The sequence below is a fragment of the Flagellimonas sp. B-3 genome (assembly GCF_056857835.1).
This window is the reverse complement of record NZ_JBSXNW010000019.1, coordinates 1-57,671: the sequence shown is the minus strand read 5'-3', so window position 1 is coordinate 57,671 and position 57,671 is coordinate 1. Positions and strand designations below refer to the sequence as shown.

Annotated in this window: 54 protein-coding genes (1 of these 54 running past the window's edge); 39 read left to right on the top strand and 15 right to left on the bottom strand. The window is 44.6% G+C overall.

Annotated features, from left to right (window positions below; translation table 11 throughout):
• The 12 genes from AC13CS_RS07575 to AC13CS_RS07520 all read left to right on the top strand — a co-directional run.
• Positions 1–147, top strand: the end of a protein-coding gene (locus AC13CS_RS07575) for a hypothetical protein (protein ID WP_293164833.1). It extends 375 nt beyond the left edge of the window; the window shows 147 of its 522 coding nt (coding positions 376–522); its start codon lies off the left edge, out of view; its stop codon occupies positions 145–147.
• A gap of 551 nt (positions 148–698) precedes the next feature.
• Positions 699–1,406, top strand: coding sequence for a VIT1/CCC1 transporter family protein (locus AC13CS_RS07570; protein WP_293164836.1), 708 nt, complete (start codon positions 699–701; stop codon positions 1,404–1,406).
• Between the two features lie 60 nt (positions 1,407–1,466).
• Complete coding sequence (locus AC13CS_RS07565) at positions 1,467–1,937, top strand: hypothetical protein (RefSeq protein WP_293164839.1); 471 nt, start codon at positions 1,467–1,469, stop codon at positions 1,935–1,937.
• A 316-nt stretch (positions 1,938–2,253) separates the two neighbouring features.
• Entirely contained in the window at positions 2,254–2,913 is a 660-nt protein-coding gene (locus AC13CS_RS07560) for a sigma-70 family RNA polymerase sigma factor (RefSeq protein WP_293164842.1), read from the top strand.
• Positions 2,914–3,064: 151 nt separating this feature from the next.
• Complete coding sequence (locus AC13CS_RS07555; protein ID WP_293164845.1) at positions 3,065–4,282, top strand: FecR domain-containing protein; 1,218 nt, start codon at positions 3,065–3,067, stop codon at positions 4,280–4,282.
• Between the two features lie 195 nt (positions 4,283–4,477).
• Complete coding sequence (locus AC13CS_RS07550; RefSeq protein WP_293164848.1) at positions 4,478–8,056, top strand: SusC/RagA family TonB-linked outer membrane protein; 3,579 nt, start codon at positions 4,478–4,480, stop codon at positions 8,054–8,056.
• Positions 8,057–8,071: 15 nt separating this feature from the next.
• Entirely contained in the window at positions 8,072–9,472 is a 1,401-nt protein-coding gene (locus tag AC13CS_RS07545; protein ID WP_482888713.1) for a RagB/SusD family nutrient uptake outer membrane protein, read from the top strand.
• A gap of 21 nt (positions 9,473–9,493) precedes the next feature.
• Entirely contained in the window at positions 9,494–10,675 is a 1,182-nt protein-coding gene (locus AC13CS_RS07540; protein WP_293164854.1) for a TlpA disulfide reductase family protein, read from the top strand.
• Between the two features lie 191 nt (positions 10,676–10,866).
• Complete coding sequence (locus AC13CS_RS07535) at positions 10,867–12,840, top strand: thioredoxin family protein (protein ID WP_293164857.1); 1,974 nt, start codon at positions 10,867–10,869, stop codon at positions 12,838–12,840.
• Positions 12,841–12,877: 37 nt separating this feature from the next.
• On the top strand, positions 12,878–14,323 hold the full coding sequence (locus AC13CS_RS07530) for an aminotransferase class V-fold PLP-dependent enzyme (protein ID WP_293164859.1): 1,446 nt from the start codon (positions 12,878–12,880) through the stop codon (positions 14,321–14,323).
• 241 nt (positions 14,324–14,564) lie between these two features.
• Positions 14,565–17,519 (top strand): M16 family metallopeptidase, encoded by a 2,955-nt coding sequence (locus AC13CS_RS07525; RefSeq protein ID WP_482888712.1) that lies wholly within the window; start codon positions 14,565–14,567, stop codon positions 17,517–17,519.
• 570 nt (positions 17,520–18,089) lie between these two features.
• Complete coding sequence (locus AC13CS_RS07520; protein ID WP_293164865.1) at positions 18,090–18,644, top strand: AAA family ATPase; 555 nt, start codon at positions 18,090–18,092, stop codon at positions 18,642–18,644.
• Positions 18,645–18,655: 11 nt separating this feature from the next.
• Here AC13CS_RS07520 and AC13CS_RS07515 read toward each other — a convergent pair whose 3' ends face one another.
• From AC13CS_RS07515 to AC13CS_RS07505, 3 genes are read right to left on the bottom strand one after another with little or no spacing between them, the layout of a single operon-like run.
• Positions 18,656–20,257 carry a type IV secretory system conjugative DNA transfer family protein gene (locus AC13CS_RS07515; RefSeq protein ID WP_293164867.1) on the bottom strand — a complete coding sequence of 534 codons (1,602 nt, stop codon included), beginning with the start codon at positions 20,255–20,257 and terminating at the stop codon, positions 18,656–18,658.
• A 12-nt stretch (positions 20,258–20,269) separates the two neighbouring features.
• Entirely contained in the window at positions 20,270–21,289 is a 1,020-nt protein-coding gene (mobB, locus tag AC13CS_RS07510; RefSeq protein ID WP_163627725.1) for a MobB family relaxase, read from the bottom strand.
• Between the two features lie 2 nt (positions 21,290–21,291).
• The gene (locus tag AC13CS_RS07505; RefSeq protein WP_163627726.1) at positions 21,292–21,876 is read right to left on the bottom strand and encodes a BfmA/BtgA family mobilization protein; all 585 of its coding nucleotides are present in this window, start codon (positions 21,874–21,876) and stop codon (positions 21,292–21,294) included.
• A gap of 121 nt (positions 21,877–21,997) precedes the next feature.
• Between AC13CS_RS07505 and AC13CS_RS07500 the strand changes: the two genes are divergently transcribed.
• Positions 21,998–22,240, top strand: a complete 243-nt coding sequence (locus AC13CS_RS07500) for a hypothetical protein (protein ID WP_275617159.1) — start codon at positions 21,998–22,000, stop codon at positions 22,238–22,240.
• 46 nt (positions 22,241–22,286) lie between these two features.
• Here the strand turns inward: AC13CS_RS07500 and AC13CS_RS07495 are convergent, their stop codons facing one another.
• The 3 genes from AC13CS_RS07495 to AC13CS_RS07485 form a co-directional block, all read right to left on the bottom strand.
• Positions 22,287–22,484 carry a hypothetical protein gene (locus tag AC13CS_RS07495; protein WP_163627727.1) on the bottom strand — a complete coding sequence of 66 codons (198 nt, stop codon included), beginning with the start codon at positions 22,482–22,484 and terminating at the stop codon, positions 22,287–22,289.
• Positions 22,485–22,625: 141 nt separating this feature from the next.
• A complete protein-coding gene (locus AC13CS_RS07490) occupies positions 22,626–23,075 on the bottom strand; it encodes a JAB domain-containing protein (protein ID WP_163627729.1) in 450 nt (149 codons plus the stop codon).
• A gap of 62 nt (positions 23,076–23,137) precedes the next feature.
• Complete coding sequence (locus AC13CS_RS07485) at positions 23,138–23,479, bottom strand: single-stranded DNA-binding protein (protein ID WP_163627731.1); 342 nt, start codon at positions 23,477–23,479, stop codon at positions 23,138–23,140.
• Between the two features lie 215 nt (positions 23,480–23,694).
• Here AC13CS_RS07485 and AC13CS_RS07480 point away from each other — a divergent pair, with 215 nt between their 5' ends.
• Positions 23,695–23,850: a hypothetical protein gene (locus tag AC13CS_RS07480; RefSeq protein WP_163627733.1), complete on the top strand. Its 156-nt coding sequence runs from the start codon at positions 23,695–23,697 to the stop codon at positions 23,848–23,850.
• Between the two features lie 65 nt (positions 23,851–23,915).
• Positions 23,916–24,044 (top strand): hypothetical protein, encoded by a 129-nt coding sequence (locus tag AC13CS_RS07475; RefSeq protein WP_482888710.1) that lies wholly within the window; start codon positions 23,916–23,918, stop codon positions 24,042–24,044.
• Positions 24,045–24,112: 68 nt separating this feature from the next.
• Here AC13CS_RS07475 and AC13CS_RS07470 read toward each other — a convergent pair whose 3' ends face one another.
• From AC13CS_RS07470 to dinB, 3 genes are all read right to left on the bottom strand, one after another.
• Complete coding sequence (locus AC13CS_RS07470) at positions 24,113–24,673, bottom strand: hypothetical protein (RefSeq protein WP_163627735.1); 561 nt, start codon at positions 24,671–24,673, stop codon at positions 24,113–24,115.
• Between the two features lie 181 nt (positions 24,674–24,854).
• Complete coding sequence (locus AC13CS_RS07465; protein WP_163627737.1) at positions 24,855–27,836, bottom strand: DNA polymerase III subunit alpha; 2,982 nt, start codon at positions 27,834–27,836, stop codon at positions 24,855–24,857.
• The gene (gene dinB, locus AC13CS_RS07460; protein WP_163627739.1) at positions 27,836–29,050 is read right to left on the bottom strand and encodes a DNA polymerase IV; all 1,215 of its coding nucleotides are present in this window, start codon (positions 29,048–29,050) and stop codon (positions 27,836–27,838) included. Before dinB ends, AC13CS_RS07465 begins: the two co-directional genes overlap by 1 nt.
• 119 nt (positions 29,051–29,169) lie before the next feature.
• On the opposite strand from dinB, the gene AC13CS_RS07455 reads away from it, so the two are divergent.
• The gene (locus tag AC13CS_RS07455; protein WP_163627740.1) at positions 29,170–29,925 is read left to right on the top strand and encodes an SOS response-associated peptidase; all 756 of its coding nucleotides are present in this window, start codon (positions 29,170–29,172) and stop codon (positions 29,923–29,925) included.
• Between the two features lie 73 nt (positions 29,926–29,998).
• On the opposite strand, the gene AC13CS_RS07450 is transcribed toward AC13CS_RS07455, so the two are convergent.
• Both AC13CS_RS07450 and AC13CS_RS07445 read right to left on the bottom strand, forming a co-directional pair.
• The gene (locus AC13CS_RS07450; protein ID WP_275617160.1) at positions 29,999–31,762 is read right to left on the bottom strand and encodes a ParB/RepB/Spo0J family partition protein; all 1,764 of its coding nucleotides are present in this window, start codon (positions 31,760–31,762) and stop codon (positions 29,999–30,001) included.
• 309 nt (positions 31,763–32,071) lie between these two features.
• On the bottom strand, positions 32,072–32,467 hold the full coding sequence (locus AC13CS_RS07445) for a MerR family transcriptional regulator (protein WP_275617161.1): 396 nt from the start codon (positions 32,465–32,467) through the stop codon (positions 32,072–32,074).
• A gap of 87 nt (positions 32,468–32,554) precedes the next feature.
• Here AC13CS_RS07445 and AC13CS_RS07440 point away from each other — a divergent pair, with 87 nt between their 5' ends.
• The 23 genes from AC13CS_RS07440 to AC13CS_RS07330 all read left to right on the top strand — a co-directional run bounded on the left by AC13CS_RS07440 (position 32,555) and on the right by AC13CS_RS07330 (position 53,250).
• Positions 32,555–33,004 (top strand): hypothetical protein, encoded by a 450-nt coding sequence (locus AC13CS_RS07440; RefSeq protein WP_163627746.1) that lies wholly within the window; start codon positions 32,555–32,557, stop codon positions 33,002–33,004.
• Positions 33,004–33,333, top strand: coding sequence for a YnfA family protein (locus AC13CS_RS07435; protein WP_163627748.1), 330 nt, complete (start codon positions 33,004–33,006; stop codon positions 33,331–33,333). The genes AC13CS_RS07440 and AC13CS_RS07435 overlap by 1 nt, the downstream gene beginning before the upstream one ends.
• Positions 33,334–33,589: 256 nt before the next feature.
• Complete coding sequence (locus AC13CS_RS07430; RefSeq protein WP_163627750.1) at positions 33,590–34,261, top strand: metal-dependent transcriptional regulator; 672 nt, start codon at positions 33,590–33,592, stop codon at positions 34,259–34,261.
• A gap of 203 nt (positions 34,262–34,464) precedes the next feature.
• Positions 34,465–35,664, top strand: a complete 1,200-nt coding sequence (locus tag AC13CS_RS07425) for a di-heme oxidoredictase family protein (RefSeq protein WP_163627752.1) — start codon at positions 34,465–34,467, stop codon at positions 35,662–35,664.
• 1 nt (position 35,665) lies between these two features.
• Positions 35,666–36,100 carry a QcrA and Rieske domain-containing protein gene (locus tag AC13CS_RS07420; RefSeq protein ID WP_163627754.1) on the top strand — a complete coding sequence of 145 codons (435 nt, stop codon included), beginning with the start codon at positions 35,666–35,668 and terminating at the stop codon, positions 36,098–36,100.
• Positions 36,097–37,320 (top strand): hypothetical protein, encoded by a 1,224-nt coding sequence (locus AC13CS_RS07415; RefSeq protein WP_163627756.1) that lies wholly within the window; start codon positions 36,097–36,099, stop codon positions 37,318–37,320. The genes AC13CS_RS07420 and AC13CS_RS07415 overlap by 4 nt, the downstream gene beginning before the upstream one ends.
• Positions 37,321–37,418: 98 nt before the next feature.
• Positions 37,419–37,727 (top strand): DUF6660 family protein, encoded by a 309-nt coding sequence (locus AC13CS_RS07410; RefSeq protein ID WP_163627758.1) that lies wholly within the window; start codon positions 37,419–37,421, stop codon positions 37,725–37,727.
• Between the two features lie 114 nt (positions 37,728–37,841).
• Positions 37,842–42,245 carry a CusA/CzcA family heavy metal efflux RND transporter gene (locus tag AC13CS_RS07405; protein ID WP_163627760.1) on the top strand — a complete coding sequence of 1,468 codons (4,404 nt, stop codon included), beginning with the start codon at positions 37,842–37,844 and terminating at the stop codon, positions 42,243–42,245.
• A gap of 18 nt (positions 42,246–42,263) precedes the next feature.
• The gene (locus tag AC13CS_RS07400) at positions 42,264–43,502 is read left to right on the top strand and encodes an efflux RND transporter periplasmic adaptor subunit (protein WP_163627762.1); all 1,239 of its coding nucleotides are present in this window, start codon (positions 42,264–42,266) and stop codon (positions 43,500–43,502) included.
• A gap of 95 nt (positions 43,503–43,597) precedes the next feature.
• Positions 43,598–43,936, top strand: coding sequence for a P-II family nitrogen regulator (locus AC13CS_RS07395; protein WP_163627764.1), 339 nt, complete (start codon positions 43,598–43,600; stop codon positions 43,934–43,936).
• A 14-nt stretch (positions 43,937–43,950) separates the two neighbouring features.
• Complete coding sequence (locus AC13CS_RS07390; RefSeq protein WP_163627766.1) at positions 43,951–44,373, top strand: Fur family transcriptional regulator; 423 nt, start codon at positions 43,951–43,953, stop codon at positions 44,371–44,373.
• 23 nt (positions 44,374–44,396) lie between these two features.
• Positions 44,397–44,756 carry a SpoIIAA family protein gene (locus AC13CS_RS07385; protein ID WP_163627768.1) on the top strand — a complete coding sequence of 120 codons (360 nt, stop codon included), beginning with the start codon at positions 44,397–44,399 and terminating at the stop codon, positions 44,754–44,756.
• A gap of 220 nt (positions 44,757–44,976) precedes the next feature.
• Positions 44,977–45,201 carry a hypothetical protein gene (locus tag AC13CS_RS07380; RefSeq protein WP_163627770.1) on the top strand — a complete coding sequence of 75 codons (225 nt, stop codon included), beginning with the start codon at positions 44,977–44,979 and terminating at the stop codon, positions 45,199–45,201.
• A gap of 231 nt (positions 45,202–45,432) precedes the next feature.
• Positions 45,433–45,792, top strand: coding sequence for a SpoIIAA family protein (locus tag AC13CS_RS07375; protein ID WP_163627772.1), 360 nt, complete (start codon positions 45,433–45,435; stop codon positions 45,790–45,792).
• Between the two features lie 4 nt (positions 45,793–45,796).
• Positions 45,797–48,361 (top strand): heavy metal translocating P-type ATPase, encoded by a 2,565-nt coding sequence (locus tag AC13CS_RS07370; RefSeq protein WP_163627775.1) that lies wholly within the window; start codon positions 45,797–45,799, stop codon positions 48,359–48,361.
• A gap of 35 nt (positions 48,362–48,396) precedes the next feature.
• The gene (locus AC13CS_RS07365; RefSeq protein WP_163627777.1) at positions 48,397–48,870 is read left to right on the top strand and encodes a Fur family transcriptional regulator; all 474 of its coding nucleotides are present in this window, start codon (positions 48,397–48,399) and stop codon (positions 48,868–48,870) included.
• Positions 48,871–49,080: 210 nt separating this feature from the next.
• Entirely contained in the window at positions 49,081–49,872 is a 792-nt protein-coding gene (locus tag AC13CS_RS07360) for a cation efflux transmembrane domain-containing protein (protein WP_203532481.1), read from the top strand.
• Positions 49,873–50,054: 182 nt separating this feature from the next.
• Complete coding sequence (locus AC13CS_RS07355) at positions 50,055–50,237, top strand: hypothetical protein (protein ID WP_163627781.1); 183 nt, start codon at positions 50,055–50,057, stop codon at positions 50,235–50,237.
• A 15-nt stretch (positions 50,238–50,252) separates the two neighbouring features.
• Positions 50,253–51,098: a universal stress protein gene (locus AC13CS_RS07350; RefSeq protein WP_163627783.1), complete on the top strand. Its 846-nt coding sequence runs from the start codon at positions 50,253–50,255 to the stop codon at positions 51,096–51,098.
• A gap of 419 nt (positions 51,099–51,517) precedes the next feature.
• Complete coding sequence (locus AC13CS_RS07345; RefSeq protein ID WP_163627785.1) at positions 51,518–51,670, top strand: hypothetical protein; 153 nt, start codon at positions 51,518–51,520, stop codon at positions 51,668–51,670.
• Positions 51,671–52,065: 395 nt separating this feature from the next.
• Positions 52,066–52,437, top strand: a complete 372-nt coding sequence (locus AC13CS_RS07340) for an ArsR/SmtB family transcription factor (RefSeq protein WP_163627786.1) — start codon at positions 52,066–52,068, stop codon at positions 52,435–52,437.
• A gap of 1 nt (position 52,438) precedes the next feature.
• Positions 52,439–53,041, top strand: a complete 603-nt coding sequence (gene merTP, locus AC13CS_RS07335) for a mercuric transport protein MerTP (RefSeq protein ID WP_163627788.1) — start codon at positions 52,439–52,441, stop codon at positions 53,039–53,041.
• Positions 53,041–53,250 (top strand): GDCCVxC domain-containing (seleno)protein, encoded by a 210-nt coding sequence (locus AC13CS_RS07330; protein ID WP_163627790.1) that lies wholly within the window; start codon positions 53,041–53,043, stop codon positions 53,248–53,250. The genes merTP and AC13CS_RS07330 overlap by 1 nt, the downstream gene beginning before the upstream one ends.
• Before the next feature lie 200 nt (positions 53,251–53,450).
• On the opposite strand, the gene AC13CS_RS07325 is transcribed toward AC13CS_RS07330, so the two are convergent.
• The 4 genes from AC13CS_RS07325 to AC13CS_RS07310 all read right to left on the bottom strand — a co-directional run bounded on the left by AC13CS_RS07325 (position 53,451) and on the right by AC13CS_RS07310 (position 57,557).
• Positions 53,451–54,707 carry a site-specific integrase gene (locus tag AC13CS_RS07325; protein ID WP_163627792.1) on the bottom strand — a complete coding sequence of 419 codons (1,257 nt, stop codon included), beginning with the start codon at positions 54,705–54,707 and terminating at the stop codon, positions 53,451–53,453.
• A gap of 422 nt (positions 54,708–55,129) precedes the next feature.
• Positions 55,130–55,990, bottom strand: coding sequence for a GIY-YIG nuclease family protein (locus AC13CS_RS07320; protein WP_482888709.1), 861 nt, complete (start codon positions 55,988–55,990; stop codon positions 55,130–55,132).
• A gap of 94 nt (positions 55,991–56,084) precedes the next feature.
• Complete coding sequence (locus tag AC13CS_RS07315) at positions 56,085–57,038, bottom strand: hypothetical protein (protein ID WP_482888708.1); 954 nt, start codon at positions 57,036–57,038, stop codon at positions 56,085–56,087.
• Between the two features lie 114 nt (positions 57,039–57,152).
• Positions 57,153–57,557 (bottom strand): helix-turn-helix domain-containing protein, encoded by a 405-nt coding sequence (locus tag AC13CS_RS07310; RefSeq protein WP_482888707.1) that lies wholly within the window; start codon positions 57,555–57,557, stop codon positions 57,153–57,155.
• Positions 57,558–57,671: the final 114 nt, after the last annotated feature.

The following is a 57,671-nucleotide window of genomic DNA, read 5'->3' as shown; positions in this document are numbered from 1 at the left end:
TACCCAAAGAGCTTTTCAACACCTTCTTATTACACATCGAGCAAGAACAAATCTCTGTTGACAGATAACTATGTAGACAAAAGTTTAAAACCTTTATGCAAAATGAATAAACTTGACAGTGAACGAATTAAAAAAATATTAAAATAACGTGGCGCAACAATGGTCACCATTCCCCTTCGGCGGACAGGTGCACAAGCCCTTGAACAGCAGAAAAAAGAACCCATTTTAAGCTCTTTTTGGGGCTTTTTTTTTTAGGCCATAGGCTAGTTTTTCAACTTGAATTTTGGGTGGCTTTTTAGGTTAGCACTTTAATTGAACCCAAATTTTCAAGGTAAGGGTTTTCTAGAAAATTCTTACATTTAGTTCCTGTACTCCCCCAAAGATTTATTGAATGATAAGGAAGCTGTGTAGCCTTTGTAGCCTTACCCCTTTTAGGACTGGCAATGAACCCGCTTTTCTGCAATTCCAACTTGTTTATTATATTTATCCGTACACCTTATGTAAAATCCTTATTTGACTCTTCACAAGTTTTCTAGGATTTTCTTACATTGGGTCACTGGATCACCCCAATACTTAATCAAAATCAATGACATCACACCTCGCATTATAGGTAAAAAACAAGACTAGGAGGTTTATTTGATGGCTCACAAAAAGTTCAGTTAAACTTAGGCCCAATGGCAACCAAAACAGGGCAAGAAATGAAAAATTTAACACTCGACAATTACCTTGATAGTCATTACATCCACAGGAGCAATTGGTTAAGGGCGGCCGTTTTGGGGGCCAATGATGGCATAATTTCCATTTCCAGTCTCGCAATCGGCGTTGCAACGGCGAGTTCGATAAATGAGCCTGTTATTTTAGCAACGGTGGCCGGCCTTGTGGCAGGAGCGGCATCAATGGCAGCAGGAGAATATGTATCTGTAAGCTCACAGACCGACATCGAAAAGGCAGATATCGAAAGAGAAAAAAAAGAACTGGTCGAAATGCCGGAAGAAGAGTTGAACATATTGGCCCAGATTTATGAAAAAAGAGGGCTGAAAAAGGAAACAGCGCTGCAAGTTGCCCAAGAACTAACTGCGGCCGATGCCCTGGGAACGCACATACGGGACGAATTGGGCATCAATGAGATTAGTAAAGCCAACCCGATTCAGGCCGCGTTGGCGTCAGGTGCTGCATTTACTGTTGGGGGCATGTTACCTCTTTTAGTCGTTCTTTTTGCCCCAATAAAAGGAATGGAATATTGGCTATATGGATTTACAACTATTTTCTTGATCATTTTGGGAGCAACGGCCGCAAAAACCGGTGGTTCAAATATGTTGAAGGGAATGGTCAGGATTACCATTTGGGGCACAATCGCCATGGGACTTTCTGCATTCGTGGGTTATCTCTTTGGGGTAAGCGTCTAAAATTTATAAATATGGGGACTGTATATCCACATGTAACGATAAATCATTAACCCACATTTTTTGGTGGATTCTGAAGCGGAAAGCAATCCAAGAGAAGCCCTAAATTATTCGCTTAATGAAAATGTCGGCTCTCTAAAATTCAAAGCCTTCGTTGGAAATGGAATGCTGTTCAACAGAGATTTGAAAACACCGACAGAAAGTGTCGATAAAGCTACATTGTTGACTGACAAATCATTTGCAAAAGTTGAGATTAAAAACGAAAAACTGTTTTGTATCGCAAGATTGAAGAAGTATCCAGCCGATTATGCTATAATTCAGGCTAAAGGGATTAACGAGGTAAAGATTGACAATCTGAAGGGATTTGAACTTTTAGCCCAAAACAACGATAACGAAAGTGAGGAAATGTATCAAGTTATCTTGTTTGACAAAAAGGGAGGTTATTACCTTTTTGTTGGCACTTACGTGACTGGAAGCGATAAAGCAATTTCAGATATCAAGAATGTAATACAAACATTTAAAAGGAAAAAATAACTGCACACAGGAGAATACGTCTCTCCTTCGGCGGATATGTGCACAAGCCTTCGGTAGGTAAAAAAGTTTATTTTAAGCCCCTTTATTGTTTTTTTTGTATAGTCCCATCGCTAACGGAATTCGGCTTGCAGTCTTGGCTTTGCCCTTTGTTTTATGTGATGGATATTGATATTAGTGTTTAATAGGCTGTGTGCTGTGGAGGCCTTTTGATTTCAATTATTTGATTCCGACATTAAGGTATGATTAAGGTTTTGTAATTTTTATTTTACCTTTAACAACCTATAATCGGTTGGAATTCAACAAACCCTATTGTTAATTGATATTGAACTTTGCAAATAATCGGGATCCAGAGGCCAATGATGCAGGTAAGGTATCCAAGGCGGGGCCAGGTAATGTGTCCGGTCCATCCGATGTACAGCTTTGGAGCGAATTTCAATCCGGGAGTGAAGCTGCCTTTGCGGCCATTTATAAGAACAATGTCGATCGGTTGTACAGTTATGGGCTCAAATTGGTCAGGGATAAGGAACTGGTCATGGATGCCATCCAGGATCTTTTTGTGGAATTATGGGATGCCAAGGAACGCCTTGGCAAAGTAAGGTCCATCAAATCCTACCTTTACAAATCCCTTCGGAGAAAGTTAATAGCCAAGGCCGTTAAATTGAGGGCCGTTACGGCAGAAAATATCGATGGGGATTTTACCCCTGGATGTGAGCCTTCCCCAGAGCGTAGCCTTATTGAAAAGCAACATTTCGATTTGCAACGAAAAAAAATAAAGAAAGCCCTTTCATCCCTGAACAAGAACCAACAAGAAATCGTCCATTTAAAATATAACGGGGGTCTGAGCTATCAGGAGATTGCCGAGACACTGGACTTGGACAAAAAAGCGGTATATAACCTTATGGCAAGAGCGATCCATCAGCTTCGTTCCATACTCGTTACCTTTCTTTTTATGGGGATATTATTGTCCTCGCTTTAAATTGCCCACAATATTTTTATTCTCTAAAAGCCCATTAATACTGGGGTCTTTCAACTTTTTTGAAAAAACTTAAATAAAATTGAAGTAAAAAGTCATTTTTTCTCTCTTGTTAATAAACTAGGGTTGTCCCAAGTTCAAATTAACGGTCAAGATGAAGTACAACAATTTTAATCTGGATGATTTTGTCCAAGATGAATATTTCCAGAAATGGGTCCTGCACAGCGATTCCATGACCGATAATTTTTGGGACAATTGGTTGGTCCGAAATCCGGATAAGAAAGATGTGGTCGAAGAGGCCAAAGAGATGGTACGCCTATTGGCCAGTGATGAGGATAGACTTGCCAAGGAAGATTTTGACTCGATGTGGCAACATATTGTTGAACAGCGTTCGAAATCAAGCTCCTATGTTTCCCATGAAAGTAAAAAGACGAAGTTCGGACCAAGGGCAATCTTAAGGATAGCCGCTGTTTTTGTGGGGCTGATGGCATTGTCGATTGCTGTTTATCAGTACGGTTCTTTCACTTCGGACAAGAATCTTTCCCTACCGACCGGACCTCAAATCACATTGGAACTGCAGGATGGAACAATTAAAACAATAAATGAAACCCGATCGGGGGCCATCAGTACATCGGAGGGCGACAAGGTCGTAAACCAACAATACAATGTACTGGTCTATGATGATGGTGATAAAGGTGATGGTGATGGGGAAACCTTGGAGTATAACCAGCTGACCGTGCCCTATGGAAAAAAGTTTGAGCTGATCCTGTCCGATGGTTCCCATATCTTTTTGAATTCGGGGTCAAAACTTCGCTACCCCGTCACATTTTTGAAAGACCAGGCCAGGGATGTTTTCTTGGACGGTGAGGCCTATTTTTCGGTTTCCAAGGACGAGACAAGACCTTTTACGGTTGTGACCGATGATATGAACACCCAAGTGTACGGTACCGAGTTCAATGTGTCGAGCTATAAAAATGAAAAAAACACCTTTACGGTACTGGTAGAAGGAAGTGTCGGCGTTTACCATTCCAATAATGTCCAGGGTTCCAAGCCCATTGCCATTGTTCCCGGACAAAGGGCAGTTTATGAAAATGGCGCCATAGATGTGGAAAAGGCCAACATCGACAAGTACATTGGTTGGAAGCAAGGAAAACTAGTGTTCGTGGACGACCGTTTTGAACTTATCCTCAAGGAACTGGAACGAAATTTTAACGTTCGGTTCGAAAATCGTTACGAGGCATTGAACGACATGGAGTTTACGGGAACCTTTGCCTATGGTGAACCTTTGGAGAAAATTTTGAGAATCTGTAGAGAACATACCCCCTTCGCTTACACCAGAAATGGGGATACCATAACCATAACAAACAACTAACTAACAAAAAAACCAATAGCCTATGAACCAAAAAAAATAAAATTGAACCTAGGGATACCATTAGGTTTGATCAGTGTCCGACCATTTCATGATGAAATATAATAATGGGAAGGGCATAAAAGAATCGGAGGGTGCGGCAACACCCCCCGATGAAAAAATGATTTAAGTCTGAATAACAAAAACCAAATTAAAATTATGAAAAAAATTAAACCCGTGTCGAATCATTGGTGCACCATTGCCCCATTGTTCGATTTAAAGATGAAACTCACACTCACATTTTTTCTTATCGTATTTTTTCAGATGCAGGCGGAAACCGGTTATGCCCAGACCACAAAGATAAGCCTGGACATGGAATCTGCTACCGTTTTTGAAATTATTGAACAGATAGAGTCAACTACGGAGTTTAGGTTCTTTTACCGCAGTGAAGAACTCAATGTGGACAGGAACGTTGACATCCATGTAAACAAGGAGCGGATTGAAAATGTGCTCCAAAAAGTTTTTGCAGCCTCCAATGTCCAATTCAAGATAATCGATAGGCACATCGTGCTCACCCGAAGGCAAAATACGCCCGCTCCAAGCCATCAGGAACAGGCTGAGGAGGAGCAAGAAACCCAAATTTCTGGAAAGGTGTCCGATAAAAATGGTGTTCCATTGTTGGGAGTGACCATAATTGTCCAAGGAACCCGAAAGGGAACCACCACCGATGAGAATGGAGAATACCTGATTGGAGCGGACCAAGGCGATGTTTTGGTCTTCAGCTACATTGGATTCAAGACCAAAGAGATTACCGTGGGTGTTGAAAATGAGATCAACGTGACCTTGGAGGAAAGTGCCACGGAACTGGGAGAGGTGGTCATCCAATCCGGGTACCAGGCCATTTCCAGTGAACGGGTCACAGGCTCCTATTCCACTTTGGACTCGGATGATTTTCAGGCACAACGGTTGAACAGCCTTGACGCTGTGCTGGAAGGTAGGGTCGTCGGACTTCGTGACGGGGTCGTTCGGGGCGTGACCTCCATGAACGGCTTGACCACTCCCTTGTTCGTTATTGACGGTTTTCCCGTGGAACAGACCAGGTATAACGCGAACTATACTTTGGAGGAAAACCTACCCAACATCAATATCGAGGATGTGGAAAGCATTACGGTACTTAAGGATGCGGCGGCAACTTCGATATATGGGGCCCGTGCCGCCAACGGCGTTGTGGTCATATTGACCAAAAAGGCCAAGGCCGGTGAAACGAACGTATCATTCTCAAGCAATTTGACCCTATCTCCATACAAATACTATACAGGGAACTTGATCGGTTCCGATGCCATTGTTGGTTTCGAGAGGGATTGGGCCAATGGCAACCCCAACCTTGAAGGTGGGGGCGCGGCATCTTATGCCTCATCCTTATTGGACAATGCCGTATATACCAGCCAGGGAATGCAGACCCTGCTGAATTTTTACGCCGGCAATAGTTCAGAATCCCAAATGAACAATACGCTCAATCGTTTAGCGGCATCGGGCTTCCAATTTTATGATGATTTGGATAGATATGCCAAGCGTGATCAATATTACCAACAGTTCAATGTCCGTTTCGGAAAAGCAACGGAAAACAACAGTTTTAATGCCTCAGCTACCTATAAGGACAATAAGTTCGAAGATATATACTCGGATGAGCAATCCCTGGGGATCAACCTGAACAATTCGGCACAAATTACCGATTGGTTAACATTGGATGTGGGTACTTATCTGTTTTTCAACAATGGGAAGGAACAAACGTACAATGCCCTGAACCCCGGATTCGTCTATCAGCCCTACGATAGGTTGGTCAATCCCGATGGATCTTCCTTTGTGTCAACGGCTGAATCCCGTTACAATGCCTTTACCCTACAGTCCATGGACACCTATGGACTGTACAATATGGATATCACGCCCATGGACGAGTTGGGCAGGAACTTGAGGGAACGCAAGAACTTTTTGAACAGGACCTTTGCCAAATTGAACGTTCAAATCAGTGATGCCTTTTCCTATAATGCCATGTTCCAATATGAGTACGGGGTTGACCGTTCAAATCAATTGAGAAGTGCTGATTCCTATGCTGTGCGTTCTTTGGTAAATGGCTTGGTGACCATCTCACCGACAAACCAAGCTATATATAATTTGCCCTATGGGGATATTTCCGACCGGAGCAACCAATATTCCAATGCCTACAATTTTCGCCAGCAACTGAATTTTGACAAACTGTTCAATAATGTCCATCACTTGAGCGCCATTGCCGGTACGGAGGTGAGACATTCCAAATTGGAATATAGCGAACATACCCGTTATGGCTATGACTCCCAAACTTTATCCTATACACCGATCAATCAAGCGGATCTGCTGCAAGTGTATGGTTCTGTTTTTGGGGGATACATGACCCAAAATGATTTCTCGGCAGAAAGAGAACTGCTCAACCGTTATGTTTCTGTGTACGGCAACGCCGGTTATACTTATGATTCAAGGTACTCGGTGACGGGAAGCCTGCGTTGGGACCGTTCCAACCTATGGGGTACCGATAATAAATACCAGAACAAACCGACCTGGTCGGCCGGTGCAGGATGGAACCTTCATAATGAAACCTTTATGGACAAGGCCTGGCTCAATAGGCTCAAACTACGTTTTTCCTACGGTATTGGGGGTAATATCGCAAAAAATTCAGCGCCCTATCTAACGGCCAGTTACTCCGCCAATAACAATGTTGGTGGATTGCAGGGAAATGTTCTTTCCAGGCCCAATCCCCAGTTGTCTTGGGAGAAGACCACCACAACCAATGTCGGTATCGATTTTTCCCTATTTAAAAATAGGCTGAACGGAACAGTTGATTATTACCATAAGAAAGGAGAAGACCTTTTGGCCAACAGCAATGGTGTGCCAACGGAAGGATGGGGCTATTCCACCTATACCCTGAACAATGGGGAGATGGTCAACCGCGGGGTTGAGGTTTCCCTAAATGGAAGTATTTTAAGGACCGAAGATTTCTCTTGGGATGTAGGGGTCATGTTCGCCCATAACAAAAATGAGGTGACCTATGTCAATGTGGAAGCGCCAGTGTACTTTCTACAATTGGACTACCCGTCCGAATTTCCCAGGGTCGGAACCAACTATAACTCCATTTACGGCTACCAATGGGCGGGGCTGAGCAGTACCGGACTGCCCCAAGTGTATGATGCCGAACAGAATCCGGTATCCTATAATCCCGCAGATCTTGAGGCCATTGAGGATTATGGTACCACAGTTCCGATCCAGAGTGGATCGTTCAATACCTCCATAAGCTATAAGGACTTTTCACTTTCCGCACTGTTCATTTATGGGATGGGCCACAAGATCAGGAATACGTTCCTGCCCATGTTTGACAGTAGCTATTCGGGTGCGGCCGGTGGATACATTGCCAATATAAGACCGGTGAACAACCGCATCGAGGACAGTTGGAGGAATTCTGGTGATGAGGCCCGTACCGATGTGCCGAGGGTGATCTATGAATATGATCCGGAGTACAGCTATGACCTAAGATCGATTTATTCCGATGCGAACATCAATATATTGGATGCTTCCCATATGAGATTAAGCAATGTGTCGCTGGCTTACAGCATGCCATCCGAGCTGGTTTCCAAAATTGGCATGAAAGGGCTACGGATCAACTTTAATGTGGAGAATGTGTTTACCCTGGCCAAAAGTAGGGATGCCAAGTATTTACTGGGCGGGTACCAAACCCCCAATTTTGTACTTGGATTCAATGTAAACCTTTAATCAAAAAGTAAGATCATGAAAAAAATATATACATACATCATATGTCCTTTGGTAATGCTTGTTGGATTCTCTTCCTGTGAAGAGTATTTGGACGATGTCCCCAAAGGATCCAAGACCCCCATGACATTGGCTGATTATGAGGCTTTTGTCCGGAATGAATACACCAACCATACGGTTAATGTCAATCAGGCTTTGAACTTACTGAACGATAGGTTTTTAAATGAGTCCACCCTGTCCTTCAGCCCTTTGGACAAGGCCAATTATCTATGGGACGAATCGGCAGATCGCATTGCCCTGAACCGTGCGGACGAAACCACCTATTATGCGAGTTATGCCAGTATTTCGACCTTCAATTTGATCATTGAAAACGCGCTGGCCACTACCGAAGCCTCGGAAGGGGAACAACGTGTGCTTTGGGCACAGGCCAAAGTTTTACGGGCCATGAGTTATTTTAATCTGGCCAATTTCTATGCGGACACCTATGAAGCTTCCAACGCCACTGACAAACTTTCGGTGCCCTTGATTACGAGCGCCGATATCAACGCGCCGAGCGAGCAGGTGAGCATACAGGAGATATACGATTTTATGGTGTCTGACATGGAAGAGGCCCTGCCTTATTTGCCGGAGGAATCTGTGACCGTGCTACACCCCAATTTGGGGACAGGTTATGCCTTTTTGGCACGGCTTTATCTTCAAATGGGGGATTATGATGAGGCGCTCGCCAATGCCAATCGAGCTTTGGGAGAAAATAACAGCTTATATGACTGGACAGCCTATTATCAGGCCAATGCAATGGTCATTGAGGATCCCGAATCCTACGTGAGTACACCTTCGCCCATGGGGTTTGATTATGTGGAGAGCTATAATTTCAGACACGGTGCGGTTACCCGGATCACAACGGAAAACAACATTCCGGCCCACCGTGCGCAACGGTTTGAAACAGGCGACGCCCGTTTTCTTTCAAGGTGGAAGGTCAGGACCGTGGGAGCGGAGACCTTCTACAATTCCACACTTTCAGGGTATTTCAATTATGGGGGCATCACCACGGTGGAGGTATATTTGATCAAGGCCGAATGCCTGGCCCGCGACAATCAATGGGGAGCGGCCATGGATATCCTTAACCAGGTCAGAAAGACCCGGATTTTACCTGAATCCTATGCGGACCTGACCGCAAGTAACGAAGCCCAGGCCATGGAGGCCATCATGAAAACCAAGATGAACGAACTCATTTTGACCTTGATTCCCTTTTGTGATGCCCGACGGTTAAATGCCGAGGGCACCTATACCGTAGGTCTTTCGAAGGAATACAATGGTGATAGCTACACATTGAGCCCGGAATCACATTTGTGGACCATGCCCTTCCCACAAGGGGCAGTCGATAACCCTGGTAATGGGACCAACCCAAAACGTGGATAAATAATTAGAAATACGCTAAAAATGAATAAAAGTATATATACCATAATCGGAATGTGTTTGCTGCTCCTTATTGCTTCCTGTAAGCAAGAAGGGACAAAGCTCGATAATGCATTCGAACTGGAAGGGAACATAGTTGGCCTGCCAGAGGGAACGGCGGTCAAACTTGTACCCGGCGCAACCCATTCGAACGAACCTGCCATTGCAGAGACCACAGCCAAGGAAGGTAAGTTCAAGTTGACCGGAACACTGGAAGAACCCCGCTTTTTCTATTTGGTTTTTGGGGACAATAAGGGAATGATACCTGTTATGCTCGAAAACGCACAGGTCGAGGTCACGGCCACGGCCACGGTGGATGATCCCAAAACGGGAAGGATAAGCATTTCCCAGGAAAACATATCTGGATCTGAAGTCCATGGGTATTACAAGAAAATGACGGCCTTCAAAAAAGAACTTGAAAGCGATTATACCTCCATGCGCAAAGCCACGGAAGAACTTGCCAATTTGCTGGGCAATGCGAGACGCAAGGGGGACAAGGAGCTTCTGGATTCCCTTATGGCCACAACCGCATATGAGGAAATGGATAAAAAGGAAAAAGCATTTTTTGGCAAGGTGGAATCCACGACCAAAAAATTGATTTCTGACCATAAGGATTCTTGGTGGGGTCCCTTTTTCATGATGCACCAGTACACGTATTTGACCCCCGAGCAAGCACCTATCTATGATGAGCTTTCCGAAGAGGCCAAAAAAAGTTATTATGGGAAGTTGGTCCATGAATCTGTATATCCCAAAGGGTTCATCGGAGAAAAGGTATCCAATCACAGTCTTAAGGACAAGGATGGAAAATCCTTTGATACCGAAAACATTATTTCCGGAAAGAAGTATGTCCTGATTGATTTTTGGGCGTCTTGGTGCGCCCCATGCCGCAAGGAAATCCCCAATCTTAAAAAAGCCTATGCGGACTTCTCGGACAAGGGCTTCGAAATCTTGAGTGTTTCCATAGATCAGAAACATGATGCCTGGATCAAGGCTTTGGGCCAAGAAAATATGAGTTGGCCCAACCTTATCGATACGGGGAGCATGAGCAAGGAATTCAAGGTAAAAACAATACCGGCCACATTTTTGGTGGACGAAAATGGTGTCGTTGTCGCTGAGAACCTTCGGGGAAAAGCATTGGATGATAAATTGGCCGAGCTGCTGAATTGATTCCTGAATTTAACAATAAAAAGAACGGGCAGATATCCAATAATGATCTATTGTTCAAATTTGCCCATACACCTTCCTGTTTACTAGTTATTTGAATTAGCCAAAAACTACAATTGGAAAATGGCAAAAGGGGTTGTTTTACCCAAACAACCCTTTTTGGACCATTGCCCTATACTAAACCTATAGCCATAATGAAAAAATATATCGGCCTTGCATTGCTCTTGCTTTTTGCATGGATGGGGAATGCGCAAATTCTCGAACCTGTCAAATGGACAACCTCCGTAAACAAAATATCGGAGACCGAATATGAACTGGTCGCCAAAGCGAGCATCGATGCAGGCTGGCATTTATACTCACAAACTGTCCCCAAGGACGGGCCCGTTGCCACATCCTTTGCATTTGATGCCACGGATAGATCTTTCAACATTATTGGAGATACCTCTGAAGATGATGGCCATACGGTGTATGACCCGGTATTTGAAATGGAAATCAAGTTTTTCGAGGATGAGGCCGTGTTCAAACAACAGGTCGCTGTTGATGGCACCCTCTCCACTATCAATGCCATTGTGGAATATATGGTATGTGATGATACGCGCTGTCTGCCCCCTGCGGAAGAGGCATTGGTATTTGACCTGAGCGGGCAGCGAGCCATTGAATCCAGCACCAATGATTATATGGAGGATAATGCTTTGCCCGGGACCGATGACTTGGTTGAAGAAGAAATGGGAGATGAAGACGGGAAAGGGCTATGGTCCATTTTTCTCATCGCCTTCATCTCCGGCTTTGCGGCCCTGTTGACACCCTGTGTGTTCCCGATGATCCCCATGACGGTCAGTTTCTTTACCAAACAGAGCAAGACCCGCTCACAGGGGATCAAGAACGCTATTTTTTATGGCATCTCGATCGTATTGATCTATGTGGTACTGGGATCGTTGGTGACCGCCATTTTTGGGGCGGATTCCTTGAACGCCCTTTCGACCAATGTATGGTTCAATCTTATCTTCTTTATACTCCTCGTGGTTTTTGCGGCATCGTTCCTCGGGGCATTCGAGATCGTGCTACCGTACTCGTGGGCAAACAAAGTGGACCAACAGGCGGTCAAGGGAGGGGTAATCGGCATATTGTTCATGGCTTTGGCCTTGGCCATTGTCTCCTTTTCCTGTACGGGTCCAATCGTGGGGACGCTGCTCGTCGAGGCAGCGGGCAAAGGGGGAATGGCGCCCATTATCGGTATGCTCGGCTTCTCTTTGGCCCTTGCGCTGCCCTTTATGTTTTTTGCCCTTTTTCCAGGATGGCTGAATTCCCTCCCGAAATCCGGAGGGTGGCTGAATTCCGTAAAGGTCTTTTTGGGCTTTTTGGAACTGGCCCTGGCCTTTAAGTTCCTCTCCAACGCCGACTTGGTATTGCAGTTGCATTGGTTGGAAAGGGAGGTGTTCCTGGCCATTTGGATCGCCATTTTCGGAATATTGGCCCTGTACCTGTTCGGGAAGCTAAAATTGCCCCATGATTCCCCCGTGCAACATATATCCGTGGGCAGGCTCGGATTGGGGCTGCTGACACTTGCCTTTACCCTATACCTTGTCCCGGGGCTTTGGGGCGCTCCCTTAAAGTTGGTCAGTGGTTTTCCGCCGCCCATGCATTACAGTGAATCCCCGAACGGGGTCGGGTTTGCGAGTACGGTAGGCGGGTCCTTTTCGAACAAACCTCTTCCCGAAGGGGCAACTTATGGTCCGCACGACATTGTGGCCTTCAAGGATTACGAAAAGGGGATGGATTATGCCCAAAAAGTGGGCAAGCCCGTCTTGATCGATTTTACGGGGCACGCTTGTGTGAACTGTAGGAAAATGGAGGAACGGGTATGGAGCGAACCGCAAATATTGGAGATACTCAACAATGAGGTGGTGCTGGTCTCCCTTTATGTGGACGATAAGCGAGAACTGCCGGAAGACCGGCAATATGTTTCCGAGGCAACGGGGAAGAAAATCAGGACCATCGGGAACAAATGGAGCGATTTCCAGATCAGGGAATACAGGGCCAACGCCCAACCCTACTATGTATTGGTGGGCCACGACGGGGAAAAGCTCAATGAACCTGTGGGGTACACACCGGATGTAGGAGCGTATGAAACTTGGTTGAGGCAGGGCATCGACAACTATGGACGGTAACAACTTTATAAGAGATCTTATGGAAAATATGTTGAACATGAACTTGGAATCACACTTTAGGGAAATCAGGGAGGGGGTGATCGGCAACGACACGTATTTTAGGTCCCCCTATGGAACCCAGCAGATCCTATATGCCGATTGGGTGGCTACCGGAAGGCTGTACCGCCCCATAGAGGAGAAGCTCATGGATGGTCTGGGGCCCTATCTGGCAAATACGCATTCCTATTCAAGTGAGACGGGCAAAGTGACCTCTGAAATCTATATGGAGGCCCGTGAACGCATCAAAGCGCATGTGAATGCCGTTGGGGATGATGTCTTGGTGACCACGGGCAGCGGTATGACGGGTGCATTGGCCCGACTGCAGGGCATTATGGGCCTCAAAGGGGCACGGCCGTCCGACCCAAGGGAGGTCCCGATAGTGTTCATCACCCATATGGAGCACCACTCCAACCAGGTGTCCTGGCAGGAAACCATGGCCGATGTTGTGATCGTCCCTCCCGGGGAGAATATGATGCCCTGTCCGGACAAGTTGGACGAGCTGTTGGGGAACTATAAGGACCGGAACCATAAAATAGGTGCGTTCACCGCATGTTCAAATGTCACCGGCGAGCTGACCGACCACAAGGGTCTGGCAAGGACCATGCATGCCCATGGGGGCGTCTGCTTTTTTGACTTTGCCGCATCCGCTCCCTACGTGGACATCGATATGCACCCTGATGACCCAGCATGTGGGATGGATGCCATTTTCTTTTCCCCGCATAAATTTCTGGGCGGTCCCGGCGCCTGCGGGATTTTGGTGTTCAATAAAAAACTTTGCCAAAATGAAGTGCCCCAGATCCCGGGAGGCGGCAATGTGAAATGGACCACGCCCTGGGGAAAACACCGCTATTTTGAGGACTTGGAGACCAAGGAAGACGGGGGTACACCGGGTATCATCCAGACCATTAAGGCCGCCCTTGCCATACAATTGAAGGAAAGGATGGATACGAAACTTATGGCCATAAAGGAACAGGCCCTGTTGGGGCTTTTTCGGGATGAACTCAAGGATCTTGGGGAAGTACAGTATTTGGGAAATGAAGATGCCCAACGTATCGGCTGTCTGTCCTTTAACCTAAAGGATATCCATTATAATCTGGTGGTCCGTTTGCTCAACGACCGCTTCGGGATCCAGGTCAGGGGAGGATGGTCCTGTGCAAGCACCTTTGCCCATTACCTTTTCGGACTGGACCGGGCCAGGTCTTCACGGATAATGAATGGAATTGACCGAAGGAACCTTCAAAACAAACCAGGGTGGGTCCGTGTCTCCCTGCATCCCATTATGGACGCTGATGATGTAAAATATATTACAGGTGCTCTTCGGGAAATTGTACACAACAGGGAGCATTGGGGCAAGGATTATCGGTACAATCCCATGAACAATGAATTTGAGTACATCCACGGGAAATATACAAGTTCGGAACACCATTCTTTTTTTGAACTGTAACCCTTTGTTCTCAATGAATTTAGAAATATCAAAGTAATGAAACATAAAACAACAAATGATTGCTAAAAGGTAATTGGAGTCTTGTAGGGTAAGCTTATTGAAGATAACACACATTAAATCCTGCTTCCCTACCATAAAATATTTCATTTTTCTTTTTGAGTTAGTTAGGGGGCTGCCCACTTTTTGGGTGGCTCCTCAAAAAGAAGATGGCAAATCAGTAAAATCAATGAAAAACAGGTATATGAAATCAAACTCATTTAGATTGAAGGGCATGCTGACGACATGCATAGTTTTTTTAGTTTCGGGATGGGCATTTTCCCAAAAGCTCGAATACGAATGGGAGAAAGCTACTTCCAACGGGTATTCCTATGAATATGTGACCAATGATCCGATGAAAACCCGGTTTTATACGTTGGACAATGGTCTAAAGGTCGTGCTCAGTGAAAATCACCGAACCCCTAGAATCGCCGTGAATATTGCGGTTAGGACGGGGAGTAATTCCGATCCAAAGGAGCATACGGGCCTGGCCCATTATCTGGAGCATATTCTATTCAAGGGGACGGATAAATTCGGGTCACTGGACTGGGAGAGGGAAAGACCCTTATTGCATAAAATCGAGGCCTTGTACGAAAAGCACAATGCAACGCAGGATACCGCGATGCGCAAAAAAATCTACCAACAAATAGACAGTGTGTCCCAAATAGCTTCACAGTATGCCATTGCTGGGGAATACGATAAATTGATGACCGATATTGGTTCAGAGGGCACCAATGCCCATACTTGGATGGAAGAAACCGTTTATAAGGAGAATATCCCCTCCAATGCCATCGATAAGTTCCTGACCGTACAGTCAGAGCGTTTTAGAAACCCTGTGGTGCGGTTGTTCCATACCGAATTGGAGGCTGTCTATGAAGAGAAGAACAGGTCCTTGGACAATGATGGCCGCAAAATGAACGAGGTCATGAACGATGCACTGTTCCCGACCCATAACTACGGACAGCAGACCACCATAGGTACCATTGAACACCTTAAGAGCCCATCAATAACGGCCATAAAAAAATATTATGAAACCCATTATGTCCCAAACAATATGGCCATTATCATGGTAGGGGATTTTGATGCGGACCAAATGATAAAAAAGGTTGATGAACATTTTTCCTATATGCGCCCAAAACCCTTTGAAGCTTATGACCCCGCTCCGGAGAAACCGATGGATTCGCCCTTGGTACGGGAAGTCTATGGGCCTAGCCCTGAGCATATCAGATTGGTATGGCGTTCTCCCGCTGCCTATACAAAAGATGCCGAGGTGCTGAACCTGATCACGGCCATACTGAACAATGGAAAAGCAGGACTTTTTGATATCAATATCAACCAAAAGCAAAAAGTACAGGGTGCCTATAGTTGGTTGATGCAATATAAAGACCATGGTGTTTTTATGGTCGGGGGTGGACCCAAACAAGGACAGACCCTTGAAGAAGTCAAGACCATTTTAATGACTGAGTTGGAAAAACTAAAAAAAGGGGATTTTGACCTTGACTTATTAAATGCCATAGTGGCCAATCATAAATTACAGGAACAAGAAGCCCTGAAGTCGAACAATAGCAGGTTGAACGCTCTTCTAAACGTTTTTATCAAAAGCAACAACACAGCATGGGTCCATGATGTGGCGTCCCTTGACACTATGTCGGAGCTCACCAAGGAGGATATTGTAAAGGTGGCCAACACAAATTTGACAGAGAATTACCTCACCCTTTACAAAAGGCAGGGAGAGGACAAAGATGTGGTGAAAGTGGTCAAACCACCGATTACGCCCATTGAGACCAATGCGGGAAAAGAGTCCGGATATGTGCAATCCATCAAACAGATGGAGGTGGCCCCCATACGGCCCAAGTGGATCGATTTCGAAAAGGACTTGGATATTGATAAAGTCGGTCCCGCGGACTTGTTCTATATCCAGAATACGGAAAATGATCTTTTTACCATGGAGTACCGATTCGAAATGGGGTCGTACAACAATAAATATTTGCCCTTGGCATTAAGTTATCTCAATTATTTGTCCACCGATACCTATACCTCGGAAGAGATCAATACAAAATTATATGCGCTGGCCAGCAACTATAGGGCAAGCGCCTCATCGGAACTTACCCGTGTGACTTTTACCGGGCTTCAAGAAAACTTCACCGAAGTTGTCAGTCTCTTTGAACATGTAATCCGAAACTGCAAGCCTGATGAGGAGGCACTGACCAAATTGAAGGAACGGATTTTGAAAGGGCGCTCGGACAGTAAATTGGAGAAACGCAATATTTTGCAAGGGTTGACCAATTATGCCATTTACGGACCAAATAACCCATTCAATGATGTGCTGTCAAATGAGGAGATATTGGCCATGACTTCCGAACAATTGATCGGAATTCTCCAAGGGCTATTGGATTTTGAACATGATGTCATCTACTATGGCCCCATAGCAAAAAAGGAATTGAAATCAGGATTAACCTCCCTTCATTCCTTTCCCGGTTCTTTTGAACCCTATCCGGAGAAGACCACATATACCTATACCACACAAGATAAAAATCGTGTGTTGTTTGCCGATTATGATATGGTCCAAAGTGAGATCCAATGGATACGTAATGTTGAAAACTACGATGCTGAGAAAGAGCCAGTGATCCATCTGTTCAACGCTTATTTTGGAGGAGGTATGGGCTCTGTGGTTTTTCAGACAATTCGAGAGTCAAAGGCCTTGGCCTATGCTACCTATGCCCATTATGCCATTCCTTCCAAAAATGAACGTATGTCTAGGATGATGGCCTATGTTGGAAGCCAATCCGACAAGATGCTACAGGCCGTTGATGCCATGGATGATCTGTTGGATGGACTCCCCTTGAACAACAAGGAATTTATTGCCAACAAAGCGGCTATCAAACAATCGATAGCAACCCAACGTGTAGTGGAAATTGAACCTATTCATCACTATTTTGAGGCCAAGGAGAAAGGGTTGGATTATGATATGCGAAAAAAGGTGTATGAAGCCATTGATGATATCAGCTTGGACAAAGTCCAGCAATTTCATGAGGAGAAATTGGCCGATAAACCCTATACCTATTGTATTATAGGGTCTCAGGAGAGAATCAGTGAAGATGACCTAAAAAAAATTGGTGAAGTGGAAAAGTTGACCCTTGAGGAAATCTTTGGCTATTAGCCCCTTCCTGTAACGGATTGACTTGGATTCCAACTATGGATTGAAAACCAGAAAATATTTATTTTCTGGTTTTTTTGTTTAGCTAAAATCAAAATTGACCTTGATGGTATATAGTTTTTTTCTACTATAAATATAAAACCCAAAAAACTCCATCGATTAATTATGACCCAAATTCAGTTCAAATCCAATCATAGCCATGAATTCTTTGCAAGCAATTTTTTTATGGATAAGGAGGGTGTTTTTACATAACGCTTAACATACATAAATTTAAAGCTTTGAGAACTGATCGGTTTCCAAAGTGTTCATGCTAAATTGATTCCAATTCGAAAGACATAAAATAACAGTTGGTTTTTTCAGATTAAGTGTAATAAACTGAGAATCATAGAGCAAATCAATTTTAAGTTCACCATAAAAGATGGAAAATAGTCAAAACACACTGGATAAATAAAGTCCGTCCCAGCAATATTGACAGATCTTCCTTCGGCATGCACAATTCCGAATAAGTTTGTAATTTTACCGACTGTTTTGAAGGTAAAAGCGAGTACCACCATACCAACCCATTAAACTGAATTGAATAATTTTCCGTTTTACGTCATTACAGGCGGCCCGGGAGTGGGCAAGACCACGCTATTGGATGAGCTTAAAAAACGGGGCATGGCAGTGGTCCCGGAAATAGCCCGTGAACTCATCAAAGAACAACAGGCCATGGCCGGTGACGCACTTCCTTGGAAGAACAAAAAGCTTTACATGGAAATGATGTTTCAGCGTTCCGTTGAAAGCTTTGAAGGGTTTGTGGAAGGTTTCAAGGGCAATATTCCAATATTCTTCGACCGGGGCTTTTTGGATGCTCTGTGCTATGCAGCGCTGGAAGGCATTCCCATTGATAAGGAAATGAAAACATTCGCGGAAACCAACAGATACAATGGCGAGGTTTTCATCTTGCCCCCATGGAAAGACATCTACCAAACGGATGCTCAGCGGAAGCAGGATTGGAACGAGGCGATATTCACCTATAACAAAATGATACAGACCTATCGCGGATATCAATACGATCTCATAGAGGTGCCCAAAGCAACTGTTGAAGAAAGGGCGGATTTCATTCTTGACCATATCAAGGGGAATTGACCGATCAAGGTTTACTTTCCTCCTTGGTTATCAAATATCGACCTGACTTCCCGGTGCACCTTCAAATAATGCCGCTCCAAATCCCCCTCCTTGATTTCAAGGGGCTTGGGCAATCCTTTTGGAATTTCGGGCCTTCGGAACTGTACCTTCCGGTCCTTCCCATCCGCAAAGACCACAAACTCCCCCTGCTTCAACCGAAAGAACACCTCCGCCCTGCGTTTGGATACTTCTTTTTCCCCTTCCGTAATGCGTCGTTCCAAGTTCAGTCCCGAACTCTTGCTCACGCTCCGGGTGGGCATTTTGACCAGTTCAAAGAAGCGCTCATAATACCTTGCCGTATCCGGGTCGTTCACCTTCCCAAAGAACTGATAGGACAGATTGGATAAAATAGCCTTGCTGGCCTTCTCCCCGTACATCATATCATTTTGCACCTTATCCTGCAACACATAAACGCTCACAATATCATAGCTCCGAAGTGTGGCCGGAATCCGGTGCATGTTCAACAACCGTAAGGTAGAGGCCTCTTCCAACAGCATGAAGGAAGGTTTGCGGTTTCTTCTTGACATCTGTTTGGAAATGGTATGCATAATGGTGGCGATCACCGGGGACAGGGAAGCATCTTTTTGCGGATTGTTCACCAGGGCAATGACCGAGGGATTCTCGGCATTATTGATGTCCAATGGAATCTCATCGGCGGACAGGACCATAAAAATCTTTCGGGTACTGATCTTTTTGATGGCATTCGCCAAGGTACTCATCACACCAGCGGTCTGCCGCTCCGACCCCACCCCACTGATAAAGGCATCGGCCATGGCACGTGAGGTAAGGTTCTCCCTTAAAAACCTGATCAGGCTTTTGGTGCCCAATTGTTGGTAGAGGGCCATCACATGGGGCAGCGTACAAAAATCGGGGTATTCGGTCTTGAGCCGCCAGATCAGTCCACTTATCAGTCCTTCCGCTGCATCCTTAAAAAAACGGGAGGTACTGTTTTCATCGGAGTCCCGGTGTTCCATCAAATTCTCCAAAAGTACCCGGGACACCTCATGGACACTCTCCTCATCGGGCAGGTAACGGGGTGCGATGGGATTCACCCGATGGTAGATCGGCCCAAAGGACACGATGTGAAAGGGTACCTTTTGATCTTTCCAGAGGGGGCAGGCCATTTCCGTGATCTCAAAATCCTTGTAATCGTGGATGACCCCAGAGAAACCCTCTCTTTTAAAATGCTCCAAAAAGCCATAGATGACGCTTTCGGTCTTCCCGCTCCCTGCGGAGGCCATCACGGACACGCCCCTGCGGATATTGCCCAGCACCAAAGGCCTTCCGCGGACTTTTAATTTGACCTCGAACACTTTGGAAGGTTTGTCCAAATTCTTATAATAATCCACCAGCCCATAAATGACGGTATGCACAAAAAACAAGGGGAGCCATAAGGTCATCGACTGCTCCAAAAGTACATCCCAACCCTTCATCCATCCTATGGACAAAACGAGTACCATAAGACCCGTTATAAAGTAAATAAATCCGTTTTTGAGATACCGAATAGCCGCGTAGGATAATCCTCCCCCAAACAACAAACAAAAAACAATTTCAATCCATCCTAAATTTTCCATAGCAATACTGTTTTAAATTCCGATCGACCCCGATTCCAAGGCCTTTCCAATCCCTTTTTTGAGCTGCATCATCGCCTTATAGGCCAATTGCGCCTTATTGGCGGGAATAGTGGGAACGTTGATGCCCGCCTTGAACAACAATTGTTTGGCCGCTTGCCGTTCATTCGTTGGCAGTCCCAATAATGCGGAAAAGAAGCGTTTGGGATCCTTGTCCAAGAGGTTGCGGGCATGATAGGTCTCCACAAAATTTCTTTTGTACCCGAACTGTTTGTCAAAAGTCTTTTCCGCTGCCCGATAGAACTTATCCCGATCAAAGCCCTGTTTGACGTTCTGTCCATGAAGGGTGGTCTCGGAAGTTCGGAACTTGGACCCTGGGGAAAGGCTATGGGTATTGGTCCTGTCCATTCGGCTCACGATGATATGGATATGGCTTTGGTGGCCCTCCTTGGCCATCCCCGGAACGATGCGCTTCCCGTTGAGTTGGTGTGGGGCCTCTCTTTCAAGGGCATTGATCTGTTCCCGGAGCTTGGTAATTTCCCCTTGCTCCTGTCCTTCTTGGATGGCCCTGACCCGGTGTTGCAGTTCCAAGATCTTGCTGGCATGGGCCTGGTTCTCCTTGACCTCGCGGTCCTTTTCGGAATAGGTGCGTTCCCGTTCCAATTTAGCAAAATAGAGGATTTCCTTGACGGTCACTTCGCGGTCCCGGTAAAAGGAGGCCGCATAGGCCTGCATGACCTGCCGAGCATATTGCCTCAGTTTCTCGGGGTCGTTTCCGATATGCTGGAGTTCCCTTTGGGAGGGACTCACCACCAGGGAATAGAACTTGGGCTCCCGTTTCTTGAGCTTTGCCGTATTGGCGTCGATCTCGGCAATGACCCGCTCCGCATCGATGTTGTTCTCTTCCTGGTTAAAATACCCCTCCTGCTGTTCCGGTTCCTTTCCTTCGTTCTCCTTTCCGAGATAATTGACAAAATCCCGGGCACTGCCCTTAAAATTGTCCCCCAGTTGTTGGCGTGTGATGGCGATGTACATACTTATTGCTTTTTAAGTTTTATGCGGTATTTTTCGATGGCCTCGGGGTTCAAGTCCAATTTGAGGTGGTCCTTGCCAAAGCGGTTATGGAACACGCTCACATGGTCTAGCACGTATTTAAAATCCTCCTTGAGCTCCTCCATTTGTTCCTCCAGTCGGTCATAACGGATCTTGGGCACGGTGACCTCTCCATCAAAAGCTTCAGTCTCCTTGGGTGGCTTGGCCTCGGTCAATTGCTGTTCGATAAAATCAAAATCGCTGTCCCATTCCTCATCCTCGGATGCCAGCTCCTGCTCAAAGAGCGCCTGCATCATCCCAACGGTGGGCAGGGTCTGTTCCTTTTCGATGCTGCGCATGATGGCGATCATGGCATTGAAGCGCCGACTTATGTAGTGCTTCATACTGGCCATGGTCTCCCCCAGGTGTTGGTCCGGGGAGATTCCATGTCGTTCAAAAAAGTCCATCATGGCCAAAAGGGTTAGGGATTGGGATTTTCCAAAAAGCTTGGAAAACCGTCTAAATTTTACCACTACTGAGTTTTTAATGCCCAGAGTTGTAAACCCTTCCTTTTCGTATCCTTTATCCATTTTTTTGTAAAAAACGACCTGATTTTATTGGGCCAGAGGCCTTTTTTAGTAAAAAACTGCCGAACGCTTATTTTTCTTGATTCCGAAAACCCCCAAAAACAGGGGGCCTTGCGCAGCAACTATGATCGGTAGGACGCGCGAGCGTGCTACCCTCTTGCTTCTCCGATTTGTCCCTGCGGGACAAAATCGTATCGCACAACATGACCCAAGGGTCAGTTGCCTGTTCGTTGAAAGTCAAATCGATGGGTACGGACATAAGGAAAGTCAAACCATTCCGCCAAGGCAGATCAAAATACGTTCCGTACTTAAAATGCTGTTGAAAACCAACCCTTTAAAGATAGAAAAACCAACCATGAACCCATAAAAAAAGCCCATCATAATGGATGGGCTTCGATGGTGTGTTTTGTGGTTTACATATTGAATACAAAATCATAATTGTATAGATTTCGCATAGCTTCCTCTTCCAATAGGACATCATAGTCCTTGTCATGGGTTTTGGCAAATTGGAGCAATTCGGTCCCGGAACGACTTTCCACATCTTCTTTGGATACGGAAAGCAAGCGTTCCTGGGTTTCGCTATCGAGGTTTGTAAAATTCAAATAGACCATAATTCAATGTTAAAGAAATTTATTGCTCACAAATCATAAAGGATAGGGTCAAAACCATCGGGATAATCCCCAAGGTCATGTTTCAGTTCCGACCCTATTTCAAGATCGGTCATATCTGTATTCGCTTCCATGGTATTATTTCTATAAGATCCCATTATCCGCAAAACTGTAGTATCGTCCATCAGGGGCAAGGATGATATGATCCAAAATCTTGACATCAAAAAGCTGTGCCGCCGCTTTGATCTTTTGGGTCAATTGTTTGTCCTGATAACTGGCCTTGAGTTGTCCCGAGGGATGGTTATGGGCGAGTATAATCCCAACGGAAAGAGTCTTTAGCGTAATGGCAAAAAGGATGCGCACATCCACCAAGGTTCCCGTGATGCCCCCATGGGAAAGCGGATAGATGCCCTTGACCTTGTTGGACTGGTTGAGCAGCACGATTTTAAAGGTCTCGTTCAGGCCTATGGTCTGATTGTCCCAATTTTGGAACAACAGTTCCGCTACCTCATTGGAGTTGGTCACGGAAAGGGATTTCAGGGTACTGAGCTTTTCCCGATAACTGATCTGTATTTCATTGACACGGTGTTCCATTTCATGTGTTTTTAAGGATGGATAAAAAAGGGGTGCCCAAGAATTTGGACTCCCCTATTCCATCAATCATTGTTACCGCCCAACAATAGAATCTCACTGGCCACTACTTCGGTGACATACTTTTTATTGCCCTCTTTGTCCTCATAGGATCGGGTGGTCAATTTCCCTTCGATGGCAATTTCCTTGCCCTTGGTCACAAATCCTTCGATGATGTCGGCGAGTTTCCCCCATCCGATCACGGTGTGCCATTCGGTATTGGTCACCCGTTCCCCTTCGGAGTTCTTGTAATGTTCATTGGTGGCCATGGTGAACCTTGCCACACGTTTCCCTTTGTCAAGGTCTGTGATGGTGGGATCTTGTCCCACATTTCCGATCAACTGCACTTTGTTTCTCAATGTACTCATGATAAAAAGTTTTAAAGGTCTGCCGTCTTCCTTTATTGGATAGATCAGCAAACAGGGTTAATAAATCCCCTCTATTTTTTTGGATTTTGTTTCCCAAATTTTAAGGGGCGTTTGTTTGCTTCTTACGTGCGCAGCACCATAAAAGAAGGGGGTTCTGTCAAGGCTTTTGGGCGGAAATCGGGAGGCTCCGAGACGTAGCAAAACCCTGACCGCCGATGGCGGGCAAGGTTTTCAAGGAAGTGGAAACCCTATTTGTGGACAAAACAGGGCCTGGCCTTGACAGGTTCGATAAGGGCCCTTGGGAATTCCTTCAGACCCATTGGCAAGGGAGTGTACGGGAAGTTGAGCGAGTGCAGGCGATGGTGTCCTGATTGGAAGTCCCTGGGCCCTGCCCTGTTTTTCGACGACCCGAAAAACAACCAGGGCTTCTTTTATTATGGGACCCTTAAAATTTGATGGGTGGACAGACGGATTTGTGGCCTTGCACAGCAAAACCCCAAGAAGGGTTTGCAAAGGAAGGACACACCGAAAATCCGTATGGACGACTTCCATATTGGCCAAATGATAATACATCAACTATTGCGATAGTACTAAGTCAAAAATACTTGTACAATCCTATAACTTGGTTTCCTTTTAGTCTTTCTGGAACAGCTCCCTCTGATCGTTCGGGGAAGGTTTGGCATCTGGAAGCTTTGAAGTTTTCATTTTGTCCCTTAGGGCCTGTCGTCGTTTCTCATAGATCCAGAGCCTCAATTGTTTCAAAAGACCCATCTCATATTCGGACAGTTGTTGGGGAGCTACTTCTTCCATGGCCTCGATCTGTCCCGTTTTGTTGAAGGTCTTGGCATACTGGAGCCCACACCAGGTATAGATGTTCGCCCATTCATTGGGCATGGGTGCCTCATAGGTCCTGGGCATCATGTAGGCCACAACCTCTGTCAAGGAAGCCATGTGTTCACCTTGCATCTGGGTCAATAGACGGGCCATGGTAATGTTCCCCAAAAGATCTTTGGGAACGGTATCCTCCCATTGTGAAGAATATACAATGATGGGACTTTGCAGTAGGTCCATAAAGTCCATGACAAAATCGGATTTAGCCTTTTTAAGGGACTTGCGACAAGTGTTTTGAGTTGGTGTTTTTGTTGGCTCCAGTTCAAAGCGAAAATCCAGTTGCACTACGTTTTGTTTTTCCATGATCTGTGTTTTAAATTGAACAATAGTGGCAGACCAGCAAACGCAAGGGAACATTTTGGAGTGGGAAGGAAACGGAATAAAAAGTGACATCGGCAACGGCTTTATGCCGTCCCTTGTCCAAGAAATATTTTCCCGGGTTTATCTTTGGGCAGTATTGGTCGGAATACGTTCCAACATGCTTTTATTTGGCCATCAGTGCACCAGTTCCTACCTGCCTCGGGTCGGGTTTCAAGGGTTGCTTGATGGTGGCAACTACCTCCAGGCTATAATGCCCGAACTCTTCGGTAACCGTTCCGTGGCAGAGATAGATGCCCTTTCCATGAATGGGCGTGGATACCATCGTTTGGGGAAAGTGCACACAATCAAAAAAGTGACCTTCCAGATCGAGCATGGTGGTAAAGCGCATGGTATCCCCTTTGGATGTGGTATTCAATCGGGTATGGACCATGGACCCATAGATCCATATCTTTTGGTTGACATGGGCCTCAAAATCACCGGCGGTCAACCTACTCTTCACCTTGCCCTCCATGAGTTCATAATACCCACATAACGGAAAACCCAGAAGTTCCATTTGGTCATAGGCATCCTCAACAGGATGGGAAGGTAGATGCGGCAATGTAAAATGCCTGTGGTTGGGTTTGAACAGAAGTTTCTGGACCGTATCCTTTCGATGGGCCTTGGTCTTGAACACGGCCTGCCAAAGTATTTGTTTCTTGGGCACCCCAAAGACACGAAAGGCATCGATACGCACCAAGATGGTCAACTGTTCGATGGCAATGGGAACCCTATCAATAAAATCATCAAAATCCCTGAACTTCCCATAGAGCTGCCTTTCGTTCAAAATGCGTTGGATGACCAAACGTTCCAAACTCCGGAGCTGTCCCAGTCCCAAATAGATGTGCTTGCCATAGATTGCATTGACATGGTCACTACGGTTGATACAGGGCGGATGGATAATGCCTCCCCACATCTTGGTCTCGTGCACATAGAGTTCCGTATCATAGAACCCTCCCCCATTGTTGAGCACGGCCACCATAAACTCCAAGGGGAAATAACATTTCAGGTAAAGGCTCTGGTAGCTTTCCACGGCATAGGAAGCCGAATGCCCCTTGGCAAAGGCATAGCCCGCAAAACTCTCGATCTGTTCCCAGACCATTTGGGTCAGGGCGGCATCATGCCCCCTCTGCTTACAGTTTTCAAAAAACTTCAATTTCACTGCCTGGAATTCCTCCCGGGAGCGGAATTTTCCGCTCATCCCCCTTCGCAGGACATCGGCCTCCCCTAGGTCCAGTCCTGCAAAGAAGTGGGCCACTTTCAGCACATCCTCTTGGTAGACCATGATCCCATGGGTCTCTGGCATAATCTCCAACAGAATGGGATTGGCCTCCTTGCGGCGTTCCGGTTCCCTTTCCCTACGGATGTATTCATCCTTCATCCCTGAGGAGGACACCCCGGGACGGATCACGGAACTGGCCGCCACCAGTCCCAAATAGTCGTGGGTCCGCAGTTTCTTCATCAGCCCCCGCATGGCAGGGGATTCCACATAGTAGGCCCCTATCGCCCTCCCTTGGCTCAACAGCCCGTTGATGTTGGCATCCCGTTTCATCGCCTCCACGCTTTTGATGTCCCAAAGCACGGCATCGGGTTGGTTGCCCTTGATGACCTCCACCGCCTCCTTGATCTTGGCCAATCCCCGTTGTCCCAAAATATCGAACTTGAACAGGCCCACATCCTCGGCAATGATCATGTCGAACTGCACCGTAGGGAAGCCTTTCGGTGGCAAGGTCGTGGCCGAATAACAATGTTCGGAACGGTCCAGGATCAGTATCCCCGAGGAATGCACACTGATATAATTGGGCATCCCATGGATATAGGTAGCGTATTTCAGCACCAATCGGGACAGTTCATCCAAGGTTCCCTGTTCGTACCGTCCTGCACTGAGCTTATCGATCTCCTCGGTGGGCAGGCCGAACACCTTGCACAGCTCCCGAACGGCGGCCCGGTACTTAAAGGTGTTGTAGGTGCCCAAAAGGGCGACATGCTCGAAGCGTTCAAAAATATAGGCCGTGACATCGTCCCGGTCCCAGGTGGAAAAATCAATGTCAAAATCCGGGGGCGAGGCCCGAAAGGGGTTGATGAACCGTTCGAAATACAGGTCCAGTTCAATGGGATCCACATCGGTGATCCCGATCAGGTAGGCCACCAGACTGTTGGCCCCACTTCCCCTCCCCACGTATGGGTATCCCTTGGACCTCGCATAGGAGATGATATCGTGGTTGATCAAAAAGTAGGACACAAAATCCAGCTCCTCGATGGTCTTCAGTTCCCTGAACATACGTTCCCTGACCTTTTCCGTGGGATGGACATACCGTTTGGACAACCCTTCCATGGCCAGTTCCCGCAACCGCAGCACATCATCCTCCTTGGAGTCCAGATAACGGGACTGGTTCTGGGAGACCCGCTCACTTCCAAACCCAAAGGCAATGGAACAGGAATCCATCAACCGCTGGGTGTTTTCCCAGATATGGGGCACATCAACCAAAGCTTTTTTCAGTTCGTCCATGGGCCGCAGGGTATCGGTGGCCTTGCCCTCCTCGGATTGGGACAACTTGCTCAGCAGCGTGTTCAAGCCTATGGCCCGAAGCAATCGATGCGTATTGAAATCCTTTTTGCTGCGAAAGCTCACGGGCTGCAATAGCACCAATCTGTCGGTATAATCCCGATACCGGGAGAACCGTAGTTTCCGGAGCTCTTCAATCGAGACCCCAATATATTCATAGGCCTTAAAATCCGTCCGTTCCTCTTCCTGTACCTTCTCGAAGGGGTAGATGACATGGACATTCCCAAATACTGGGGCCACGGAGGGAATCGGCGTTCCCTTATGAAGATGCTCGGAAAGAAAGGCGTTGATCTCGCGAAACCCCTCATTGTTCTGGGCCAGGCCCACGAACTCCTGCACGTTCCCGTTCCGAAAATCGATCCCCAGAATGGGACGTATGCCCTGTTCCTTGGCCAAGCGCACAAAGTTCATCCCGGCCGAGCTGTTGTTGATATCGGTCAGGGCCAGCACTTCCACCCCATGGGAACGGGCCAGGTCCAAAAGCTCCGTTTCGGAGAGCACCCCGTAATTCAGGGAATAGTATGTATGGCAGTTCAGGTACATTATTGCTGTCTATGGGCCAATAAAATGGGTGGTTGTCCGTCAAAGGGATTGCCTCCCCTTCCTATGCTATGGGCACCCATGGCCGAGGCCCGCATCAAACTGGATTCCCCAAAGCGGTTCCGTACCCGGTCCATGGCCTGGTAGAGGTTGAGCAGTTTTTCATCATCGGCGAACAGGTCGATCTGATAATGCCCACCAACGATATGGCTGTAGTTGACCCCCACGAGTCGGATGAGCATCCTCCGGTCATAGAGGGAAGTAAATAGTTCCTTTACCAAGGGCACTAAAATGTGGTCCGCAGACGTATAGGGAATCCGTTTCTGCTTGGTATAGGTCTTGAAATCACTGTACCGGATCTTGACGCCCACACAGCCCGTCATCTTGTTGGCCCGGCGCAGTTGATAGGCCAGGTTCTCCGCCATGGCGAACAAAGTGGTCTCCAATTTGACCATATCGGTGGTATCCTTCCCATAGGTCCGTTCCGTGGATATGGACTTTCGTTCATGAAATGGGACCAAGGGGGAATTGTCCAGCCCCTGTGCCCGCATCCAGATGGTCCGCCCGTGCAACCCAAAAGCACTTTCCAATAGTTCCAAGGGCAGTTCCTGTACCGTCCGGATGGTGGTCACCCCCATATTGGACAGCAGCCCGTAGGTCTTCTCCCCCACCGAAGGCAGTTTACGGATGTGCAAAGGGGCCAGAAATTCCCTTTCCAGTCCAAGGTCGATTTTCATCTGGTTGTTGGGCTTGGCCTCCCCAGTGGCCACTTTGGAGACCACCTTGTTCCGGGACAGTCCAAAGGAAATGGGCAATCCGGTCTCTTTCAAGATCCGTTGCCGCATTTCCGAGGCGTACTTATAGCAGCCAAAAAAGCGGTCCATCCCCGATAGGTCGGCATAAAACTCATCCACACTGGCCTTTTCAAAGACCGGGACACTCTCCTTGATGACATCGGTCACAGTATCGGAAAACTTCATATAGGTCCCCGCATTGCCCTTGATGACCGTGGCCTCCGGACACAATCTTCGGGCTACCTTCATGGACATCCCCGAGTGCACCCCAAAGCGCCGGGTCTCATAACTACAGGCCGCGACCACCCCACGGTCCCCCAACCCACCGACCAAGAGGGGCCGCTTCATCAGACGGCTGTCCAGCAGCCGCTCACAAGAGACAAAAAAAGTGTCAAGATCGAGATGGAGAATGGTGGGCTTCATAATTACATTATGGATTTATTCCAATTTATGGGAAAAAATCCAAATGTATAAAAAGGGATGGTCCATTTCAAAACTTTAACAATTATGACTATCTTAATACGGCATAATTCAACCTCAAGATGTGCTACTCTACCAGACAGACCCGGGAACGGAAAGAACTGGAGAAATTGCTCTCCGTCAAGGCCATGTACGGTGACATTGACACCGACCTTGAACTCATTTATTTCCATGCCAACGGCTGGAGCCATCCCGTGATGTGGACCTTGGGCCAAGAAGAGCCCAACAACCTGCTCCCTGCGATGTGGGGTATCATGCCCTCAAAAGAAAAGCAGGAAAATTATACAGAGTATTTCAAGAACCCGAAGACCTTTGGTGGGCTTAATGCAAAATCCGAAAAGCTCTTTGACCATTTTGTATACCGGTACTGTTGGGAGAACCAACGCTGCATCATTCCCGTGGACGGGTTCTTTGAGCCCCACAACACCAAGGTGAAGGTCAAGGGCAAGGATTTTAAGGTCCCTTTCTATTTCAGACGTAAAAATGGTGATCCCATATATCTTGCCGGCATCTACACCAACACCGCCGATGGGCGAAGGACCTTTTCCGTCCTCACCAAGGACGCCACCCCTATGTTCGAGGAAATCCACAATGAAAAAAAAAGGCGACCCGTCATCATGGATGACGAAAACTTGGATGCTTGGTTACATAATGGCAACAATGAATCGGACGTTCAAGATCTCATTGATGATGATCTCTGGGAAGGGGAACTGGAGGCCCATCCGGTGACCAAGGACCTATACAGTAGGACTATCGATTCCAATTATCCCGAAATCATAAATAAGGTGGACTACCCTGAGGTATCCATTGACTATTGAATCCCGTTGGACAGCGATAAAAAAAGAAGGGTTCGGTTTCCCGAACCCTTTCATTATCCTATATCTTGGTCATCTAATCCTTGGTGGCCTCGACCTGTTGTTCCAAGGCCTTGACCCGTTCCTTTAACCGTTTCTCACGTTTTTTGCGTGCCATGTCATAGGATTTTTCTATTTGGACAATGTCGTCCTTATGGTATGTCTGCATGGCAATGTAAAAAGAACAGTTGGTCAGGTTGTTCACATGGTTACTTTCTCCAAGATGTACCTGTTGGGTCAACAGGAACCGTACCAGTTTGTTGAGGGTCTCCTTTTTGAAGGTCTTCCTGAACTGGGCAACGATATCTTCACGGGTCTTGTCGGGCGTATCCCCGAAGAATCCCGGAAAATGGTCCAACTGGTTGTAATAGCCCACATTGTTCTCATACAGGGAGATGGAAAAGGCCACCATTTCGTCCACGGACAGTTCCTCCTTGGTGTTGATGTAATCCGTACCGCGTACCATCTCCACCACTTCCTTGAACTGCCGGTTGTGTTCTATCTGTTTTTTGCGCTCTTCACGGGCATTGATCTTGATGATCTGTTCCTCGGGGGAACATTCAGACATCTTTCGTTTTTCCAAGGGTGTACTCCGCACATCGTCTTCCGACATATTGGTTTCCCTGACCTTTACGAAAATCTCTTCAGACCTGTAAGAGTCCGTATGGAACAATACGCCCTTTTGAAACCCATTATCAACCGCTCCATCGTATAGTTTCCTGTCTTCCTCGTAGGATTTTAGGGCTTCATCCAATTCTTCCTTGAGTTCTTCATCGCTATAATCGCAATGGCCGAACTCTTCCTTAATGGATTCCAATGTGGGTTTGATGGGCTTCTCGATGATATGCAGTTCGTCCGGCAATTGCACCTTAAGTCCCTGCTTTTCCATCTGGGCCATAATCAACTGGTTTCGCTCCTCGTCCATCCAGTAACGGGATATCTTGGGCACCAATAGCATCCCGGTCTTTTTACAGTTTTTGATAAGGTTCATCAGGGTCTTGGCCTTTTTGTTCACAAAACAGGCCGTTTTCGTACAGACCATCTTGCCGTTACCAAAAAGGTTACCCTGGTTCGCGGCATTGAACGGACAGACGGTACAGGCCCCTGCCTTGGGGAGCAATGTCCTGTCCGATAGGTCGAACGGGGCTTTGGTAAGGTCAAAGGTATGCCCGTCCACCATCCGTTTTACCCTGTGGGCACTGAATTCACCCTCCAGACTTTCCAATAGCATCTGCTGCTCTTCGGGTTCAAAAAGCGCCACGGCCGTTCCCAGACCGATGGTCATCTCCCCGCTCCTAACGTATGCCTTGAAGCCTTCGATCAATCCTGCCAATTTCAACCGTTGCCTTACGAAGTTCTCGGTGCGTCCCAGACGTTTTGCTATATCCTCTGGGCTGTACCTGTCCGTTAGATAGGCAATGGCCTCAGCCTCTTCCGTGGGTTCCACATCCCTTCGCTGTAGGTTCTCGATGATCTGTACCTCCAGCACATCGTTATTTACAAAGTCCCGAACGATGGCGGGAATGGTCTTTTGTTCCGCCAGTTTACTGGCACGGTACCGTCTTTCGCCCATGACGATGATGTAACCCTTGTTGGAGGTTCTGACCGTGATGGGCTGCAATACCCCGTGTTCGGCAATGCTATCGGCCAGTTGTTTCAAACTGCTATCGTCAAAGGTCTTTCGGGGCTGTAAGGGGTCGGGAATGATCGAATTGATGTCCAGGTACTGCACCTGTAGGACGGTTTCCTGTTTGGTTGCGGTGGCTTTCTTGGTCTGCTTTTGTTTTGTTTTTGTTTCCATGATCATTGGATTTATGTTAAACAATATTTGAGCATGGCACCAAGCGCAAGACAAATTTTTGGCGCGGCAAGGAAACGGAATAAAAAGTGACCGTGGGGAACGGCTTTATGCCGTCCCTTGTCCGGCAAACAGTTTGCGGGCTTACCTTTCGAAGAAGATTGATAGTGTTAAATAATTTTTAATGCAGGGCATCTTTAATCGGATTGATGGGCTAGAGGATCATTAAAACGTGTACCACCAAATGGAGAATATCAACCGAACAGGGTTCCGTTAGAAGTTATATGCAAGCTTGAAAAATTGAGCGTTCAACTAAAAATTCACTGAGACCAAGGGACAGCTTGTCGATTTGCTTTCTTCTGGCGCACAGGAATCCAGACTTCCAATGATCAGGCTCTTCATTTCATTCAGCTCTTTCATTTTTTTATCGATCAACCTGACTTTTTCAAGCATTTTTTGTGATACATTTTCACACGAAGCTGTATTGAATTCCATTAGCCCCAAAAAGTCGGAAATCTCATTTAAGGTAAACCCAAAGCCTTTCATTTTCTTGATGATGAGAAGTTTTTCCAAGGTTTCATGGGAATAATTCTTATAACTGTTGAATTCATTTTGTTTAAGGGCTGTCGGTATCAAGCCCTTCTTTTCATAAAAGCGTATGGTATCACGGGAAAGCCCTGTTTTCTTGGATAATTGGCCAATTTGCATAATTTTTAAAAATAAAATCCACATTTCCCTTGACCGTTGACTATACTCCACGGTCTATATTTGTAAAGATACCTTAAAAAAATAGGAATGAAACCAATACCCATGCTACTGCTTTCAGCAGCCCTGACTTTGACAGGTTGCAACAATCCAGAAAAAAAATCGTCCCCAAAACCACCGGCAATGGCCGACGGGGGAAATAAATCAATTGACATGAAAAAAATCAAAGCAAGGAACAGAACGAAAGAACTTTCCTGTAAACTGACCACACCCGAACTACTACAACGAAAGGAAACCGTACTGAAGGACTTGAAAGAACAAGTGCTCATGAAAAAAGAATTGGAAGATGGCTACGCTTACCAGTTTCCAGGAACCGACAAGGTACTTGACCAACTCTCCGAGTTCATTAAGACGGAAAGGGCGTGCTGTTCTTTTTTCATTTTTGGCCTTTCCATCAGTGGGGACAAAAGCGAAGCTTGGCTGGAACTGACGGGACCGGAAGGTGCGAAAGACTATGTTCATTCAGAACTCGGACTGTAATGGAAGTGGTAAGATCGATCCCTGTTTTCATTCTTGCAGGGCTTTGCGAAATAGGGGGCGGTTATCTCATTTGGCTATGGTTGCGGGAGGATAGACCTTGGTGGTTCGGCCTTTTGGGCGGACTTGCACTTGCTTTTTATGGTGTTGTGGCAACTTGGCAGACCTCCAATTTTGCACGGGTCTATGCAACTTACGGCGGAATATTCATTGTGATGTCGATCCTATGGTCAATGAAGTTTGACAATTACACCCCTGACAAGTATGATATTGTCGGTGCCTTGATCGCTTTATTGGGTGTTTGCATAATTTACTATGCGCCGAGAAATTGAAAGGAAATTAGGGACATGCATATAACACCCACCTGTTGTATAGCAAAATGGACTTGGTACAATGGCCCTATAGCATCCTTTACCCGTCGAACAGTTTGTATACTTGGCTTTCAAGAATGATTTGTTTGAGCAAAAATTGTTTGCAATATTACGGCAAAGGTTTTTACCTCATACCATTTTCAATATCCTCCCATCTCTGCTCCAGACACATTTAAAACTTTTGTTATGGGCATATATTGATTGTTATATTTGCCCTATGGACTCCTTGGTAAAAGAAAATTATCTGAAAGCACTGTTCTCCCTGTCAAATGATAAGGGAGAGGTCAATGTCAACGAACTTTCCAAACGGTTGGGCGTAAAAATGCCCTCAGCTACCAATATGATCAAGAAGCTAGCTGAAAAAAAATTGGTCCATTATGAAAAATATAAACCCGTTAGATTGACCGAAAAGGGGAGAAATGAAGCTATGCACATTATCCGTAAACATCGCCTCACGGAAATGTTTTTAGTGGAAATAATGGGGTTTGGCTGGGAGGAAGTCCATGACATTGCCGAACAAATAGAGCATGTAAAATCGCCCATATTCTTCAAAAAGATGGACGAAATTCTGAGGTATCCCTCCTTTGACCCCCATGGATCCCCTATTCCTGACATCAATGGGAATATACAAGGAAAACAGTATTATAAACTTAGTGAATGTGTAAAGGGACAGAAGGTGATATTTAAAGCTGTGGAGAGTTCTTCAGAGGAATTTTTAAAGTTCCTGAACAATAAGAGTCTGTCCTTGGAAACTAAAATCGAGGTCATTTCCGTCGAACCTTTCGATGGTAGCTTATCCATTTCCTATGGTCAAGGACAAAGAGAGACCCTGACCAAAATGGTCGGGGATAAAATATTGGTCACGGACAAGGACTTGTCCAGTAAGTGAAACCATTCCTTATAAACGTTTTTATCGACCTAAACGACACAACCCCTTACCATCGTCCTTGCAGCCATCAACGGTAAGAGAGTTCCTTGGAACTAGCTTAAATTAAGTCTTCCCTATTTCATATTTTATACATCTAAAAATAATTTGTTAGTCATAACTAACTTTATTACATTTACCCCTCTAAGTTTTTAATTGGACAAGGAATGTTACTTGAACTTAAATTATTTCCCAAAATCTTGGTCCTTGGACTGTTGTTGGGATCCTGTGATAAATATGAACCCGTTGCCCCTCTTGAAGAAGAACTTCTCGATGGCCCATTGGGGGGACTGACCTCCGCACAAAATGCACAATTTTTAGCGGGGGACATTGCGTTCAACGACGATGTATTCACTTCCCGATCGGGATTGGGACCTCTTTTTGTGGCCACAAACTGTGCCAGTTGCCATGCCGGGGACGGAAAGGGCACCCCGTTTACAACCCTTACACGTTTTGGACAGACGGATGCCACCGGAAACCAGTTTTTGCACTTGGGAGGCCCGCAGATACAGAACAGGGCGTTGCCGGGATATGAGCCGGAGACGGTTCCCAATGGGGCCACTTTTTCAAAGTTCACACCTCCGGCCGTTACCGGACTTGGCTTTTTGCAGTACGTGACCGATGCCGACATCATGGCCATGTCGGATCCCAATGACGATGACGGCGATGGGATATCCGGCGTTCCCAATTGGGGAACATTGAAAGAATATCTGGATCCTTTGGACAATGCGATAGCCCAGGACGGAAAGTATATCCACCGCTTCGGAAAAAAAGCGGCGGCATATGACCTGTTGCAACAGACCGTGGATGCCTATAACCAGGATATCGGTATTGCCTCTTCCTTCGACCCAAAGGATGTGTATTCCGGTCTGACGATTGACCCTGAGGTGTCGGATAAGACCATCCGGGACGTGGTCGCGTACTTGAACACCCTAAAGGCTCCCATACCCAGAAACCAGGAAGCATCACAGGTTCAGAACGGAAAGTCGCTTTTCTCCCGGATAAACTGTGCCTCATGCCATAGACCGGAACTGGTAACCGGGTATTCCCCCATCGAGGCGCTCTCCCGTAAGACATTCCAACCCTACACGGATCTTTTGTTGCATGATATGGGGCTTGGGTTGGATGATGGTTATACCGAGGGCAGTGCCCTAACCTCTGAATGGCGTACACCTCCGTTATGGGGGCTTGGGCTATCGCCCACAACCCAGGGCGGGCAATATTTCCTGTTGCATGATGGCAGGGCACATAGCATTGAAGAGGCCATCCTAATGCATGGTGGTGAGGCTGAAAATAGCAAAAACCAATACCAGAGCCTGACCCAATCCGAGAAAAACGACCTTATTAAATTTTTGGAATCCCTATAGAATGGATAGAAAAGAATTCATAAAGACCTGTGGATGTGCCTGTCTTGGGGTCTCTTCCATGGCGATACTGCTCCAAGGCTGTGTTACTACAAAAAGCATTACCGCCCCTATTGTCAGGGACCATCTTGTAATTCAAAGGACGGATTTCATGAAAGGCGAAAAAGCCGTTGAATACCTGATTGTGGACAACGGGCAATTGCAGTTTCCCATTTATATATTCCGGTTTTCGGAAACGGAGTATACGGCACTCTATCTGCGGTGCACCCATCAGGGGAACGAACTGAACGCCTATGGCGATAAATTGGTCTGCTCCGCACACGGCAGCGAATTTGATAACAAAGGAAATGTGATCCAAGGACCTGCCAAGGAAGCCTTGAGGTCCTTTCCGGTGCAGATAACCGACCAAAACATCCTTATCTCATTAAAAAAAGCATGAAACACCTCATTACCAAATTGTTATTGTTATTTGCAACAGCGTTACAGGCCCAGATAGACTCCACCCTTATCAAGAGAGCCCAGTTAGATACAACAAAACAAGGCCTCAATATGGATGCAGTCTACGACCGTCCTTTTTTGAGCTTTGGAAAGGTCCCTGTTTCCGTGGGCGGCTATGTGGAAGCAAATTGGCAGCACCTGGGAACGGACGGGGTTTCCGAGGGGCATCAGTTCCAAATGCGCAGGATGACCCTGTTCGTATCCTCGTCCATTGGCAAAAAACTCAAGTTCCTGAGCGAGTTGGAGTTTGAGGAAGGCGGTAAGGAAATAGCCATAGAGTTTGCCTCCTTGGATGTGGAGTTCCACCCTTTGCTGAACCTTCGGGGGGGGATCATCATGAATCCCATAGGGGCCTTTAACCAAAACCATGACGGCCCCAAATGGGAGTTTACCGACAGGCCCATCCCTGCCACACAGATGCTTCCCGCTACATGGAGCAATGCCGGGTTCGGCCTGTTTGGGAAGACCTATCGCAAGGACTGGATGTTCGGCTATGAACTGTATCTTTCGGGAGGGTTCGATAACTCGATCATTGACAATTCGGAAAACAAGACCTTTCTGCCCGCCGCCAAGGAAAACGGGGAACGGTTTGAGGAATCGGCAAGTGGCACACCGTTGACCACGGCCAAAATAGCGATAAGACATAATACCTTCGGTGAGATCGGGCTGTCCTATATGGGAGGCATCTACAACACTTTTGAAGATGATGGTATTGAACTGGACAAAAAAAGAAGGGTCAATGTCTATGCCATTGATTACAACAACACGCTGCCAAAGCTGAACACCTATCTTACAGGTGAATGGGCCTGGGTACAGGTGGATATCCCCAACACTTATACACAACAATACGGGAGCAAACAGCACGGCGGGTTTTTGGACATTGTCCAACCTGTCCTGGACCGGAAAATGTTGGGCTGGGACAACGCCACCCTGAACCTGGCGTGCCGGTTTGAATACGTCGATTGGAACGTGGGAACCTTTAACGAGACGGGGGACGAAATCGGCGATGAGATCTGGAGCATCATGCCGGCCATCAGTTTCAGGCCATCCCCACAGACGGTATTCCGCCTCAACTATCGCATCCAAAGACAAAAGGATATTTTGAACAATGAACCTGCAAGGACAGGAGGTTTTATTTTTGGGATTTCATCGTATTTTTAAAAGTCGCCGATAGACCACTTGGCTGTTTATCACCTAAGTTGACCCTCCCTTTATAACTTTGCACAAGCGTTGCATTAGTAATTTCATATATTTGCAATGTGAAAGTTTTAACCGTCATATTGTCCTTTTACTTCTTGGCACTCAATATAGTGCCCTGTGGCGACTCGGTGCAGGCCAATGGCGATTCCCAAGTCGTTTCAGTGGTGGATTTTGATGGTGATCACAGTCAGGATGGTGAGCTTTGTTCACCCTTTTGCCAGTGTCATTGCTGCCATGTGCATACCATTGATTTTGGCATTCTTGAATTTGAACCGATTCAAGTAGATATTTCAAATGAAAGCTTTGTACATTTTGATAAACATGGCAAAGATTTCACCCCTTCGCTTTACCAACCCCCAAAAGTTTAATTCAGTTTAAGGATAACCCTATCCTTTTTGAACCCCTACCAAAGGTTTCCATCACTTCGATGTACGCCATGGGTTTGGCATATATCAAAAGTTTAACTGAATTAATATATTTCCATGATTAACAAAATCATTTCATTTTCCATTAATAACAAGTTTATTATTGGCTTGTTTATAGTGGCACTGGTCGGTACGGGCATATGGTCCATGGCCACTATAAACTTGGGTTCCGTACCCGATATTACAAACAATCAAGTGCAGGTGATAACCACCGCGCCAAACCTCGGCACAGAGGATATCGAGCAATTTGTCACCTATCCCGTAGAACTGGCCATGGCCAATCTTCCTGATGTTGTTGAACTCCGTTCCGTCTCCAGGTTCGGCCTATCCGTGGTCACCATTGTCTTTAAGGACGAGGCAGGGACCTACCTGCCACGACAACTCGTACAGGAAAAGCTCGCAGAGGTCAGTGAGGAAATCCCTGAAGGGTTTGGGACCCCATTTATGGCTCCCATTACAACTGGTCTGGGAGAAATATTCCAATATACCCTAAAGGTGGAAGAGGGTTACGAAGAGCAATATGATGCAATGGAACTGCGTACCATCCAGGACTGGTTGGTAAAACGTCAGATGGCATTGGTTCCCGGTGTTGTTGAAGTCAATGCCTTTGGAGGTTATGTAAAACAATATGAAGTGGCACTCAATCCCGATAAACTTAAAAGTTTTGGGATTACAATGGGTCAAGTTTTTGAGGCCCTGAAAGTGAACAACGCCAATACAGGTGGTGCTTATATTGAAAAAAACCATCAAGCGAACTTTATACGCGGGGAAGGATTGGCCCGTAGTATCGAGGATTTGAAAAACACAGTTGTCGTTTCTCAAAATGGCACACCCGTATTGGTAAGGGATGTTGCGGAGCGGGTTGGCTACGGAAGCCAAGTAAGATATGGTGCATTCACCCAAGATGGGCACGAATCCGTAGGAGGGCAAATTTTAATGCTCAAAGGGGAAAGCCCCAGTAATGTCATTAAAAATGTAGAAAAGCGCATAACGGAAATTCAAAAATCGCTGCCAGATGGGGTTTATATCGAACCATTTTTAAGCAGGAGCGAACTTATTGCGAGGACCACGAGCACGGTCGAAAAAAATCTTATTGAAGGATCATTGATTGTAATATTCGTACTTGTTCTTTTATTGGGAAGCCTAAGGGGTGGATTGATTACCGCATCAGTTATACCCTTATCGTTGTTGTTCGCCTTTATTTTAATGAAACAATTTGGGGTATGGGCAAACCTAATGTCCCTCGGGGCCATAGACTTTGGTATCATCGTTGATGGCGCGGTGATCATTGTAGAAGGGATGGTGTTCCATATTCATCAACGGATGAAAAAGTCGACCAAGATCATTGAGCAACCGGAAATGGATGAAATCGCATATGAGTCTGCCAGCACTATGATGAACTCTGCATTTTTTGGACAATTGATCATCCTTATTGTATTTACACCGATTCTCTTTTTGACAGGGGTTGAGGGCAAAATGTTCCGTCCCATGGCATTTACTTTTGGTTTTGCGGTTTTAGGTGCAATTATTCTGTGCCTTACCTATGTCCCAATGATTTCATCCATGTTTCTAAAGCCGGCAAAGAACAAAAATAGTTGGTTTGCAAAATTCGAGAACCGTATAGACCGATTCAGTGATAAAATTATGTCCGGTCTCAATAAAGCATACAAACCCTTATTATCCTTTGCACTTCGTTTCAAAGCCGGCGTTGTTATGGGCGCGGTCGCATTGTTGTTGATCACCGGATTTATCTTTAGTAATATGGGTGGCGAATTTATCCCTAAACTTGACGAGGGCGATATAGCCATGCAGGCATTGATAAAACCCGGCAGTAGCCTTACCGAATCCATTGAAGCTTCCAAAAAACTACAAAATATCATTGGTCAATTCCCAGAGGTTAAAACAATGATATCGCGTATTGGGGTCGCAGAAATACCTACCGATCCCATGCCCATGGATATTGCCGATAGCTATATCATTCTTGAAAAGGATAAAAGCAAATGGACGAGTGCCGAAAGCAAAGAGGAACTTATCGAAAAAATCAAGGAAAAAATAGCCGTGATCCCAGGTGTGAACTTTGTGTTTACCCAACCCGTGGAACTGCGTTTTAATGAACTTTTGACCGGGGTCCGGGAAGACGTTGCCATTAAACTATATGGAGAAGACCTTGGTGTGCTGGCCGATAAGATACAGGAAATTGCAGCAGTGATAAGGACTGTTCCCGGTGCTGCTGACATAAATGTTGAAGCAACCAGCGGCTTGCCTCAAATGACCGTGGAATATAATCGTCCTAAAATGGCACAGTACGGAGTGACCATCGATAAAATGAACGATTATGTCAGTGCCGCTTTTGCCGGAGAAAAGGCGAGCGTAATTTTTGAAGGTGAAAAGCGATTTGACGTGGTCATTCGATTGGCCAAAGAATATAGACAGGATATCAACAATTTGAAAAATCTCTATATCGATTTGCCAAACGGCAATCAAGTACCCCTTAAAGAGGTTGCGAACATCAGCTATAAGCCCGGACCTATGCAAATTTCAAGGGACAATACCTATCGCCGTATATCTGTGGGGGTCAACGTCAGGGGGCGTGATGTTAAATCCATGGTTGAGGAAATTCAACAAAAATTGGATGCCGAGGTCAAGCTTCCACCTGGCTATTATGTGACCTATGGCGGTTCTTTTGAAAACCTGCAACGGGCGTCAGACCGTTTAATGATAGTAGTGCCGATTGCCCTTGCGCTCATCTTCATACTGCTCTATTTTGCGTTGAACTCGTTTTCACAATCGATAATGATATACATGGCGGTGCCATTGGCGGCCATTGGTGGAGTCTTTGCATTATTGGTACGAGGCATGCCTTTTAGTATCTCCGCAGGGGTCGGTTTTATCGTGCTCTTTGGGGTTGCAGTATTAAATGGGCTTGTCCTTATCAATAAATTCAATGAATTAAAAGAAAGCGGAATGACAAATTTAAAAGATAGAATATATGAGGCCACCCACGAGCGGTTACGTCCCATACTCCTAACGGCAACTGCCGCCATTATGGGTTTTATACCAATGGCCATATCCACCTCGGGTGGTGCCGAAGTGCAACGGCCTTTGGCAACGGTGGTTATTGGTGGCTTGATTTCGGCAACGTTCTTGACATTGGTGGTGATCCCGGTACTTTACAGTTGGCTGGAGGTGCGCAAAGAACGTAAAAACAATGGAGGCGACACAAGTTACATCAAGAAAAGTACAACGATTCTTCTGGTGTTATTCAGTTTGGGAGGTTTCATGACCCCAAATTCGGTAAGTGCCCAGGACGGCCGGATGAGCCAAGTCGTCACTTTGGAAGAAGCCATCGCCATGGCAAAGGAAAATTATCCTTCCCTTAAGGAAAGCCAAGCCTTTATTGCGCGTGAGCAGGCGCTGAAAGGTACTAGCTTCGATTTGGGAAATACACAGGTGTTTACCGGAAAGGAAGAGTTCGGCAATGACCTACCCGGTGTACAGACCACTATTGGCGTACAACAAGGGAATATAGATCTGCTTTCAGGTTTTTCAAAATCGAGGTTCTATAGGGAACGTGTCAAGTTGGGCGAAACATTCTATGCGGTCAATGAGCAGCAGTTGATCCGAAATGTAATGCAGGCCTATGACCGTATCAATTTCAACAAGGCACAATTGCGGTTTGCGGAACAGCTGGACAGTGTTTATGCCAACTTTAGGACGGCGGCACAATTGCGCTATGATACCGGGGAGACCGGCAAACTTGAATTTATTTCTGCTTCTTCGGAATATCAACAAATACAGGTATTGCGACAACAGGCCTACGACGATATTGAAATTGCGAAAAGGGCACTGAAGCAGTATCTGGGCATTGACCAGGAAATAGAAACCGTGGAAATGCCCTATGAACCCATGGATTTTATAGGCCGCTTGGATTCAACTTCCGTAACCAACAATCCCATGCTTCAATATACCATGCAAAATGCTGAAGTTAGCAAAGCAAACATCGGTGTGGAAAAAGCGCAGTTCCTGCCCAAGTTCAACTTAACGTATGGAAGGCAGGTTGTGGATGATGTATCAGGTTTTAACACCTATCAGGCCGGGATCAGTATACCACTTTGGTTCTTTCCGCAAAAATCAAGGGTAAAGGCGGCCAAAGCCGAAGCCATGATGGCAGAAAATCAATATTTGGAACAAAAAGCAGTGACCGAAAGTAGAGTCTCACAGCTCATAAAATCCTTGGAAAAAACGCAAAAAACACTTGATTACTATCAGGAAGGCGCATTGCTCTTGGCCGAGGAACAAATTACCACGGCAGAACTGGCCTCTATGGAAGGTGAGATTGATTATGTAAACTATATCACGATTCTCAACAGTGCCATCAGGATAAAACAAAATCATTTACAGTTTATATATCAGTACAACCAGCAGTTCATTGAACTACAATACCAATTGGGCAACCTATAATCCACAAAAGAAAAAGAAATGAAAAATATAGCGATAACAAGTATCATATTTATGGGCCTTTTGACAATGGGCTGCAACGACAAGCCCAATTCAGAATTGGGACATAATGAAGAAAGCACTGCCGCCGAAAATATGAAGGGTGAGGAAGGTGCACACAGTGAAGGCGGTGAAAATCATGAGGAAGAGGAAGGCGTGGTAGTGCTGACCAATGACCAAATCGAAACTATCGGACTTGAGACCAAAATATTGGAAAAACGTAATCTCGGCAATAATATCAAGGTTACCGGAAGGCTCGAACTTTTCCCCCAGGACAAGGCCAATATCAGTCCGTTCATGGGCGGTAACGTGAGGTCAATCAAGGTAATAGAAGGAGATAAAGTACGTAAGGGCGAGGTACTTGCCTATCTTGAACATCCGGATATTATAAGTATGCAGCAGGAATATCAGGAAAAAAATGACGAACTCGTGTTCCTGAAGCAGGATTTTGAGCGGAAAAAGACATTGTTCGACAAGGGTGTTTCCTCGGGAAAGGAATTCCAGATGGCTCAATCAAAATTTCGTTCCACCTCCTCTAGTGTTAACGGCTTAAAGGCAAAACTGCGATTATTGGGAATTAACACGTCCAAGGTAGAAGAAGGTGAAATCTACTCTGCCATCCCAATAACAACACCTATCTCGGGCTATGTGGATGAGGTAATGGTAAGCCTTGGCGATTATGTTGCGCCCCAGTCCAAGATGTTCGCTGTAAGCGATAATTCAAAAATCCATTTGGACCTTAAAGTTTATGAAAAAGATATTCCGAAGGTAAAGGTGGGACAAAAAATAATTTTTACAGTGGCCTCTAAACCTGATGAACTATTGACCGCAGAGGTCCATTCCGTCGGTAAGACTTTCGAGGAAGACCCTAAGGCATTGCACGTTCACGCCGATATAGACAATAAAAATGGCGACCTTCTTCCGGGAATGTATGTTGAGGGCAGGATTACTGAAGGGGAAAAATCTGGATATGCCGTTACAGAGGAAGCTATCGTTAAGGAAGCCGAACAGTCATACATTTTTATTTTAGAAGAGGATGGAGAAACTGAGGGGAATAGGACGAAATTTAAAAGAATTCCTGTAAGCACGGGCATAAATGACCTTGGTTTTGTTGAAATCAATATTCCTACAGAAATGGCCAAAAACATTAAGGTTGTCACCGTTGGGGCCTATACCCTTTCTTCTGAAATGGTCAAGGGCGAACTCGAACACGGACATTAATTCAATAACCATCAAAGGTTTTGATTCCGGGTCTGTTTTCCCCTTAGTTAGTTAAAAATAAACAGTCCCGGGTCAAAATCATAAAAGATAAAAAGATGAAAGAAATAAAAGCATTTATAAAACCGAACAGGATACAACGGGTCATTGAAGCCCTCAGCGATAATGGGTTTAAGAGCATGACCCTATCACAGGCCGAAGGGACCGGGGCATTCAAGGCAAAAGGTGCCAAACCCTCACTTGATTTTCATGTGACGGACAGTCCCGTGGTAAAAGTGGAACTGGTCTGCCAGAACGAGGAGGCCCAAACGGCAATAGACATCATTCTTAAAAATGGCAGGACGCCCGATCCTGGTGATGGTATAATCTATCTGTCCAACATTGAAGATGCTTTCCAGATAAAGACCGGGGAATCCTTAAAACGTTACGACCATTAAACTGTTTACAACCAATGGAAAAAATAGTGAAAAAGTTGGAGAGCAGGGGCATTCGCCCGACGGCAATGCGCCTGATAACCTATAAACGGTTGGCGCAGTTGAACGTTGCCGTTAGCTTGGGCGAACTTGAAAAACATTTTGAACGTTCGGAGCGGAGCACGCTTTTTCGTACCATGAAGACCTTTGAAGAAAATGCCATCGTGCATCAAATCGAAGATGGAACAGGCGTCATTAAATATGCACTATGCGAGGAAGATTGTGAATGTGAGGTCGGTAACGACCTCCATTTACACTTTCATTGCAATAGCTGTGGGGAAACGGTGTGCCTGACGGATCATAAAATCCCACAGATCAACCTGCCCGAAGGCTATGTGGCAGAAGATATCAATCTTGTGGCAAAGGGAGTCTGTGGGAAATGCAATGATGGCCTGGAGTAACATTTTAATTAAAAATTGGAACAATGGTGACGATCTATAAAAAGGAATGTAAAGTTTATATGGTAGCTCGAAATGGACTTGATGCTACGGATCATGAAAATTTGATCCTTCAACTAAAAGACCATATACAGGCACACAACAAAGTGTACTGGTATATTGAGATGGAAAATTTTAAGGCATGGACTGCAAGCTCATATTGGAATGATATTGTTCTTAAACTTCCGAATGAGGAACGTCTAAAACGGGTCGCATTGGTAGGAAATGAAAAATGGCACGAACAGTTTACGGAGGTTTTGACACCCTTTACAAGGGCTCACATGAAATTCTTCGGACCCAGTGAAAAAGATTTGGCCAAAGAATGGATAGAGAAAAAAAACAATTAAAAACAGTTCAATTAATTTTAATGTAAAAACTATAATATACAATCAGATTACCCATAAATACATAGGATATGTCGGGGGGTATCTGGATGTTTATCGTCCCAGGGAGAAACAAAAAAAATTACACAATAAAAATCCGGGGGTTGGCGTGAATCGAATTAAGAGAAAAAGAGTTTGAACAGCAAAAAAAAGTTGTTTTGGGAAAATTAAAAAATAATCGATAATGAAACTGCTTAGTGACAAAAGTGATTTCAAAAACGAAGTACTGGACAACCAAGGACTTCCCATTGCTATTGCGCTTGGATTTATAGCGGGCATATTTATGGCACAACCATTGGGCATTTCCCTGTTGCATTATGGCCTGGGTGGCGATGCGGCAACTGGTGGCATTTGTCCTAAGAAGGATTTCGACAAATCATGGGGTTTGGGGCTATGGACCAAACCTTGAAAAATGTCCTGTTCGGCACAAGGGGAAGCAGTATCGCACTGATGTTTTAAACAAAAAAGGAAATCTCTTGTGTTAGGTGCCTAAATCAGTAAAACCGTGTGTTCAAATCCGGGTGGCCGCCCATATTTTTTGACCAGCACTGGGAACGGTTCCCGGGAATAGGATTATCTGAAGCTCTGGATTATATGGAAATGCACCTAAGTTGATATAAATCCGATAAAAAAGTGAAAAATGACACAGCTATTGAACATAGAAAAAGAAAACGTAATTGCCGCCAAAATCAAGGGCAAAATCACAAAGAGGGATATAGAAAAAATCCATCCGCTGATCCACACCATCACCAAAAAAGGCCATAAGGTACATTTTTACTTTGAACTGGAAGAATTTCACGGTAATGGCCCAAAAGGTTTATGGGCAGATTTAAAAGTAGATACCGCACATATATCGGAATACGGTAAAATGGCATTTGTAGGCGAAAAAAAATGGCAGGAATGGGCCGTCAAAGCCATGGATTTCTTTACTGGTTCAGAAGTCAAATATTTTGGTTTTCAAGATAAGGCAAAAGCAAAAAACTGGATACAAAACAACTAAGGACATGAAAAAACTAAAAATAAAGATTCCCGTAATCCTTCCCCAGGTGCCGGACGAAAAAGATGCCTGTGTCAATAGGCTCATTGATAAACTGAAAGGACGAGAGGGCATTGATAATGTGCACGTATCCGATGAAAAAGCGAACGGTGTTCCTCAACTCTGTTTCCATTACGACCCCGATGTCATTTCCCTTGATAGGGTACAGTCCCTGGCAGAAACAACCGGTGCCCAAATCTCAAATAAATTTGGGCATAGGTTGATAGCCGTGGATGGCATACGCCACACCCGCCATGCCCGAACCATCGAGAAAGCCCTCAAGGAGGTCGATGGGGTACTCGAAGTTTCCGTTTCCGCTTCTGGAATGATACATGTGGAATTTGATAAGGGCATTACAGGATTTGGGGCCATTCAAAAGAAAATAGAAAAACAAGGGTTGTCCATTATTGATCCGTCCATTGGCACAGAATTGTATTTACAACAAATGGAAGTATCCAACGGCGAAGAAAAATCGAGGGTTATTCAGAATAAAAAGGAAAAACAACACCTTGAAGCAAATGGCAAAGGCCACGTTCACAAAAAGGGTGAGGACCATGTTGATGAACAGGGCGAAGACCATGTGCATGCACACGGCGGTATTTTTGGAAAGAACACCGAACTTATTTTTGCCCTAATTTGCGGAGTCATTCTTGGAATAGGTTTTGGGTTGTCCTACCTAGCGGCAGTTCCGGATTGGGTAAGCTTATCCCTGTATATAGGAGCCTATTTTTTTGGCGGTTATTTTACTGCAAAAGAGGCCGTCCAGACTGTTGCCAAAGGTGGTTTTGAAATCGATTTTTTGATGCTGGTGGCCGCCATTGGTGCAGCTATTCTGGGTGAATGGGAAGAAGGTGCACTCCTATTGTTCCTGTTCAGTTTGGGGCATGCCCTAGAGCATTATGCAATGGAGAAGGCACGAAAATCCATCGCGGCACTGGCAGATTTGGCCCCAAAAACCGCCTTGCTGAAAAAAGATGGCAGGACCGAAGAGGTCGGAATCGAAAAGTTGGGTATTGGCGATATCATTGTGGTCAAGCCAAACAGTAAAATATCCGCTGACGGTGTTGTGGTCGATGGAGAAAGCAGTGTCAACCAAGCTCCCATAACCGGGGAAAGTGTACCGGTAGATAAAGTTCCCGTTCAAGATATTGACAGGGACTATTCAGAGGAAGATGATATAAAGGACGAAAACCGTGTTTTTGCGGGAACCATTAACGGTAACAACACCCTTGATATAAAGGTGATCAAGGAGGCAAAGGACTCAACGCTATCCCGATTGGTAAAGTTGGTAAATGAAGCGCAGACCCAAAAATCGCCCACACAGTTGCTTACCGATAAATTTGAAAGGTACTTTGTGCCTTCCGTACTGGTACTGGTCGTACTATTGCTTTTTGCTTTTTTGGTCATAGACGAGCCGTTCAGCGCCAGTTTTTATAGAGCAATGGCAGTACTGGTAGCCGCTAGCCCCTGCGCATTGGCGATTTCGACACCGAGTGCGGTTTTGAGCGGGGTGGCTAGGGCCGCCCGTGGCGGAGTGTTGATCAAAGGGGGGCGACCTTTGGAAGACTTGGGGACACTCACCGCCCTGGCATTTGACAAGACAGGCACCCTGACAGAAGGAAAGCCTAAACTCACAGAAGTGGTCCCCCTTGGGAAACTATCGGAAAATGAACTATTAAAAATAGCCGTAGCGGTAGAAAACCTTAGTGACCACCCTTTGGCAAAAGCCGTGGTCCGAGATGGCAAGGAGCGCCTGAAAGGTGGCGAAATACCCGATGCTTCCGATTTGGAAGCCGTACTGGGCAAGGGTATTAAGGCTTCCTTGGGCGATGATAAAATCTATATAGGGAACCTTGACCTCTATGAAGGGCTTGATGAGAGTTCGCCTTCCGAAGAGATAACAATAAAAGTCCGTGGTCTTGAAGGGGGGGGCAATACGACTATGCTCGTTAGGAAGAATGAAGAATACGTAGGCATCATCGCCCTAATGGACACCCCTCGTGAAGCCGCCAAGGCAACCCTTAAAAAATTAAAGGAAATCGGTATCAAACGAATGATTATGCTTACGGGCGATAACCAAAAAGTGGCCGATGCCGTTGCCAAAGAAATAGGGTTGACCGATGCCTGGGGCAGTCTATTGCCCGAAGAAAAGGTGGATGCCATTAAAAAACTAAAGAAAAAGGAGTCCAAGGTGGCGATGGTAGGTGATGGCGTTAATGATGCACCTGCGATGGCAAACAGTACCGTAGGTATTGCGATGGGTGCCGCAGGAAGCGATGTGGCCTTGGAAACCGCCGATGTTGCCCTTATGGGCGATAAGTTGGAGACATTACCCTTTGCCATTGGCCTGAGCCGAAAGGCAAAAGCAATCATAAAGCAGAACTTATGGGTTAGCCTTGGCATTGTGGCATTGCTTATTCCCTCTACCATATTCGGGTTCGCCAATATCGGAATCGCGGTGGTAATACATGAAGGCTCAACCTTATTGGTCGTTTTCAATGCCTTGCGCTTATTGGCTTACAATGGAAAATAAGAATATGGATGGCACGGTTTTAATCCCCATGTAAAATGACGCTTACTGAGAAAACACTTTTACGGCTCGGCATCAGACCCACTGTGATGAGGGTCAAGATGTATCAATATCTTAAGCGGAGACAAAGTGCGGTATCCTTGGTCGAGATGGAAAAAACTTTTGCCCAAAAAGGCGTGAACAAGAAAACAGTCCATAAAACAACATTTTATAGGACTATCAACCTCTTTATGGAACAAGGTCTGGTCCATCAGATTGATGATGGAACATACATTGCAAAATATGCACTTTCTGATAGAAGTCACATAGACAAACACGATAAAGACTTACATATGCATTTTCATTGCACCGTATGTGGAAAAACACTATGTCTGCCGGATAGAATATCAGAAAAAAGCTTGCCTGATGATTATGAAGTGAGCAATGCTAACCTGGTATTAAAAGGGGTATGTAAAAGTTGTAGAAAAAATAACAAGGATGAAGAAGCTTCAGCAGTTGACCAAGGAAATTAACGAATTTACATTGAGAATTGAGCAGGACTATCCTGAACTATACCAATATCTTGATGAAAATCCCATTACAATCCGTGATTGTGAAACACCTTAGATTTCCGTCAACCCGTTCGTGGAATATTTGGATAGCCTAAAGTCATTCTTGGAAAGATATATAGGGTCGCATAAAAAAATGAAGCCCTGAAATATAATTGATTCAGTAGTATATTAATGAACAAAAGCACTTTTAAAATCAGTAAAATGGACTGCCCTTCAGAAGAGCAGATGATTCGGATGAAGTTGGAGTCCCATACACAAGTAAAACACTTGGATTTTGATATTCCCAACAGAAAATTGGAAGTATATCACTTGGACGGCACCAAGGAGATACAAACGTCCATAGCCAGCTTACAACTTGGGGATTCCCTAGAGGGAACCATAGAAGCCGAACCGCCCGTAATGGAAGAACAATCCAAACAAAAAAGAATGCTTTGGTGGGTCTTGGGCATCAACTTTGGCTTTTTCGTTATCGAAATGACCACTGGTTGGATTTCCTCTTCAATGGGACTTGTGGCGGATTCGTTGGATATGCTGGCAGATTCCATCGTTTACAGCCTGAGCTTGTTTGCTGTAGGCGCAGCCATGTCACGCAAGAAAAATATAGCCAAAATCAGCGGCTATTTTCAAATGGGATTGGCCCTCTTGGGCTTTTCAGAAGTACTGCGTAGGTTTTTCAGCGATACTGGAACGCCCTTGTTCCAATGGATGATCATAGTTTCAATTTTCGCATTGGCAGGTAATTTGATTTCCCTCTGGCTCATCAACAAAACCAAGAGCCAAGAGGCCCACATGCAGGCGAGCGCCATTTTTACGTCCAATGATATCATTGTGAACGGCGGTGTTATAGTTGCAGGTGTGCTGGTCTATTTTCTGAACAGCAAATGGCCCGATTTGATAATTGGTGGCATCGTCTTCATGTTTGTGATGCGGGGCGCCTTAAGAATATTGAAACTGTCGAAGTAGCTTCAGAAAGCCTAGGATTAGAAATATGATGACCAAAAAACAATGAATATCCAGATTTGGGCAATAGTATTGGGATCGACGACCTGGGGACGCGTTCGGGTTCGAACAGATTGTTAAGGTCATTGAAGATGCTCCAAAGCTGGGGCTGAATAAATGGTGGACAGCCATCAAAATTATTGAATATGTCCAAGAACAGAAGGGAGAGAAGGCTTGCGAAAAAAGATAGAAAACCCATGAATGGAGGAATAACGAAGAAAGACAAAGTCTCATGTATGTTGATATTTACCGCAATGTTCATAGTACTTCTCCTCCTTTACTTTTTAGAGGCCATTCTATATTTCTTTTACCTTCTTATTGAAACGTAACAAAAACAAAGCGATATGAAAACAACAACAATCTTGGTTCCAGTAGATTTTACATCCGTAGCAAAAAATACGGTGAACTATGTTATCGGCCTATCGAAGCAACTAACGACAAAAATGATTTTTGTTCACGCCTACACCGTGGCATATCCATCGAGCACTCCCATGGGAATGGGAACCATGGCAGCTCCGATTTCGGGAGCCCGTGAATCCCAGGAAAAATCAAACAAACAAAAACTCAAGGATTATCTCGAAAGCTTTCCGGAACTCGCATCCAAGGATTACAAAGGTTTCGTTGATTTTGGCGCGACCGTAGATGTTATTTGTCAAACTGCCAAAGATGAAAATGTTGACGCCATCATTATGGGGACCGAAGGAGCAGACTCCCCGATGGAAGAATTTTTTGTGGGCACCGTGACTGAAAAAGTAAGTCGTAATGCACCTTGCCCGGTATGGGTTGTTCCAGAAAGCACAAAGTATGATGCTATTGAACATTTGGGCTTGGCACTGGACGGGGACAGTTTGGGCAATGAGGCTGATAAAGACCTATTGATCAAGTTGCTGGAAACATTTACTGCCAATTTACATCTCGTACAAATTACGAATGACAAGGAGGATATTCCCTTAAAAGAAAATGAAGTGCTTTCATATTATAAAAACCTTTTGGGCCAAAGGGAATTCACCTTCAACATTTTCCAAAATAAAGATACTGAAGAAGGCATCAACAAGTTTCTAAGGGAAAACCCAATAGATTTGCTGGTGCTACTCTTCAGGGAACACGGATTTTTTGAGCGGGTATTGGAGAAAGGACTAAGAAAAAGATTGGTTTTTGGTTCCGATAAACCCTTACTTATACTCAAATAAGATAATCTCCAGCAATATCAATACATATTTTTCGGCTTTAGATAAATGGTTGCTAAAACGGATGGATTTGATTGTGATGCGGCGATGGAAACCGAAAAAGCGATCATTCAAACCCATCAACCATCCAAAGTTGTTTGATCCACTAAAAAAAGTCGATCAACCCGAAAACTTGGTTTGCAGAACAATATATTCAAGTAATTGTCCTGATTTTGGGAGCAGTTAGGATGGCTAAAAAGTGGAGCGTTTTGCCAATATAGGTTTGGCATTATGGACTATTTTAAATGCTATTGGATTGCAAAAAATGAAATGGTGCTGACTCATATTCATACAAGTAATCTTTAGGACCAACTTTGCTGGTATAAATTAGGCTTACATAAAAAAATAGCCCATCCGAATATTCGGATGGGCCATTAAATGATTTGGATCACTTAGAGCTCAAAGATCAGGATATCCTTTTCGATCTCCGACTTCCGCTGTTCCAAAGTCTTCTGCAACTGGGTGGTCACCAAATTGATGAGATTGCTGTTGGTGGTCTTGAACTCCAATCCATGGGAATCCCAGATGTAAAATGAACTGGAACCGTCTTGGTTGTAGTTGAACTTGGTGAGTTCTCCAAGGGTCTGGTTCAGGCGTTCCCTATGGTCGCCAAGCCTCTCAACTTTTCAAACTTCTGGATCCGGCTGTCGATGCTGCCGTGGCACACAATAGGGAGTACAGTCTGTATGCACAACGTAAAAAACTTGAGGGAAAACCTTATTTCTTGATAATGAACAATGTCTCCAATAAAATTTTAACAACTGTTTACGGAGTGGTCCAAAGTAGGAGACCATACGATATCAACCATATTTGCGTTGATCCTAGAAATATAACTAGGACAAACTTGCCATTAAAGGTAAATTAAAAGAATCAATTTAAACGTATTTAAGTATTTGCTTAATTTATTATACCTTTGTACTAAATTCATCCCATGAAACTTGAAACTAGCTGCATTAGGGCAGAGGCCGATTACGTTCAAATACTACGCTGTAAAGAAGAATTGAACGCTGTATCAGCTTCCATCGAGGTAATAAGTAAGGTTATGGCACTGGCCGGTAATAAGGTTCGTTTTAAAATGTTGTATCTGCTGCAACGGGAAAACGAATTATGCCCTTGTGACTTTGCGGATATTCTGGAAATGAGCGTTCCCGCTATTTCCCAGCATTTACGTAAGATGAAGGATGTCAATGTCATTTCTACCCGTAGAGATGGTCAAACCATCTTTTATCGAATTTCAGAGGAGAATAAAGCTTTTTTGACTACTATTTTAAGTAATGTAGCACCTGAAAGAAAAACTGCATAAAATGAAAAAAACAATGACATCAAATCGAACTGCTTTTGCTGGGTTGTTTTCGGCTATCGTAGCTTCTCTATGTTGCATAACTCCTGTTTTGGCGTTGCTTTCCGGAACTACGGGTGTTGCCTCTACCTTTTCTTGGGTAGAACCCTATAGGCCTATTTTGGTAGGTTTGACCGTTTTGATTCTTGGTTTTGCCTGGTATAAAAAATTAAAGCCACGTCCACAGGATATTGATTGCGCCTGTGATGATGACAAACCTAAATTCATCCAATCAAAAACATTCTTGTTTTTGGTGACCATTTTTGCTGGTATTATGTTGGCGTTTCCTTATTACTCGCATTTGCTCTTTCCCAACTCAAGCGTTAAGAAAAAGGTCCTTTACGTATCCGAAAACAATGTAGGTGAATTGAACTATTCCATTCAGGGGATGACCTGTACAGGTTGCGAAGCCCATATTGAAAACAAAGTCAATCAATTGCAAGGTATTTTGGAAGTAGATGCAAACTACGAAAAATCTAGTGCTTTGGTGAAGTATGACAAGGGTAAGGTAACACCTGATGAAATAGCTACCGCCATTAGAAAAACCGGTTACAAAATCATTGAATAATGGAGGTTATCTTAAAATCCACTCTTACTTGCCCGAACTGTGGGCATCAAAAAGAAGAAGAAATGCCGACAACGGCCTGTAAATTCTTCTACGACTGTGAGAATTGTAATAAAGTACTAAAACCCAAAGAGGGAGATTGTTGTGTTTTTTGTTCTTATGGTTCAGTGGCCTGTCCTCCCATACAATCTGGCACTGGTTGCTGTAATTAATGATTTTGACTGACTCAATAATCTAAAGTTCTATGGTGCTATGGACACTTTTACGATAACAATTTTGCTTAATTCTTTAAAGAAATTTGGTTTTTAATAGAGTATATAAATAGGGACAAAGGAGCGGCTTTATGCCGTCCCTTGTCCGGCAAATTTTTGCGGGCTTAGCTTTCGATGATATTGGTTAAGGCGATATTCTTTTACAGATTAATAATGCCCCTTTCCCTTGTATTGTTGGAAAAGCTCAATGCCCTTCTCAGTCCGCTCATATCCGAACTGATTTTTTCTTCCAAGACCCTTGCATAGACCTGAGTGGTCGAAATCTTGGTGTGGCCCAGCATTTTTGAAACGGTTTCTATGGGAACACCATTCGATAGTGTTACCGTGGTGGCAAATGTATGCCGGGCCGAATGAAAGGTAAGGTTCTTGGAAATCCCCAATAAGGCTGTTATTTCCTTTAAATAGGCATTTGTTTTTTGGTTTGAATATACCGGAAGTAATTTACCTTGGTTCAAATGGGGATGGTCCTCATATTTTTCCAGAATCTGCTTTGCGACTTCAAGTAGTGGGATTTTTACGGGTTGTTCATTTTTTTCACGTTGGGTAAAAATCCAACGTTCTCCATCAATACCAACCACGATATTGCTTTTGTCCAACAACCTGACATCCGTATATGACAATCCGGTATAACATGAAAACACGAAAATGTCCCGTACTATACCATATCCCTTGTCCTCAATATCGGCCTCTTGGAAAAGCTTCAGCTCCTCTTGGGACAGAAATTCCTTTTTATATCTCTTGAATTTAAGTTTATACCTGGTAAATGGATTTTTTTCCAGCCATTCAAGATCCATGGCCAGATTCATCAATTTACGCAGCCTTTCCAAATGTTTCATAACACCGTTATTGTTCAAAGGGTTTGAATTTTGGAGGGATGGCCCTTTTCTCAGATACTGTTCAAAGTCAATGATGAAACTGTACTTCAGATGCTTTAGGTATATATCATTGGTCTTCTTTTCCCTAACAAGAAACCTTCGAATATAATTTTCGGTGGTATAGTAATTCTTCAGCGTCCCCGGTTTGAGTACGCCTTTCATATTTTGGTTGTGGTACGCCACTAATTCCAATAAAGTTTTATGTCTTTCGTCATGCCCGACGAACCTAGCCTTTATGGATTTTGCCGTAACCAACTCAAATTCAGCGGATAACTGTTTGTGGCATTGTAGTAATTTGGCATATACCTGGTCCAGATAGGTGTTCAATGCCTTGCCCTCAGGTGTCCTGGAGGTGGTTTTCTTCGCTTTGGTGTCCCAATAGGTAACCGATGTTTGTCGTTGTAAACTGATTTCTGCACGTTTTCCATCAACCGTTACACGTGCATAAATTGGGGCCGAATCCCCGTTTCTCTTGGCTATATTAAGCCAAAAATGGATGCTAAAAGTTCTTGTAGTGCCCATAGACTCTCACTTTAAGTTAATACTCGATTTGATATCGAAAGTCAAATCGAAGCGAAAGTCAAATGCTAAGGAGTTACCAATGTAGTGAAAAAATCCGGTCGAAAAAAGGTAACCGAATAGGTAACTTTTGTTTTGATTTTAAAGCTAACTGTATGATATCAAAAAAAATGAAATCAATTGAAAATCATACAGTTAACTTTTTATTGGTGTCTATTGACACCCTCTTTGTCGGGGTGGCAGGCCCATCCCTATAAACGTAAATAGTTGATTTTCATTGTTTTACACCGTTAACTAAGACCAGTTAACCGAACCCTGAACCGTGTTCAAATCGGTACATCCAGAGGCAAAACTTATGGGAGTTTCACAAATTAAATTTAGTAAAAATTTATTAAAGAGAACTTTTCCTTTCCTTACATTAAATTCTAAGATTCAAGCATTGATTTAATATCACTAACATCTTGATTACTTAACTCAAACCACTCGCCTCTGATTCTTTTGCTGTCATACAATTTATGCAAAGAACTTTCAATAGTTTCAGCCATAAGCCTTTTGGGATATTCCTTTGAGCAGATAAGTTCGACCGTTGGCTTTTGACTCTGCAAAGTTTTTTCCCTGTATTGTGGTTTATTTGAGATTCCTATTTTATAAAAATCATTCGTTGTATCAATCATTAGGTATACATGGCACCCATCTCTTTTATCATTACCCTTTTCTCCCATTTTTAAGAATTCGTGCTCTGGGAGTTCATATTTTAGAATTTGGATATACTCAGAAGCCAAATTCTTTATGACATTGAATATCTGTTCTCCGGTATACCAATAAAAGTTCTTTGTCTTTGAAGATAACTTGGTTTTTCGACTGCCATCTAGTATCCCCCAACTTATCATATTTAGGTTTTTGAAACATTCAATTTCCTCCTCTGTTATAACGGCATCATTAGAATAAAGACCAGACCATGAGGTATCGGCAGGTTCAGATTTTCGGATTATTACAAATTCAATGAATTTCCCATCATTAAATTCAAATCTTACTGTGTCTTTGGGTTTCAAGTAAAGCTCCCTTTTAAAAAAGTAAAAAGCTATAAAGTCTTTCTTATCAGCATGCTCGAAGGCAAATATTAAATTCTTTCCTAAATCGGTATTCAATATAACACCTCCTATCGGACTTATGTTTGACGTTCCAAATGGGTAATAGTGCCCTCCTACCAAGCGCCATCTTACACACTTTGAGCCCGAAAATGGATCTTGGGTTATTATAGTCTTATTTTTAAAATCACGCTCCAATAATTATGTAAATTTTGACATTTTGTTAATCGCCTTATCTTAGCAGCCACAAATTATAGAGTTAAATCATTGAGATTTAAATCGATCCAAGTAGCTATTTTATTTTTAATTCATGTATTTTTTGTTTTACACGATTTGATACGGATATTGTGAAAACTTTCATTGATGTATCCATATTTGATGTTGAAAGACAAAATAAGTTCCCACTTGAAAATTCCATTATTGCCGCACCAACATCAAAGCTTCTATCACCTAGTTTGGTTAATACCTTAAATTCAACGTTACTTTTTATCATCTTATATTTTGCCATAAATCTAACATGTGCACCATTCACTTTACAGAATTGGTTTCCAAGTTTTACTGCTACACTGTCAGAATAATTCATTTTCATGCTCACTTCGGTTTTCTTTCCGTTAGCTGCTTCAAGTTGAGATTTTACCTTGTCCGTATTAAAGACATTGGTTATTAGGTGATTATTTAAATGTTTTATGGTCTTTGTATTTGGTATTTCGTCAAGGTTCTCCCTATATACTTCACTTTCATTGGTCAATAATTTCAAATCTTCTTCTGTTATAGACTTATCAAAAAAATATGTAATCATTGGCGAGCCTATCAGAATGGGCTTTTTCTCCTCAAACACGAACTCTTTTGGAAATTGCATGTGTTCAAGGACAGACGAGTACCGATCCCAAACTTTTAATTCATAAAGGTCTATACCGTGATATAAAGCTTTCCTAATTCCTGGTTTTGTATAACCACTTGCCGAAATAATTCCTCCTTTTTGAATTGATGGTGTATCCTTAAAATGCAAACAAAGTTGTTCGACTTCCGGCGAACCTAAAGGTCTTGTATGATCCTTCACATGAATTCCAATAAAGGCAATCTCTTCCTTTTTTTCATTGATGTACTTGACAGATATATCAATATCCCTATTACGCTCCGAAGCATGGTCATACATCATATTCCCCAATATTATTTCAACACTTTCTGGTGAGGTAAGCTTAGTTAAAATCCCTGCTAATAAATGAGTGTCAGTATGTGTTAACATATTAGAGTGTGAGAAATCGTGCCAGCAAATACTTTAAAGCGAACGAAGCATGGCGAAGTGCTGCAAGCGTCCCAAAACTTACCAAACTAATTTACTGAGCGAGGCAGAATAACTCTAGTTTATAAGCTTTTCCAGATAAGCAACTTTATCCTTTTCTGCTTGCAATAAACGCTCGTAAAGTTTTTTGTTCTCTTCATGGGCCTCAATCAGTTTATCCAAAGGATTGAAAGTAGGCATATAATTAAAAAAGGCTGCATTGTCGTTATTGGTAACAGTATTACCAATAATATTGAAAACAGCTTCTTCAGAAAAATTTTCAATACCTTCTTTGGTAACACCCAATGCCTTGGCCACCTGTTCCAACTTGTCATCTTCCACCTTCTCGCTGTTCTCGATATTCGAAACGGCCTGTTGGCTGATGCCCAGTTCCTCGGCCAACGTCTCCTGTTTCATTCCACGGAGTTCCCTGATCCTACTGATCTTTCTGCCTATATGGTTGTTCTTGATCTTTGTCTGCATATCTCAAATATAGGGTGTTTCCCACAATAATCCGATTGTAAAATACAAAACAGTTTCAATAAAATACAAGTGCCCATGGTGGGGTACTTGGGAACATGGCCTTAATATGGTCAG

Coding starts and splice junctions, on each gene's coding strand:
- AC13CS_RS07570 (WP_293164836.1), top strand. CDS start 699: ATGAAAAATTTAACACTCGACAATTACCTTGATAGTCATTACATCCAC.
- AC13CS_RS07555 (WP_293164845.1), top strand. CDS start 3,065: ATGAAGTACAACAATTTTAATCTGGATGATTTTGTCCAAGATGAATAT.
- AC13CS_RS07550 (WP_293164848.1), top strand. CDS start 4,478: ATGAAAAAAATTAAACCCGTGTCGAATCATTGGTGCACCATTGCCCCA.
- AC13CS_RS07545 (WP_482888713.1), top strand. CDS start 8,072: ATGAAAAAAATATATACATACATCATATGTCCTTTGGTAATGCTTGTT.
- AC13CS_RS07540 (WP_293164854.1), top strand. CDS start 9,494: ATGAATAAAAGTATATATACCATAATCGGAATGTGTTTGCTGCTCCTT.
- AC13CS_RS07535 (WP_293164857.1), top strand. CDS start 10,867: ATGAAAAAATATATCGGCCTTGCATTGCTCTTGCTTTTTGCATGGATG.
- AC13CS_RS07530 (WP_293164859.1), top strand. CDS start 12,878: ATGAACTTGGAATCACACTTTAGGGAAATCAGGGAGGGGGTGATCGGC.
- AC13CS_RS07525 (WP_482888712.1), top strand. CDS start 14,565: ATGAAATCAAACTCATTTAGATTGAAGGGCATGCTGACGACATGCATA.
- AC13CS_RS07515 (WP_293164867.1), bottom strand. CDS start 20,257: ATGGAAAATTTAGGATGGATTGAAATTGTTTTTTGTTTGTTGTTTGGG.
- mobB (WP_163627725.1), bottom strand. CDS start 21,289: ATGTACATCGCCATCACACGCCAACAACTGGGGGACAATTTTAAGGGC.
- AC13CS_RS07505 (WP_163627726.1), bottom strand. CDS start 21,876: ATGGATAAAGGATACGAAAAGGAAGGGTTTACAACTCTGGGCATTAAA.
- AC13CS_RS07500 (WP_275617159.1), top strand. CDS start 21,998: ATGATCGGTAGGACGCGCGAGCGTGCTACCCTCTTGCTTCTCCGATTT.
- AC13CS_RS07495 (WP_163627727.1), bottom strand. CDS start 22,484: ATGGTCTATTTGAATTTTACAAACCTCGATAGCGAAACCCAGGAACGC.
- AC13CS_RS07490 (WP_163627729.1), bottom strand. CDS start 23,075: ATGGAACACCGTGTCAATGAAATACAGATCAGTTATCGGGAAAAGCTC.
- AC13CS_RS07485 (WP_163627731.1), bottom strand. CDS start 23,479: ATGAGTACATTGAGAAACAAAGTGCAGTTGATCGGAAATGTGGGACAA.
- AC13CS_RS07480 (WP_163627733.1), top strand. CDS start 23,695: ATGGCGGGCAAGGTTTTCAAGGAAGTGGAAACCCTATTTGTGGACAAA.
- AC13CS_RS07475 (WP_482888710.1), top strand. CDS start 23,916: ATGGGACCCTTAAAATTTGATGGGTGGACAGACGGATTTGTGGCCTTG.
- AC13CS_RS07470 (WP_163627735.1), bottom strand. CDS start 24,673: ATGGAAAAACAAAACGTAGTGCAACTGGATTTTCGCTTTGAACTGGAG.
- AC13CS_RS07465 (WP_163627737.1), bottom strand. CDS start 27,836: ATGTACCTGAACTGCCATACATACTATTCCCTGAATTACGGGGTGCTC.
- dinB (WP_163627739.1), bottom strand. CDS start 29,050: ATGAAGCCCACCATTCTCCATCTCGATCTTGACACTTTTTTTGTCTCT.
- AC13CS_RS07455 (WP_163627740.1), top strand. CDS start 29,170: ATGTGCTACTCTACCAGACAGACCCGGGAACGGAAAGAACTGGAGAAA.
- AC13CS_RS07450 (WP_275617160.1), bottom strand. CDS start 31,762: ATGGAAACAAAAACAAAACAAAAGCAGACCAAGAAAGCCACCGCAACC.
- AC13CS_RS07445 (WP_275617161.1), bottom strand. CDS start 32,467: ATGCAAATTGGCCAATTATCCAAGAAAACAGGGCTTTCCCGTGATACC.
- AC13CS_RS07440 (WP_163627746.1), top strand. CDS start 32,555: ATGAAACCAATACCCATGCTACTGCTTTCAGCAGCCCTGACTTTGACA.
- AC13CS_RS07435 (WP_163627748.1), top strand. CDS start 33,004: ATGGAAGTGGTAAGATCGATCCCTGTTTTCATTCTTGCAGGGCTTTGC.
- AC13CS_RS07430 (WP_163627750.1), top strand. CDS start 33,590: ATGGACTCCTTGGTAAAAGAAAATTATCTGAAAGCACTGTTCTCCCTG.
- AC13CS_RS07425 (WP_163627752.1), top strand. CDS start 34,465: ATGTTACTTGAACTTAAATTATTTCCCAAAATCTTGGTCCTTGGACTG.
- AC13CS_RS07420 (WP_163627754.1), top strand. CDS start 35,666: ATGGATAGAAAAGAATTCATAAAGACCTGTGGATGTGCCTGTCTTGGG.
- AC13CS_RS07415 (WP_163627756.1), top strand. CDS start 36,097: ATGAAACACCTCATTACCAAATTGTTATTGTTATTTGCAACAGCGTTA.
- AC13CS_RS07405 (WP_163627760.1), top strand. CDS start 37,842: ATGATTAACAAAATCATTTCATTTTCCATTAATAACAAGTTTATTATT.
- AC13CS_RS07400 (WP_163627762.1), top strand. CDS start 42,264: ATGAAAAATATAGCGATAACAAGTATCATATTTATGGGCCTTTTGACA.
- AC13CS_RS07395 (WP_163627764.1), top strand. CDS start 43,598: ATGAAAGAAATAAAAGCATTTATAAAACCGAACAGGATACAACGGGTC.
- AC13CS_RS07390 (WP_163627766.1), top strand. CDS start 43,951: ATGGAAAAAATAGTGAAAAAGTTGGAGAGCAGGGGCATTCGCCCGACG.
- AC13CS_RS07385 (WP_163627768.1), top strand. CDS start 44,397: ATGGTGACGATCTATAAAAAGGAATGTAAAGTTTATATGGTAGCTCGA.
- AC13CS_RS07380 (WP_163627770.1), top strand. CDS start 44,977: ATGAAACTGCTTAGTGACAAAAGTGATTTCAAAAACGAAGTACTGGAC.
- AC13CS_RS07375 (WP_163627772.1), top strand. CDS start 45,433: ATGACACAGCTATTGAACATAGAAAAAGAAAACGTAATTGCCGCCAAA.
- AC13CS_RS07370 (WP_163627775.1), top strand. CDS start 45,797: ATGAAAAAACTAAAAATAAAGATTCCCGTAATCCTTCCCCAGGTGCCG.
- AC13CS_RS07365 (WP_163627777.1), top strand. CDS start 48,397: ATGACGCTTACTGAGAAAACACTTTTACGGCTCGGCATCAGACCCACT.
- AC13CS_RS07360 (WP_203532481.1), top strand. CDS start 49,081: ATGAACAAAAGCACTTTTAAAATCAGTAAAATGGACTGCCCTTCAGAA.
- AC13CS_RS07355 (WP_163627781.1), top strand. CDS start 50,055: ATGTCCAAGAACAGAAGGGAGAGAAGGCTTGCGAAAAAAGATAGAAAA.
- AC13CS_RS07350 (WP_163627783.1), top strand. CDS start 50,253: ATGAAAACAACAACAATCTTGGTTCCAGTAGATTTTACATCCGTAGCA.
- AC13CS_RS07340 (WP_163627786.1), top strand. CDS start 52,066: ATGAAACTTGAAACTAGCTGCATTAGGGCAGAGGCCGATTACGTTCAA.
- merTP (WP_163627788.1), top strand. CDS start 52,439: ATGAAAAAAACAATGACATCAAATCGAACTGCTTTTGCTGGGTTGTTT.
- AC13CS_RS07330 (WP_163627790.1), top strand. CDS start 53,041: ATGGAGGTTATCTTAAAATCCACTCTTACTTGCCCGAACTGTGGGCAT.
- AC13CS_RS07325 (WP_163627792.1), bottom strand. CDS start 54,707: ATGGGCACTACAAGAACTTTTAGCATCCATTTTTGGCTTAATATAGCC.
- AC13CS_RS07315 (WP_482888708.1), bottom strand. CDS start 57,038: ATGTTAACACATACTGACACTCATTTATTAGCAGGGATTTTAACTAAG.
- AC13CS_RS07310 (WP_482888707.1), bottom strand. CDS start 57,557: ATGCAGACAAAGATCAAGAACAACCATATAGGCAGAAAGATCAGTAGG.